The sequence below is a fragment of the Caldimonas caldifontis genome, assembly GCF_002930615.1.
Lineage (GTDB): Bacteria > Pseudomonadota > Gammaproteobacteria > Burkholderiales > Burkholderiaceae_C > Caldimonas > Caldimonas caldifontis.
Map to the genome: position 1 here is coordinate 1 of NZ_PSNX01000012.1, position 55,478 is coordinate 55,478.

The 55,478-nt window shown below is 68.8% G+C and carries 53 protein-coding genes, 1 tRNA gene and 1 riboswitch (1 of these 55 running past the window's edge); of the genes, 26 read left to right on the forward strand and 28 right to left on the reverse strand.

The features are described from left to right. Nucleotides 1–33: 33 nt before the first annotated feature. The 4 genes from C1704_RS13135 to norR all read right to left on the reverse strand — a co-directional run bounded on the left by C1704_RS13135 (nt 34) and on the right by norR (nt 4,279). Nucleotides 34–1,758, reverse strand: a complete 1,725-nt coding sequence (locus C1704_RS13135) for a cache domain-containing protein (RefSeq protein ID WP_104303194.1) — start codon at nt 1,756–1,758, stop codon at nt 34–36. Nucleotides 1,759–1,763: 5 nt separating this feature from the next. Next, nucleotides 1,764–2,237 (reverse strand): universal stress protein, encoded by a 474-nt coding sequence (locus tag C1704_RS13140; RefSeq protein ID WP_104303195.1) that lies wholly within the window; start codon nt 2,235–2,237, stop codon nt 1,764–1,766. A gap of 83 nt (nt 2,238–2,320) precedes the next feature. Beyond that, a complete protein-coding gene (locus C1704_RS13145) occupies nt 2,321–2,689 on the reverse strand; it encodes a YbaN family protein (RefSeq protein ID WP_104303196.1) in 369 nt (122 codons plus the stop codon). 54 nt (nt 2,690–2,743) lie between these two features. Beyond that, nucleotides 2,744–4,279 carry a nitric oxide reductase transcriptional regulator NorR gene (gene norR, locus C1704_RS13150; protein WP_104303197.1) on the reverse strand — a complete coding sequence of 512 codons (1,536 nt, stop codon included), beginning with the start codon at nt 4,277–4,279 and terminating at the stop codon, nt 2,744–2,746. 149 nt (nt 4,280–4,428) lie between these two features. Between norR and ytfE the strand changes: the two genes are divergently transcribed. Together ytfE and C1704_RS13160 are read left to right on the forward strand one after the other, a co-directional pair. Further along, nucleotides 4,429–5,127, forward strand: a complete 699-nt coding sequence (gene ytfE, locus C1704_RS13155; protein WP_104303198.1) for an iron-sulfur cluster repair protein YtfE — start codon at nt 4,429–4,431, stop codon at nt 5,125–5,127. Next, nucleotides 5,120–7,402 (forward strand): nitric-oxide reductase large subunit, encoded by a 2,283-nt coding sequence (locus C1704_RS13160; RefSeq protein ID WP_104303199.1) that lies wholly within the window; start codon nt 5,120–5,122, stop codon nt 7,400–7,402. Before ytfE ends, C1704_RS13160 begins: the two co-directional genes overlap by 8 nt. On the opposite strand, the gene C1704_RS13165 is transcribed toward C1704_RS13160, so the two are convergent. Both C1704_RS13165 and C1704_RS13170 read right to left on the reverse strand, forming a co-directional pair. After that, entirely contained in the window at nt 7,403–7,867 is a 465-nt protein-coding gene (locus C1704_RS13165; protein WP_104303200.1) for a cyanophycin metabolism-associated DUF1854 family protein, read from the reverse strand. It abuts the gene before it with no gap. Between the two features lie 14 nt (nt 7,868–7,881). Beyond that, nucleotides 7,882–10,125 (reverse strand): cyanophycin metabolism-associated ABC transporter, encoded by a 2,244-nt coding sequence (locus tag C1704_RS13170; RefSeq protein WP_104303201.1) that lies wholly within the window; start codon nt 10,123–10,125, stop codon nt 7,882–7,884. Nucleotides 10,126–10,287: 162 nt separating this feature from the next. Between C1704_RS13170 and C1704_RS13175 the strand changes: the two genes are divergently transcribed. Together C1704_RS13175 and cphA are read left to right on the forward strand one after the other, a co-directional pair. Continuing rightward, on the forward strand, nt 10,288–12,531 hold the full coding sequence (locus C1704_RS13175) for a cyanophycin synthetase (protein ID WP_170064697.1): 2,244 nt from the start codon (nt 10,288–10,290) through the stop codon (nt 12,529–12,531). A gap of 24 nt (nt 12,532–12,555) precedes the next feature. Next, nucleotides 12,556–15,126 (forward strand): cyanophycin synthetase, encoded by a 2,571-nt coding sequence (gene cphA / locus C1704_RS13180; RefSeq protein WP_104303202.1) that lies wholly within the window; start codon nt 12,556–12,558, stop codon nt 15,124–15,126. On the opposite strand, the gene C1704_RS13185 is transcribed toward cphA, so the two are convergent. After that, nucleotides 15,127–15,699: a TMEM165/GDT1 family protein gene (locus tag C1704_RS13185; protein WP_104303203.1), complete on the reverse strand. Its 573-nt coding sequence runs from the start codon at nt 15,697–15,699 to the stop codon at nt 15,127–15,129. 7 nt (nt 15,700–15,706) lie between these two features. Then, nucleotides 15,707–15,895: riboswitch (yybP-ykoY riboswitch) on the reverse strand. A 53-nt stretch (nt 15,896–15,948) separates the two neighbouring features. Between C1704_RS13185 and C1704_RS17820 the strand changes: the two genes are divergently transcribed. Beyond that, nucleotides 15,949–16,899 (forward strand): GNAT family N-acetyltransferase, encoded by a 951-nt coding sequence (locus C1704_RS17820; protein ID WP_104303204.1) that lies wholly within the window; start codon nt 15,949–15,951, stop codon nt 16,897–16,899. A gap of 3 nt (nt 16,900–16,902) precedes the next feature. Here C1704_RS17820 and C1704_RS13195 read toward each other — a convergent pair whose 3' ends face one another. Genes C1704_RS13195 through C1704_RS13205 form a run of 3 tightly spaced genes read right to left on the reverse strand, consistent with a single transcriptional unit; the run spans nt 16,903 to nt 18,424 of the window. Next, nucleotides 16,903–17,838: a Na/Pi cotransporter family protein gene (locus C1704_RS13195; RefSeq protein WP_104303205.1), complete on the reverse strand. Its 936-nt coding sequence runs from the start codon at nt 17,836–17,838 to the stop codon at nt 16,903–16,905. Between the two features lie 15 nt (nt 17,839–17,853). Beyond that, nucleotides 17,854–18,075 (reverse strand): RNA-binding S4 domain-containing protein, encoded by a 222-nt coding sequence (locus tag C1704_RS13200; RefSeq protein ID WP_104303206.1) that lies wholly within the window; start codon nt 18,073–18,075, stop codon nt 17,854–17,856. Between the two features lies 1 nt (nt 18,076). Further along, nucleotides 18,077–18,424 carry an FKBP-type peptidyl-prolyl cis-trans isomerase gene (locus C1704_RS13205; protein WP_104303207.1) on the reverse strand — a complete coding sequence of 116 codons (348 nt, stop codon included), beginning with the start codon at nt 18,422–18,424 and terminating at the stop codon, nt 18,077–18,079. Between the two features lie 106 nt (nt 18,425–18,530). Here C1704_RS13205 and C1704_RS13210 point away from each other — a divergent pair, with 106 nt between their 5' ends. From C1704_RS13210 to C1704_RS13220, 3 genes are read left to right on the forward strand one after another with little or no spacing between them, the layout of a single operon-like run. Next, nucleotides 18,531–19,847 carry a sensor domain-containing phosphodiesterase gene (locus tag C1704_RS13210; RefSeq protein WP_245876483.1) on the forward strand — a complete coding sequence of 439 codons (1,317 nt, stop codon included), beginning with the start codon at nt 18,531–18,533 and terminating at the stop codon, nt 19,845–19,847. Nucleotides 19,848–19,891: 44 nt separating this feature from the next. Further along, complete coding sequence (locus C1704_RS17680) at nt 19,892–21,472, forward strand: serine/threonine-protein kinase (protein ID WP_211286936.1); 1,581 nt, start codon at nt 19,892–19,894, stop codon at nt 21,470–21,472. An 8-nt stretch (nt 21,473–21,480) separates the two neighbouring features. Continuing rightward, nucleotides 21,481–23,721 (forward strand): ATP-binding protein, encoded by a 2,241-nt coding sequence (locus C1704_RS13220; protein ID WP_211286937.1) that lies wholly within the window; start codon nt 21,481–21,483, stop codon nt 23,719–23,721. 9 nt (nt 23,722–23,730) lie between these two features. Here the strand turns inward: C1704_RS13220 and C1704_RS17880 are convergent, their stop codons facing one another. After that, nucleotides 23,731–23,853, reverse strand: a complete 123-nt coding sequence (locus tag C1704_RS17880) for a hypothetical protein (protein ID WP_259371320.1) — start codon at nt 23,851–23,853, stop codon at nt 23,731–23,733. Further along, on the reverse strand, nt 23,850–24,128 hold the full coding sequence (locus C1704_RS13225) for a GNAT family N-acetyltransferase (protein WP_104303210.1): 279 nt from the start codon (nt 24,126–24,128) through the stop codon (nt 23,850–23,852). The genes C1704_RS17880 and C1704_RS13225 overlap by 4 nt, the downstream gene beginning before the upstream one ends. Nucleotides 24,129–24,287: 159 nt before the next feature. On the opposite strand from C1704_RS13225, the gene C1704_RS13230 reads away from it, so the two are divergent. From C1704_RS13230 to C1704_RS13255, 6 genes are read left to right on the forward strand one after another with little or no spacing between them, the layout of a single operon-like run. Continuing rightward, nucleotides 24,288–24,641, forward strand: coding sequence for a hypothetical protein (locus C1704_RS13230; protein ID WP_419186805.1), 354 nt, complete (start codon nt 24,288–24,290; stop codon nt 24,639–24,641). Between the two features lie 38 nt (nt 24,642–24,679). After that, nucleotides 24,680–25,747, forward strand: coding sequence for an aldo/keto reductase (locus C1704_RS13235; RefSeq protein WP_104303212.1), 1,068 nt, complete (start codon nt 24,680–24,682; stop codon nt 25,745–25,747). A gap of 4 nt (nt 25,748–25,751) precedes the next feature. After that, nucleotides 25,752–26,237, forward strand: a complete 486-nt coding sequence (ybaK, locus tag C1704_RS13240; RefSeq protein WP_104303213.1) for a Cys-tRNA(Pro) deacylase — start codon at nt 25,752–25,754, stop codon at nt 26,235–26,237. Between the two features lie 36 nt (nt 26,238–26,273). Continuing rightward, the gene (gene plsY, locus C1704_RS13245) at nt 26,274–26,939 is read left to right on the forward strand and encodes a glycerol-3-phosphate 1-O-acyltransferase PlsY (protein WP_104303214.1); all 666 of its coding nucleotides are present in this window, start codon (nt 26,274–26,276) and stop codon (nt 26,937–26,939) included. A gap of 15 nt (nt 26,940–26,954) precedes the next feature. After that, nucleotides 26,955–27,305: a RidA family protein gene (locus C1704_RS13250; protein WP_104303215.1), complete on the forward strand. Its 351-nt coding sequence runs from the start codon at nt 26,955–26,957 to the stop codon at nt 27,303–27,305. Between the two features lie 24 nt (nt 27,306–27,329). Further along, a complete protein-coding gene (locus C1704_RS13255; RefSeq protein WP_104303216.1) occupies nt 27,330–29,300 on the forward strand; it encodes an ATP-binding protein in 1,971 nt (656 codons plus the stop codon). A gap of 3 nt (nt 29,301–29,303) precedes the next feature. Here C1704_RS13255 and C1704_RS13260 read toward each other — a convergent pair whose 3' ends face one another. The 7 genes from C1704_RS13260 to C1704_RS13285 form a co-directional block, all read right to left on the reverse strand. After that, nucleotides 29,304–29,936: an L-threonylcarbamoyladenylate synthase gene (locus tag C1704_RS13260; RefSeq protein ID WP_104303296.1), complete on the reverse strand. Its 633-nt coding sequence runs from the start codon at nt 29,934–29,936 to the stop codon at nt 29,304–29,306. Between the two features lie 190 nt (nt 29,937–30,126). Beyond that, entirely contained in the window at nt 30,127–30,636 is a 510-nt protein-coding gene (locus C1704_RS13265) for a copper chaperone PCu(A)C (RefSeq protein ID WP_104303217.1), read from the reverse strand. A 33-nt stretch (nt 30,637–30,669) separates the two neighbouring features. Next, nucleotides 30,670–32,001 (reverse strand): PepSY-associated TM helix domain-containing protein, encoded by a 1,332-nt coding sequence (locus C1704_RS13270; RefSeq protein ID WP_104303218.1) that lies wholly within the window; start codon nt 31,999–32,001, stop codon nt 30,670–30,672. Between the two features lie 11 nt (nt 32,002–32,012). Next, nucleotides 32,013–34,289 carry a TonB-dependent receptor gene (locus C1704_RS13275; RefSeq protein ID WP_146076083.1) on the reverse strand — a complete coding sequence of 759 codons (2,277 nt, stop codon included), beginning with the start codon at nt 34,287–34,289 and terminating at the stop codon, nt 32,013–32,015. A gap of 99 nt (nt 34,290–34,388) precedes the next feature. Continuing rightward, complete coding sequence (locus C1704_RS13280; protein WP_104303220.1) at nt 34,389–34,802, reverse strand: hypothetical protein; 414 nt, start codon at nt 34,800–34,802, stop codon at nt 34,389–34,391. Between the two features lie 24 nt (nt 34,803–34,826). Further along, on the reverse strand, nt 34,827–34,988 hold the full coding sequence (locus C1704_RS17590; RefSeq protein WP_170064699.1) for a hypothetical protein: 162 nt from the start codon (nt 34,986–34,988) through the stop codon (nt 34,827–34,829). Between the two features lie 14 nt (nt 34,989–35,002). Further along, the gene (locus C1704_RS13285) at nt 35,003–35,188 is read right to left on the reverse strand and encodes a type 2 periplasmic-binding domain-containing protein (RefSeq protein WP_104303221.1); all 186 of its coding nucleotides are present in this window, start codon (nt 35,186–35,188) and stop codon (nt 35,003–35,005) included. Nucleotides 35,189–35,387: 199 nt separating this feature from the next. Between C1704_RS13285 and C1704_RS13290 the strand changes: the two genes are divergently transcribed. Both C1704_RS13290 and C1704_RS13295 read left to right on the forward strand, forming a co-directional pair. Then, entirely contained in the window at nt 35,388–35,666 is a 279-nt protein-coding gene (locus C1704_RS13290) for an HU family DNA-binding protein (RefSeq protein ID WP_104303222.1), read from the forward strand. Nucleotides 35,667–35,859: 193 nt separating this feature from the next. Beyond that, nucleotides 35,860–37,734, forward strand: coding sequence for a M48 family metallopeptidase (locus C1704_RS13295; protein WP_104303223.1), 1,875 nt, complete (start codon nt 35,860–35,862; stop codon nt 37,732–37,734). A gap of 4 nt (nt 37,735–37,738) precedes the next feature. Here C1704_RS13295 and C1704_RS13300 read toward each other — a convergent pair whose 3' ends face one another. Continuing rightward, a complete protein-coding gene (locus C1704_RS13300) occupies nt 37,739–38,650 on the reverse strand; it encodes a 5'-nucleotidase (protein ID WP_104303224.1) in 912 nt (303 codons plus the stop codon). Between the two features lie 9 nt (nt 38,651–38,659). Further along, entirely contained in the window at nt 38,660–39,193 is a 534-nt protein-coding gene (locus tag C1704_RS13305) for a Signal transduction histidine kinase (RefSeq protein WP_104303225.1), read from the reverse strand. A gap of 104 nt (nt 39,194–39,297) precedes the next feature. Here C1704_RS13305 and C1704_RS13310 point away from each other — a divergent pair, with 104 nt between their 5' ends. The 3 genes from C1704_RS13310 (at nt 39,298) to C1704_RS13320 (ending at nt 41,827) form a co-directional block, all read left to right on the forward strand. Continuing rightward, nucleotides 39,298–41,163 carry an SLC13 family permease gene (locus tag C1704_RS13310; protein WP_170064700.1) on the forward strand — a complete coding sequence of 622 codons (1,866 nt, stop codon included), beginning with the start codon at nt 39,298–39,300 and terminating at the stop codon, nt 41,161–41,163. A gap of 147 nt (nt 41,164–41,310) precedes the next feature. Next, nucleotides 41,311–41,643, forward strand: a complete 333-nt coding sequence (locus C1704_RS13315) for a BON domain-containing protein (RefSeq protein WP_211286938.1) — start codon at nt 41,311–41,313, stop codon at nt 41,641–41,643. 22 nt (nt 41,644–41,665) lie between these two features. Continuing rightward, complete coding sequence (locus tag C1704_RS13320; RefSeq protein ID WP_104303228.1) at nt 41,666–41,827, forward strand: DUF1328 domain-containing protein; 162 nt, start codon at nt 41,666–41,668, stop codon at nt 41,825–41,827. 63 nt (nt 41,828–41,890) lie between these two features. Here C1704_RS13320 and C1704_RS13325 read toward each other — a convergent pair whose 3' ends face one another. After that, nucleotides 41,891–43,678 carry a SulP family inorganic anion transporter gene (locus C1704_RS13325; protein ID WP_104303229.1) on the reverse strand — a complete coding sequence of 596 codons (1,788 nt, stop codon included), beginning with the start codon at nt 43,676–43,678 and terminating at the stop codon, nt 41,891–41,893. A 146-nt stretch (nt 43,679–43,824) separates the two neighbouring features. Here C1704_RS13325 and C1704_RS13330 point away from each other — a divergent pair, with 146 nt between their 5' ends. Next, the gene (locus tag C1704_RS13330) at nt 43,825–45,321 is read left to right on the forward strand and encodes a S41 family peptidase (protein ID WP_104303230.1); all 1,497 of its coding nucleotides are present in this window, start codon (nt 43,825–43,827) and stop codon (nt 45,319–45,321) included. A 159-nt stretch (nt 45,322–45,480) separates the two neighbouring features. Then, entirely contained in the window at nt 45,481–45,606 is a 126-nt protein-coding gene (locus tag C1704_RS17885; RefSeq protein WP_259371321.1) for a hypothetical protein, read from the forward strand. Nucleotides 45,607–45,609: 3 nt separating this feature from the next. Here the strand turns inward: C1704_RS17885 and prmC are convergent, their stop codons facing one another. From prmC to hemA, 3 genes are all read right to left on the reverse strand, one after another. Beyond that, the gene (gene prmC, locus C1704_RS13335; protein ID WP_104303231.1) at nt 45,610–46,443 is read right to left on the reverse strand and encodes a peptide chain release factor N(5)-glutamine methyltransferase; all 834 of its coding nucleotides are present in this window, start codon (nt 46,441–46,443) and stop codon (nt 45,610–45,612) included. Then, nucleotides 46,440–47,531, reverse strand: a complete 1,092-nt coding sequence (gene prfA / locus C1704_RS13340) for a peptide chain release factor 1 (protein ID WP_104303232.1) — start codon at nt 47,529–47,531, stop codon at nt 46,440–46,442. Before prfA ends, prmC begins: the two co-directional genes overlap by 4 nt. A 65-nt stretch (nt 47,532–47,596) precedes the next feature. After that, nucleotides 47,597–48,883: a glutamyl-tRNA reductase gene (hemA, locus tag C1704_RS13345; RefSeq protein ID WP_104303233.1), complete on the reverse strand. Its 1,287-nt coding sequence runs from the start codon at nt 48,881–48,883 to the stop codon at nt 47,597–47,599. Between the two features lie 79 nt (nt 48,884–48,962). Here hemA and C1704_RS13350 point away from each other — a divergent pair, with 79 nt between their 5' ends. Together C1704_RS13350 and C1704_RS13355 are read left to right on the forward strand one after the other, a co-directional pair. Beyond that, entirely contained in the window at nt 48,963–49,247 is a 285-nt protein-coding gene (locus C1704_RS13350) for a hypothetical protein (RefSeq protein ID WP_104303234.1), read from the forward strand. Beyond that, complete coding sequence (locus C1704_RS13355) at nt 49,240–50,415, forward strand: sensor domain-containing diguanylate cyclase (protein ID WP_170064701.1); 1,176 nt, start codon at nt 49,240–49,242, stop codon at nt 50,413–50,415. The genes C1704_RS13350 and C1704_RS13355 overlap by 8 nt, the downstream gene beginning before the upstream one ends. Before the next feature lie 17 nt (nt 50,416–50,432). Here C1704_RS13355 and miaB read toward each other — a convergent pair whose 3' ends face one another. The 3 genes from miaB to C1704_RS13370 form a co-directional block, all read right to left on the reverse strand. Then, nucleotides 50,433–51,797, reverse strand: coding sequence for a tRNA (N6-isopentenyl adenosine(37)-C2)-methylthiotransferase MiaB (gene miaB / locus C1704_RS13360; protein ID WP_104303236.1), 1,365 nt, complete (start codon nt 51,795–51,797; stop codon nt 50,433–50,435). 10 nt (nt 51,798–51,807) lie between these two features. Further along, nucleotides 51,808–52,191, reverse strand: a complete 384-nt coding sequence (locus C1704_RS13365) for a hypothetical protein (protein WP_104303237.1) — start codon at nt 52,189–52,191, stop codon at nt 51,808–51,810. 96 nt (nt 52,192–52,287) lie between these two features. Further along, nucleotides 52,288–52,364, reverse strand: a tRNA-Met gene (locus C1704_RS13370). A 171-nt stretch (nt 52,365–52,535) separates the two neighbouring features. Between C1704_RS13370 and C1704_RS13375 the strand changes: the two genes are divergently transcribed. The 3 genes in view from C1704_RS13375 to cysT are tightly spaced (at most 51 nt apart) and all read left to right on the forward strand, a layout consistent with a single transcriptional unit that may run on beyond the window. Continuing rightward, nucleotides 52,536–53,573, forward strand: a complete 1,038-nt coding sequence (locus tag C1704_RS13375; RefSeq protein WP_104303238.1) for a sulfate/molybdate ABC transporter ATP-binding protein — start codon at nt 52,536–52,538, stop codon at nt 53,571–53,573. 33 nt (nt 53,574–53,606) lie between these two features. Beyond that, the gene (gene cysP / locus C1704_RS13380; RefSeq protein WP_104303239.1) at nt 53,607–54,623 is read left to right on the forward strand and encodes a thiosulfate ABC transporter substrate-binding protein CysP; all 1,017 of its coding nucleotides are present in this window, start codon (nt 53,607–53,609) and stop codon (nt 54,621–54,623) included. A gap of 51 nt (nt 54,624–54,674) precedes the next feature. Further along, on the forward strand, nt 54,675–55,478 hold the 5' portion of the coding sequence (gene cysT, locus C1704_RS13385; RefSeq protein WP_104303240.1) for a sulfate ABC transporter permease subunit CysT. It continues 54 nt past the right edge of the window; 804 of the gene's 858 nt are visible here — the first part of the coding sequence; it begins with the start codon at nt 54,675–54,677; its stop codon lies beyond the right edge, outside the window.

Here is a 55,478-nt window from a genome sequence, read left to right on the forward strand (position 1 = left end):
TCGAAAAGCTCGACATCATGTTCCTCGGCTTCATCACCTTCGTTCTCGTCGCTGATGGACTGCGGATGTGTTAACAGGCCCTAGCAGCCTCTTCTGGGACTCGATCAGCTGCCGCGTCTCGATGGACAAGGCCAGCATGCTGGAGAGCCGCCGGGCGAAAGCCGTGAAGCTCTCGTCCCCGTCCGCGTCGTCGCCGTCGTGATGCAGGATGAGCAGGCCTTCGAGCTGGCCGGTGCGCCCACGCAGTTCCAGCGTCATGCGACCCTGGGTCGATTCGCTGGTGTCCCGATTCGCCGAGTAGACGAAGTCTTCGCCCGGCGATGACGGCAGGGCGCCGGCGGATGCGCTGAGCACCATGCGGCCCTGGGCCGCGTCAAGGAGGTAGACAGCGCCACCGCCGCAGCGGGTGGCGTCCACGAACTGCTGCAGCACCTGCTCCAGCATGCGTTCGACCTGGGGCTCGTGGGCCATGGTCTCGCTGATGCGCAGGAAGCTGTCGATGGTGGCCCCCATGCCGTCCATGGCGCGCGACAGGTCGTTGACTTCGCGGATCCAGCTGGGCTTGCGGCGGTGCACATCGGCAAATTCGAAACGACCGATGCGTTCGGCCCGCCGGGAGAGTCGATCGAGGTTGCGCCCGATCGAGGCACCCGCCTTCCACCCCACCGGCAGCAGCAGGGCGGCCACGGCAGCCATCATGGCCATCATCTGGAGGCGGCGTCGTTCACTCTCGCCCACGAGTTCGGCGTTGGGCATGGCCACCAGCAGCTGCGTGCCCTGGGTCTGCCAGACGTCGAAGTCCAGCGATACCCCCAGCCAGTCCTCGTGCGCCGTGCTGTACTGGACGATTGGGTTGCCCGGGCCCGTCTGCCGTGCCAACTCCGCAAGGGCGGGCTCGTCGAGTTCGGAAAGGCTCTTCAGCGTGATGCTCTCGCCGTCGACCCTCAGGACGCGGGTCATGTCGGGGTGGGCGAGGACCTCCTGCCGGGCGGTGACCAGGGCCATCCGGGTGCCGGGGGTGACACGCAGTTCGGCCAGACGGTCGGCAAGGTCGTCGAGCACGACGTCGATGCCGATCACCGACCCGCCAGCCACGCTGCGCTGGCTCAGCGTCAAGCCGACCTGGCGTGTGGTGAAGAAGACATACGGCAGTGATTGGACCGGCGCCGCCGTGGCGACGGCCGCGTCATACCAGGGGCGGGTGCGCGGGTCGAAGCGGTAGTCGGGTTGGAGCCGACGCTCTGCCAGCCGCTGGTCGTCGGTGAAGAAGAGGTACTCGCCCCTTCGCGTGCCGTCGGGCTGCAGCGTCATCGACTGCACGAGAAACGCGGCCTGCGCCGGGGCTTGCACGGAGCGCTGCACCTCGGCGCGGTCGAGCGGGCGCGCCAGGATGAAGTCGCCGTTGTCGTAGCCGACGAAGAGGGACGACAGCAGGCGGTTGGCGGAGAGTTCCGCCAGGAGCACCGGCAGCCGGTCCAATCGCTCGTCGAGGCTGCCGGCCCGGGCGATCGGGTCGAAGCTCAGATGACGCAGCGTGGACTGCGCCGGCTCGAGCATGCGTCGGGCCTGCTCGGTGATCAGGCGGCCAGCATCCTGGGCGGTCCGGGCGGCGTTGGCGATGGCGTTCTGGCGCGAGCTGTAGTGCCCCAGCGTCAGCACGGCGACGGCCAGCAGCAGCATGCACAGCACCACCACCGCTGCGATGATCAGGCGGATCGGCCAGACCTGGACGGCAGGCGCTTTGGGGGGTGACGGCACGTGGATCAGTCCACGCCAGGCTCGTCCAGTGCCTCGGCGGCCGCGTCGGGTTCCGGTGGTTTGACGATGGTGACGGGTACCGGCGCGTCGTCGAGCACCGCGCGGGAGACGGACCCGAAAAGACCGGCCCGCAGGGCGCCGACGCCGCGGGCGCCCATGACGATGGCATCGCAGCCGTGGGCCTCGGCCAGTTCGATCAAGGCATGGGCCGGGTCGCCTCCAGCGATTTCGCTCTCGAAGGGCAGACCGGCCTCGCGCAGCAGCGCTTCCGCCGCTTCCAGGGCGTGGCGGCCTGCGCCTTCTGCCACGCCTTCGAGCACTTCGGCATCGTGCACCGTGACCACCTCGTAGAGTGAAGGTGGCTCCTGCACATTGGCCAGCACGAAGCGGGCCTGGAGACCGGCACGCGCGAGGCCGATGGCATGGCGCACGGCCCACAGCGAGAGTTCGGAGCCGTCGACCGGCAGCAGGATCTTCATGGCACTCTCCCGGATGTTGTGGGTGTGCGTTCTTTCTACCCCAGAAGCCGCCGACTGCCCAGAGGGGGATCAAGCAGGTGCCGTCAGTCCTCGGGCCGGCGCCACAGCCACAGGGCCACGCCCAGCAGCAGGAGATAGACCGCCGCTCGCACCCAGGGCGCAACGGGGCTCCACCAGAGCATGATGGCACTGCCCAGCATCATCACCGAGGCCAGCCACTTGGCCTGGCGTGGTACGGCACCGCGCTCACGCCATTGGCGGATGGCGGGGCCGTACGTTGGATGGGCCAGCAGCCGGGCCTCCAGGCTGGGCCAGCCGCGCCCGGCGGCCCAGGCCGACAGCAGCAGGAAGGGCACGGTGGGCAGCACCGGCAGCACCGCGCCGATCAACCCCAGCAGCAGCGACACGCCGGCCAGCGTGCGCCAGAGCAGGAGGCGGGTGTGTCGGATCATCGGCGGGGTGGAGGTGCGGGCGTGGGCCGATGGTAGCGGGCTGGCGCGTGGGGCTCACTTCATCCCCAGGCGGCGGGCGAGCTTGTGCAGGTTGCTCGCATCCAGGCCCAGGGCGCGTGCGGCTGCGGCCCACTGCCCGTCGTGGAGTTGCAGGGCGCGTGCGATCTGCTCACGCTGGAAGGCATCGACGGCCTCACGCAGGGGCAGGACAGGCCCATGGGGGATCGAGGCAGGCGCGATGGCGCCCACGGGGGCGGTCGGGGAGGGACCGTCGAGGTCGAGCAGTTCGGGCGGCAGGCTCACGATGTCCTGGCGGGCCGCGCCACGGCTCACGGCCTTGAGCGCGGCGCGGCCGATCACGTGCTCGAGTTCGCGCACGTTGCCGGGCCAGGGGTAGCGCAGCAGGGCGTCCTCGGCCGCGGGGGTGAGGCGCAGGCTGCGCAGACCCAGGCGTGCGCGGTTCAGTTCGAGGAAGCGGCCGGCAAGCAGCAGCACGTCCTGCTCGCGATCCCGCAGGGGCGGGATGGGCACCGGGTAGACCGAAAGCCGATGGTAGAGGTCGGCGCGGAAATGACCCTCGCGCACCTGGTCGCGCAGCTGGCGGTTGGTGGCCGCGATGATGCGCACGTCCACGCGGCGCGGTCGGTCGGTGCCCAGGCGCTGGATCTCGCCGTTCTGCAGCGCGCGCAACAGCTTGGCCTGCACGGTGAGGGGCAACTCGCCCACCTCGTCGAGGAAGAGGGTGCCCCCGTCGGCGGCCTCGAAGCGGCCGGGGCGGTCGGTGGTGGCACCGGAGAAGGCGCCGCGCGCATGGCCGAAGAGTTCGCTCTCCGCCAGCGACTCGGGCAGCGCCGCGCAGTTCACATGCACCAACGGCTTCTCGCGCCGGCGCGACAGGCGGTGCAGGCGGCGCGCGAAGAGCTCCTTGCCCACACCGGTCTCGCCGAGCAGCAGCACGGGCAGATCGGACTCGGCCACCACCTGCAGCTCGTGCAGCAGGGTTTGCAAGGCGGCGCTCTGGCCGATGATCTCGGCGTCGTCGCGGGCCGGGGTGCCGTCGTCGGACTCCGGGCCGGGTGTGCGCGACAGGCGCAGGGCCTGGTTGTCCTGCTCCAGCCGGGTGATGCGCACGGCGGCTTCCACGAGCAGGCCATAGCGCGCCAGGGCCTCGCGCGCAGCGGCATCGAAGGTGCCGGTCTGCAGGGCATCGAGGGTGAGGGCGCCCCAGGTGCGGCCCTCCACATGCAGGCTCAGGCCCATGCAGTCGTGCACCGGCAGGGGCTCGCCCACCTGGCTGTCCACCAGGCCGTCGTAGGGGTCGGGCAGGGTGCTGTCGTGGTCGAAGCTGGTGACCTCGCGCCGGGCCAGGATGGTGGCCAGGCGGGGATGCTGGCTCACCGCAAAGCGTCGGCCCAGGGCCTCGCGCACCAGGCCGTCCACCGCCACCGGGCGCAGGTGATCGCCTTCCAGCCGCAGCAGGGCGACGGCGCCGCAGCGGAAGTGGCGGCGCAGGGTCGCGACCAGCCGCTGCAGGCGCACGGCGGCCGGCAGTTCGGCCACCAGATCGGCGAGCAGGAGCGCTTCCATCATGGTTGATACAACCTTTTAATGGTAGTAAACACCTTTCTAGTTTATGGTGATAATTACCATTATTGCAGGCAAGTCCTTGATCCTTCGAGGGCGAAGGGCGGGTCCGGGCTTTGCACAAGGGTGGGCAGTTCAACCCACGGAGCGACACCATGCCCACCACCTCCCTGATCGACCAACCCCTGGGCCAGCTGGCCCGCACCTTGCCGGGCGCCACCCAGGTCTTCCACGATTTCCAGCTCGACTTCTGCTGCGGCGGCAAGCACAGCCTGCGCGAGGCGGCGGCCGGCAAGGGGCTGGATGCACAGGCCATTGCCGCGAGGCTGGAGGCGCTCCGGGGGATCGAGGCCGGTGATGGGCGCGACTGGACGCGCGTGCCGGTGCACGTCCTGATCGACCACATCCTGAACCGCTACCACGCCCGGCTGCGCGAGCAGGTGCCCGAGCTGATCCGCCTGGCGCGCCGCGTGGAGCAGGTCCACGGTGACCGTCCCGAATGCCCGCGCGGCCTGGCCGACCACCTGGAGGCCATGCAGCAGGAGCTGGAAAGCCACATGCTCAAGGAAGAGCAGGTGCTCTTCCCGATGCTCATGCACGGCATGGGAGGCATGGCCGGCGGCCCGATCGCGGTGATGCGTGGCGAACACGACCAGCACGGCGAGGAGCTGCGCAGGCTGGAGGAGCTGACCGACGGCATCACGCTGCCGCGCGGGGCCTGCAACACCTGGCGCGCGCTCTACCTGGGCCTGGCCACGCTGCGCGAGGAACTGATGGAGCACATCCACCTTGAGAACAACATCCTCTTCGAGGGCCTGAACCCGGTGCGCGCCACGGAGGCGAGCCATGCGTGAGTACCGCCGCCTGTGGTTCACGCTGATCGGCGTGCTGGCCATCACCTTCTCCTTGCTGGGCTTCTACGGGGCTGAGGTCTACCGCGCCGCGCCGCCGATCCCGCAGCATGTGGTCACCGACTCCGGTGAGCGCCTGTATTCGAAGGACGACATCCTCGACGGCCAGACCGCCTGGCAATCGGTGGGCGGGATGCAGCTCGGCTCGGTCTGGGGCCATGGGGCCTACCAGGCGCCCGACTGGAGCGCCGACTGGCTGCACCGCGAGCTGCTGGCCTGGCTGGAGCTGGCGGCGCAGGAGCTGCACGGGCAGCCGTACGGGCGGCTCGATGCGACTGCACGGGCCGGTCTGCAGGCCGCGTTGAAGGCCGAGTACCGGCGCAACACCTTCGACGAGGCGAGCGCGACGGTGACGGTCTCGGAGCGCCGCGCCCGGGCGATGGCGCAAACCGCGTCCTACTACGACCGCCTGTTCAGTGACCATCCGAGCCTGCAGGGCACGCGCGAGAGCTACGCGATGAAGGAGAACACCCTGCCCAGCGCCGAGCGGCGCGACAAGCTGGCGGCCTTCTTCTTCTGGACGGCCTGGGTGGCCTCGACCGAACGCCCCGGCTCGGAGGCGACCTACACCAACAACTGGCCGCACGAACCGCTGATCGACAACCGCCCGACGGCCGAGAACCTGGTGTGGTCGATCGTGAGCGTGGTGCTGCTGATCGCCGGGGTGGGCTTCCTGGTGTGGGCCTGGGCCTTCCTGCGCCAGCAGGACGAGGAAGAACCCGAGGTGCCGAAGGCCGATCCGCTCGCGCGCTTCGGGCTCACGCCGTCGCAACGGGCGCTGGGCAAGTACCTCTTCCTTGTGGTGGCGCTCTTCGTCTTCCAGGTCTTCCTGGGCGGCTTCACCGCGCACTACACCGTGGAAGGCCAGGCCTTCTATGGCATCGAGGTGTCGAAGTGGTTCCCCTACAGCCTGGTGCGCACCTGGCACATCCAGAGTGCGCTGTTCTGGATCGCCACCGGCTTCCTGGCGGCGGGCCTCTTCCTGGCGCCGCTGATCCATGGGGGCAAGGACCCGAAGTACCAGAAGCTCGGTGTGGACATCCTCTTCTGGGCGCTGGTGGTCGTGGTGGTCGGCTCGTTCGCCGGCAACTACTTTGCGATCGCGCAGATCATGCCGTCCGAGTGGAGCTTCTGGCTGGGCCATCAGGGCTATGAATACGTGGACCTGGGCCGCCTGTGGCAGATCGGCAAGTTTGCGGGCGTGGCCTTCTGGCTGGTGCTGATGCTGCGCGGCATCGTGCCGGCCTTGCGCCGGCCCGGCGACAAGAACCTGCTGGCGCTGCTGACGGCCTCGGTCGTGGCCATCGGCCTCTTCTACGGGGCAGGCTTCTTCTATGGCGAGCGCACCCACCTGTCGGTGATGGAGTACTGGCGCTGGTGGGTGGTGCACCTGTGGGTGGAGGGCTTCTTCGAGGTCTTTGCAACCACGGCGCTGGCCTTCATCTTCTCGACGCTCGGTCTGGTGTCGGTGCGCATGGCCACCACGGCCAGCCTGGCCTCGGCCTCGCTTTTCATGCTGGGCGGCGTGCCGGGCACCTTCCACCACCTCTACTTCTCGGGCACCACCACGCCGGTGATGGCCGTGGGTGCGGCGTTCAGCGCGCTGGAAGTGGTGCCGCTGGTGGTGCTGGGCTACGAGGCCTGGGAGCATTGGCGCCTGAAGGCTCGGGCGGCCTGGATGGACAAGCTCAAGTGGCCGCTGATGTGCTTCGTGGCCGTGGCTTTCTGGAACATGCTGGGCGCGGGCGTCTTCGGCTTCATGATCAACCCGCCGATCTCGCTGTACTACGTGCAGGGCCTGAACACCACGCCGGTGCATGCCCATGCGGCGCTCTTCGGGGTCTATGGCTTCCTGGCGCTGGGCTTCACGCTGCTGGTGCTGCGCTATGTGCGACCGCAACTGGTGTTCAGCGAGGGCCTGATGAAGACCGGCTTCTGGTGGCTCAACGCTGGCCTCGTGCTGATGATCGCCACCAGCCTGTTGCCCATCGGCCTGTTCCAGTTTCACGCCAGCGTGAGCGAAGGCCTGTGGTATGCGCGCAGCGAAGCCTTCCTGCAGCAGCCCTTCCTGGAGACGCTGCGCTGGGTGCGCACCTTCGGCGACGTGGTCTTCATCGTCGGCGCGGTGGCGATGGCCTGGCAGGTCGTGATCGGCCTGTGGGGCCGGCGTGCACCGCTGCCCGGTGAACGAGAGGCGCTCGCCCAGGCCCGCGCCTGATCAGAGAAAACGATCCAGCAGGCGGCGGCTGGAGCGATCCAGCGCCGCCGGATCGCGGATGAGGAAGCTCACCCCGGCGCGGTCGGCGATCAGGAGGCGGCCGCCGGGCAGGCGCCGGATGTCCTCCTCCCCCTTGAGCACGAGCTGCGTCGGCCCGCGGTCGGTCTCGACCTGCCAGGTGCTGGGCGTGGCGAAGCTGGAAACCGCCACGAGCCGCATGATCTCGGGCATGAACTCGCGTTGTGCGAGTTCTTCCTCGATCAGTGCGCGCGTGGGCTCCGCCAGAGCCTGCAGCCGGTCGATCCAGGCGACCTCATGGCCTTCAGGGGCCACCAGCGACAGGCCTTCGTCCGGCGCGGTGATCGGAAACGCACGCACGGGCACGATGCCCACATGCACCTGGCCGTGAGCGTCGGTGCAGACGAGCTGGCCGTGCGGGTTGCGGTGGAGCTGGAAGTTGGTCATGGCACGGACTTCCTTCAGGCGCTGCGGGCGAGCTGGTCGTGCCAGGTCTCGGGCGGGCTGCCCTCGCTGTCCACGTTGCGCGCCTGGGCTTCGTACAGGCGCCAGTAGGCGCCGCGGCGTTCCATCAGTTCTTCGTGCGGGCCCACCTCGACGATCTCGCCGCGGTCCATCACGACCAGGCGGTCCGCCTTGCGCAGGGTGGACAGGCGGTGGGCAATGGCAATCGTCGTGCGGCCCTGCACCAGGTTGTCCAGGGCCTTCTGGATCTCCTGCTCGGTTTCGGTGTCCACCGCCGAGGTCGCCTCGTCGAGGATGAGCAGGCGCGGGTCGATCAACAGGGCGCGCGCGATCGAGATGCGCTGGCGCTCGCCGCCCGACAGGCCCTGGCCGCGCTCGCCCACCAGCGAGTCGTAGCCCTGGGGCAGGCGCAGGATGAACTCATGGGCGTGGGCGGCGCGGGCGGCAGCCACGATCTCGGCGCGCGTGGCCTCGGGCTTGCCATAGGCGATGTTCTCGGCGATGGTGCCGAAGAAGAGAAAGGGTTCCTGCAGCACCAGGCCGATGTGGCGGCGCCAGTCGGCCACGGCCACCTGGCGGATGTCGATGCCGTCCACGCGGATGGCGCCCTCGCTCACGTCGTGGAAGCGGCAGATCAGGTTCACCAGCGTGCTCTTGCCCGACCCGCTGTGGCCCACGAGGCCAATCATCTCGCCCGGGCGGATGTCCAGGGTCAGGCCCTGGATCACCCGTCGGTGCCCGTAGCGGAAGCCCACATCCTCGAGCTGGATGCGCCCCTGCACCTGGGTGAGCGGTACGGGCTGCGCCGGCTCGGGCACGGAGGAGACATGGTCGAGGATGTCGAAGATGCGCTTGGCGCCGGCGGCCGCCTTCTGGGTGACCGAGACGATGCGGCTCATGGAGTCGAGCCGGGTGTAGAAACGCCCGATGTAGGCCAGGAAGGCAGTGAGCGTGCCCACGGTGATGTCGCCGCGCGAGACCTGCCAGATGCCGAAGGCCCACACCACGAGCAGGCCGATTTCGGTGAGCAGCGAGACCGTGGGCGTGAACAGCGACCACACGCGGTTGAGCCGGTCGTTCACCACCAGGTTGTGGCGGTTGGCCTCGCGAAATCGCTTCGCCTCGCGGCCTTCCTGGGCGAAGGCCTTGACCACGCGGATCCCGGGGATGGTGTCGGCCAGCACGTTGGTGACCTCGCCCCAGACCCGGTCGATCTTCTCGAAGCCGGTGCGCAGCCGGTCGCGCACGACGTGGATCATCCAGGCGATGAAGGGCAGGGGCAGCAGGGTGACCAGCGCCAGCCAGGGGTTGATGGAAAACAGGATGACCGCCGTCATTGCGATCATCAGCACGTCGGTGGCGAAGTCGAGCAGGTGCAGCGAGAGGAAGACATTGATGCGGTCGGTCTCGCTGCCGATGCGCGCCATCAGGTCGCCGGTGCGCTTGCCGCCGAAGTACTCCAGCGACAGCTTGAGCAGGTGCTCGTAGGTGGTGGTGCGCAGGTCGGCCCCGATGCGCTCGCTCACCAGCGCCAGGATGTAAGTGCGTGCCCACCCCAGGCCCCAGGCCGCCAGGGCCGACACCAGCAGGCCGGCCAGCAGCCAGCCCACGAGGCCGGTGTCGATGGCCTGGCCGTTCTGGTAGGGGATCAGCACCCGGTCCATCAGCGGCATGGTGAGGTAGGGCGGCACCAGGGTGGCAGCGGTCGAGGCCAGGGTCAAGAGGAAGCCGGCCAGCAGCTGGCCGCGATAGGGGCGGGCGAAACGCCACAGGCGCAGCAGGGTCCAGGTGGAGGGGGGCACCGCCTCGGGGTCGGCCTCCTCGGTCTCGGCAACCTCGGCCGGCGAGGGAGCAGCCTTGTCCAGGGCCGGCTTTGCTTCCTGTTGCGTCTGGAAACTCTGGACGAAAGCCTGGGCCTCAGGCTGGCGGCCCAGGGTCAGGTGCCACAGGCCCAGGCGGCCCTGGGCGTCGTGCAGTGCCAGGTGGGCCACGCCGGCGTGGTCGCTCAGGCGCAGGTCCAGCGTGGGGCCCAGAGACCATGACTGCCAAGGGGTGTTGGCGCCAGCCCAGGCCAGCAGCCGCCGGTTCGTCAGCACCAGGCGCTGGGGGATGAACCGAAGTTGGGCATCGAGGTCAACCTCCAGCGTCGCTAGAACGTTTTCGGCAGGAGCCAGCGCCGGGCGCAGGCCATCGAGCCAGGTGGCAGCTGGGCCGGCACTGAGGGAAACGGAAGGGTTCATGAAGTCCAGGACCCCGACGGACGGGGACGTGCAGGGATTCGGGCGGCGGTGGAGGCCCGGCGGCACGATGCCAGCCCTCGGGGTAGCTCACGCGCGAGACCCCGCGCAGGTTGACACGAACCGCGAGTTCGCGGGCGGTATGGGGACATCGGGATGTAAGCCATGAGTCACAGAAGCATCGAATTCCTGAAGATTGCGTATCTTCGCGGGCCCAACCTCTGGACCTACCGTCCGGTGGTGGAGGCCTGGGTGGACATTGGCGAACTCGAAGACCATCCCTCCAATACCTTGCCCGGCTTCTACGAGCGCCTCTCGGCCTGGCTGCCGGGCCTGATCGAGCACCGCTGCGGGGTGGGCGAACGCGGGGGCTTCCTGCTGCGCCTGCGCGAAGGGACCTGGCCGGCCCACATCATGGAGCATGTGGCCATCGAGCTGCAGACCCTGGCGGGCATGCCCACCGGCTTCGGCAAGGCCCGCTCCACCGCCACCCGGGGCGTCTACAAGGTGGTCGTGCGCGCCCGTCAGGAAGACGTCGGCCGCGCCGCGATTGTCGCCGCCCGTGACCTGGTGATGGCGGCCATCGAGGACCGTCCCTTTGACGTGGCGGCCGCCGTGGCCCACCTGCGCGAGCTGGTCGATCGCCGCTGCCTCGGCCCCAGCACCGCCTGCATCGTCGACGCCGCGTCCGATCGCAAGATCCCATCCATCCGCCTGACCCAGGGCAACCTCGTGCAGCTGGGCTACGGCCGCGCGCAGCGCCGCATCTGGACGGCCGAAACCGACCGCACTTCGGCGATCGCCGAGAGCATTGCCAGCGACAAGGAACTCACCCGCCGGTTGCTGGCGGCCGCGGGCGTGTGTGTGCCCGAAGGCCGTGTGGCGCGGGATCCGGCAGACGCCTGGGAGGCCGCGCAGGAGATCGGCCTGCCAGTGGTGGTGAAACCCTCGGATGCCAACCATGGCCGCGGCATCTCCATCGAGCTGCGCCGGCGCGAGGACATCGAGGCCGCCTTCCACGTGGCCGCGCGCGAGGGCAGCGAGGTGCTGGTGGAACGCTACATCCCCGGCGGTGAGCACCGCCTGCTGGTGGTGGGCAACCGGGTGGTGGCCGCCTCGCGGGGCGATGCCGCCTGGGTCACGGGCGACGGCCGCTCCACCGTGGCCCAGCTCGTCGAGACCCAGGTCAACAGTGACCCGCGCCGGGGTGAGGACGAGGCCTTCCCGCTGGACATTGTGCGCCTGCACGAGCCGGCCAATGTGCTTGAACTGGCCCGCCAGGGCTACACCGCCGAGGCCGTGCCCCCCGCGGGCCAGAGGGTACGCGTGCAGCGCAACGGCAACCTGGCGATCGATGTGACCGAACGCGTGCACCCGGAGGTGGCCGAGATGGTGGCCCTCGCGGCGCGTGTGGTGGGCCTGGACATCGCTGGCGTGGACGTGGTGGCCGAGGACATCGCCCGCCCCCTGGCCGAGCAGGGCGGCGCCATCGTGGAAGTGAATGCCGGACCGGGGCTGCTGATGCACCTGAAACCAGCCGAAGGCGAGCCGCGCCCGGTGGGCCAGGCCATCGTCGATCACCTCTTCCCCGAGGGCGAGACCGGCCGCGTGCCGGTGGTGGGCGTCACGGGCGCCCAGGGCACCACGCTCACGGCGCGTTTTCTGGCCTGGCTGCTGCACCTGGGCGGTCGCCACGTGGGCCTGGCCTGTGGCGAGGGCCTCTTCATCGACCGCCGCCGCGTCGAGGCGGGCGACCGCGCCACCTGGGCTGCCGGCCAGCGCGTGCTCATGAACCGCATGGTCGATGCGGCGGTGATCGAGAACGGCCCCGAGGCCATCGTGCGCGACGGCCTGGCCTATGACCGCTGCCAGGTGGGCATCGTCACCGGCGTGGCCGGCGCCGCCTCGCTGGCGACCTACCATGTCCATGACGACGAGCAGCTCTACACCGTGCTGCGCACCCAGGTGGACGTGGTGCTGCCCGAAGGCGTGGCCGTGCTGAACGCCGACGACCTGCTCGCCGCGCAGATGGCGTCACTGTGTGACGGCGACGTGATCTTCTATGCCCGCGATGGCCAGCGCGAAGTGATCGAAACCCACCTGGCAGCCGGCCGCCGGGCAGTGTTTCTGCGCGGCCACCGCGTGCTCATGGCCCACGGCGCCAAGGAGACGGTGCTGATCGAGTGGCGCTGCCTGCCGGTCCTCGACGACCACGAACCCGAGGCGGTGCTCGGTGCCGTGATGGCTGCTTCGGCCGCGGCCTGGGGCCTGGGCATGGAGATCGACCTGATCCGCGCCGGCATCAAGACCTTCGCCACCCAGTCGGCCCCGCCAGCCCCAGCGCCCCTGCCCGTGCTGGCCCATGCCGCCGCACCGGTCGAGAGCCCGGCCCTGGCCTCTGCCGCCTGACCCTCACACAAAAAGGCCCGCACCATGGACGTTTCCCGCATCCGCGCTTTGCGCGGCCCCAACCTCTGGACGCGCCGCACCGCCATCGAGGCGGTCGTGATCCTGCGCGACGACGAACTCGACCTCGAGGCCCGTCCGGGCTTCGAAGCCCGACTGCGCGCCCGCTTTCCCGAGATCGGTGCACTGCGTTCGACCGGCCACACCGGCGCCGTGTCAATGGCGCATGCCCTGGCGGCCGCCGCGCTGGGCCTGCAGGCCCAGGCCGGCTGCCCGGTGACCTTCAGCCGCACCACCCCCACCCCCGAGGAGCGTGTGTTCCAGGTGGTGGTGGAGTACAGCGAGGAGCCGGTGGGCCGCCTGGCCTTTGAGCTGGCCCAGGCGCTGTGCGAGGCGGCGTCGCAGGACATGCCCTTTGACGTGGCCGATGCCCTGGCGCGCCTGCGTGAACTCGACGAGGACGTGCGCCTGGGCCCCAGCACCGGCAGCATCGTGCAGGCCGCGGTGGCGCGTGGCATCCCCTACCGCCGCCTCACCGAAGGCAGCCTGGTGCAGTTCGGCTGGGGCAGCCGGCAGCGCCGCATCCAGGCGGCCGAGATGGACTGCACCTCGGCGATTGCCGAGTCGATCGCGCAGGACAAGGAACTCACCAAGGAACTCCTGCTGGCAGCCGGTGTGCCGGTGCCCCAGGGCCGGCCGGTGACGGACTTCGACGATGCCTGCCGCGCGGCCACCGAGATCGGCTGGCCCGTGGTGGTGAAACCCCGCGACGGCAACCAGGGCAAGGGCGTGACCGTCAACATCGTCAGCGACGAGCACCTGCGCATCGCCTACGACGCTGCGCGCGCGATCAGCGATGAGGTGCTGGTCGAGCGTTTCATCCCAGGCTACGACTTTCGCTTGCTGGTGGTGGGTGACCGCCTCGTGGCAGCGGCCCGGCGCGACCCGCCGCATGTGATCGGAGATGGCCTGCACAGCATCCGCGAACTGGTGGACCAGGCCAACACCGACCCGCGCCGTGGTGACGGCCATGCCACACCGCTCACGCGCATGCGCATCGACGACATCGCTCTGGCCCGCCTGGCCCTGCAGGGCTTCGGGCCCGACGACATTCCGCCCAGGGGCCGTCGCGTGGTGCTGCGCAACAACGCCAACCTCAGCACCGGCGGCACCGCCACTGACGTGACTGACGACGTCCACCCCGAGGTGGCGGCCCGCGCCATCGATGCTGCGCGCATGATCGGCCTGGACATCTGCGGGGTGGACGTGGTGTGCGAGAGCCTGCAGCAACCCCTGGAAGCGCAGGGTGGGGGCGTGGTGGAAGTGAATGCCGCGCCGGGCCTGCGCATGCACCTGAGCCCCTCCTACGGCAAGGGCCGACCGGTCGGCGAGGCCATCATCGACACGATGTTCGCGCCTGGCGAGGACGGCCGCATCCCGGTGGTGGCCGTCACCGGCACCAACGGCAAGACCACGGTGGTACGTCTTACCGCGCACATCCTCTCGCGCCAAGGCTGGCGTGTGGGCATGACCAACACCGATGGCGTCTACATCCAGGGTCGGCGCATCGACACCGGGGACTGCAGCGGTCCGCGCAGCGCACGCAACGTGCTGGCGCACCCGGACGTGGATGCCGCCGTGTTCGAGACCGCGCGTGGCGGCATCCTGCGCGAAGGCCTGGGCTTCGACCGCTGCCAGGTGGCGGTCGTCACCAACATCGGTCAGGGCGACCACCTGGGCCTCAACTACATCACCACCGTCGAAGACCTGGCCGTGCTCAAGCGCGTCATCGTCCAGAACGTTGCGCCCACCGGCATGGCCGTGCTGAACGCGGCCGACCCGATCGTGGTGGCGATGGCCGACAACTGTCCCGGCCACGTCACCTACTTCGCGGCCGACCGCTTCCATCCCGTGATGGCGGCCCACCGCGTGCAGGGCCACCGCGTCGTGTACGTGGACCGTGGCGACATCGTGGCCGAGCAGGCCGGAGTCAAGCACCGCTTCGCACTGGCCGAGGTGCCGATCACGCGCAACGGCAGCATCGGCTTCCAGGTCGAGAACGCCATGGCCGCCGTGGCGGCAGCCTGGGCCGCCGGTGCCAGCTGGGATGCCATCCGCACCGGGCTGCTGACCTTCGAGAACGATGCAGACAACGCGCCCGGTCGCTTCAACGTCTTCACGGTGCGCGGGGCCACCGTCATCGCTGACTACGGCCACAACCCCGACGCCATGGGCGCGTTGGTGCGCGCCGTCGAGGCCATGCCGGCCAAGCATCGCACGGTGGTCATCAGCGGGGCCGGCGATCGTCGCGATGAAGACATCCGCCATCAGACGCGCATCCTGGGTGCAGCGTTCGACACGGTGGTGCTGTATCAGGACCAGTGCCAGCGCGGCCGTGCCGATGGCGAGGTTCTGGCCCTGCTGCGCGAGGGCTTGCAAGGTGCCAGCCGCACCCGCGAGGTGCAGGAGATCCGCGGCGAGTTCGCGGCCATCGACGCGGCGCTGGCGAACCTGAAGGCAGGTGACCTGTGTCTCATCCTGGTGGACCAGGTGGACGAAGCGCTGGCCCACCTGAGCCGCCGCCTGGCCGAAGTCTGATCAGAGCAGCTCGCCCACGTTGAACAGGGCGAGCAGGCCCAGCGCCAGGAAGATGGTCGCTGCCACGCCATGGATGAGGCGGATGGGCAGCACGCGGGTGATGCGCTCACCCAGCAGCACCGCCGGCGCATTCGCGATCATCATGCCCAGCGTGGTGCCCAGCACCACCGCAGTGAAAGCCGCGTACTGGGCCGCCAGGGCCACGGTGGCGATCTGGGTCTTGTCGCCCATCTCGGCGAGGAAGAAGGCCAGCACCGTGGTGCCGAAGACGCCGAAGCGCGCGCGCTGGGTTCCTTCGGCCTCGTCCAGCTTGTCGGGGATGAGCATCCAGACGGCCATCGCGATGAAGGACAGGCCCAGCACCCAGCGCATCACGTCGGGCCCCACCATCGAGGTGATCCAGGCGCCCAGTGCACCCGCCCCGGCGTGGTTGACCACGGTGGCCACGAAGATGCCCAACAGGATGGGGATGGGCCGCCGGTAGCGTGCCGCCAGCAGCAAGGACAGGAGCTGCGTCTTGTCGCCCATTTCCGCGAGGGCGACGATGCCGGTCGAGACGAGGAAGGCTTCCACAGAAAACGGTACTCCGGCCGGCGTTGACACCCATGACCGCACCTGCCCCCGGCTCGCGGGCAGGCACGGTCAAAGGTCTCGCCAAGTCCGTAAGACCCCCTGTGCCATGCCCGCAGGCGGGCAAGTCTGTTGACACAGGGCCCTCTCGTTGCAGCCATGCTGCGAAGGAGGGAAGCTACTCCCCAATGACTGGGCGCCATTGTACAACTCGGCGCATACTGAGCCCCTTTTGCGCCCCAGGAGCTTCTCTTGTCCCCGCACGCCGACCTGCCCCACGCCCAACCCCTTCGCGCCGCCGAACCCAATGAAGGGCCGGCCATCGAGGCGCTGCTGCGCGAGCATGCGCTGCCCACGGCAGGCGTGCACGAGCACCTGGCCGATTTCTTCGTGGCGCATGATGCTCGGGGGCTGGCGGGCTGCGTCGGCCTGGAATTCCATGGCGAAGGCGTGCTGGTGCGCTCGGTGGTGGCACGCACCGGCCACCAGGGACTGGGCGGCCAGATGGTGCGCGCCGCGCTGCGCCAGGCCCGCCAGCGCGGCGCCCAGTGGGCCGTGCTGCGCACCACCACCGCCGAAGGCTTCTTTGCCCAGCAGGGCTTCCGGCGCATCGGGCTGAGTGCCGTGCCCGTGGCCGTGAAGGCCTCCGTCGAGTTTCGCGGTGCCTGCCCGGACAGCAGCACCACGATGATCCGGGACCTGCGTGCCGGTGTGAGCCTGCGCACGGCCCGCGAGGACGACATGCCCGCCGTGCTCGACATCTACAACGAAGAAGTGCGCCACAGCACGGCGACCTACCAGTATGCCGAGCGCACGCTCGACGAGCAGGTGGCCCAGTGGCTGGCCAAGCGTGCCGACGGGCATCGCTTCTTCGTGGCGGTGACTGACGACGACCAGGTGGTGGGCTATGCCAACTATGGCCTTTTCCGGCCTCGCGAGGGCTGGCGCTTCACCTGCGAACACTCGGTGTACCTGCACCGCGACTGGCGTGGGCGCGGCCTCGGCAAGCTCCTGCTGCCGGCCGTGATGGCGCACGCACGCGAGAAGGGCTTCCACAGCTTGGTGGGCGTGGTTGATGCGGCCAATACCGCGTCGGTGAAACTGCACGAATCCCTGGGCTTCACCGTGGCCGGCGTGATCCGCGAGGGCGGCTACAAGTTCGATCGCTGGCTCGATGTGGCCTTCCTGCAAGCCACGCTCTGAGGGTCAGCGACTTGCGGGCAGGGCCCAGCGTTCCAGTCGCGGCGCGTAGGCGGGCAACAGGATCAGGAAGAGCGCACTGCTCACCACGTTGAACACGAGGTGGGCCACGGCCACCGCCATGTCCGGCGTGGGGGAGTGCTCCACGACCGTCTGTGCGAACAGCACGAGCACGGGCGCGAACATCAGCGCGCCCGCGAGCTTGAAGCCGGTGTTGATGACCGCCGTGCGGCGTGCCAGCGAGCCCATCGACAGCGAGGCGATCAGGCCGGTGACCGTGGTCCCCACGTTCGAACCCACGACGAGATAGACAGCCGCCTCGGGGGTGAGCACCTGCTGCTGCACCAGCACCACGGCCAGGCCGGTGGTGACCGACGAACTCTGCAGCACCGCCGTGATGACGATGCCGGCCATGACGCCGACCCAGGGGTTGCCGGCCTGCGCCAGCACGTCCAGCACCGCCGGGGTGTCGCGCAGCGGCGCGAGCGCCACACCGATGAGGTCCAGCGCGAACAGCACGAAGCCGAAGTAGAAAAGTACCTTGCCCGCAGGTTTCCAGCGTGCCGGGGCGGCGGCTGAGATGAGGGCGCCCAGGGTGAGGGTGACGGGGCCCAGGGCTGTGAGCTTGAGTGACACCAGCCAGGCCGTGGCCGTGGTGCCGACGTTGGCGCCCAGCAGCACGGCCAGGGCGCCGCGGAAACCCAGCACACCGGCGTCCACCAGCGCAATGGCCAGCGACGTGACGGCCGACGACGACTGGATGAAGGCCGTGAAGCCCGCCCCGAGCAGGGCGGCGCCGTAGCGGTTGGCCGTGGCACGGCCCAGCCACGCGCGCAGCCGTTCACCGCCGGCGGTCATCAACTCATGAGAGAACCCCGACAGACCGAAGAGGAAGAGCACCACGGCACTGAGGGCCGAGAAGATCCATTGCCACTCGGTCATGTCGGCGTCTGCTGGTCAGGCGGGAGCTTTCACGTGGATGCGCAGGTCATCGATCGCAACGACCTGCCCAGCCCGGATCTTGGCGGCCTTGCGCGTCTCGGCTTGCCCATCGACCACGACGTGGCCGGCCGCCACCAGGGCCTTGCCCTGGCCGCCGCTGTCGGCCGCACCCACGAGCTTGAGCAGAGCGTGCAGCTCGACGTGCTCGCCGCGCAGTTCGAAGTCGATGTCGGGCATGTCAGACGGCCAGCAGTTCGACGTCGAACAGCAGCGTGGCGTTCGGCGGAATCACACCGCCGGCACCACGGGCGCCATAACCCAGTTGGGGCGGGATGACGAGGCGGCGCGTGCCGCCCACCTTCATGCCCTGCACGCCCTCGTCCCAGCCGCGGATCACCATGCCGGCGCCCAGCGGGAAGACGAAGGGGTCGTTGCGGTCCTTGCTGGAGTCGAACTTGGCACCTTGCTGGCCGTTGTCGTAGAGCCAGCCGGTGTAGTGCACCGTCACGTTCTGGCCGGCGCGGGCTTCGTCGCCCTGGCCGGTCACGGTGTCTTCATACTGCAGGCCCGAGGCGGTCGTGATCATGGAAGTCCTTTCTGTGACGAAGGGGCGCAACGGTAGCACACGCAGCGCCAACGCAGACGGCATTCTCGGCCACAATCGAGTGACACCGGATTGCCAGCAACCCTCTGTGGACGACACCCCGCCTGCCCCTGTCCCGCCGACCCCCGTGGCGCCGGCCGACCCGGTGCTGGCGTTGCTGCAGACCGACCTGCAGCGCGCAGACGACGGCTGCTGGACGGCGCAGCATGGGCCCTACCGTCTGGGGACGCACTTTCAGGCCATCTACAGCCTGTCGCACCACCGCGCCGTTGGCCACGAAGCCTTGCTGCGTGCCCATGACGACCAGGGCCGGCCGGTGCCTGCGCCGACCGTGCTGGCGTCGGCCGGCAGCCCCGAGGATCTGGTGTACCTGGATCGCCTGTGCCGGCTGGTGCATGTGGCCAATTTCGCCCGGGCTGCCCGGGGCGACCAGTGGCTGTTCCTGAACATTCATCCGGCGGTGTTCGTGCATGCCCCGGCGATGGGTGCGGGACGCTTCATGGAGATGCTGCTGCAGCGCTTCGGCCTGGCGCCTCAGCAGATCGTGCTGGAAGTCACCGAAGACATGGTGGGGCGAGACCAGGACTTCGAGCGGGCGGTCGCGCAGGCCCGCGGTCTGGGCTGCCTGCTGGCGCTGGACGATTTCGGGGCCGGGCATTCCAACTTCGATCGCGTCTGGCGCATCCAGCCGGAAATCGTCAAGCTGGACCGCAGCTTCGTGCGTCGCGCGGCCACCGAGCCGCGCATCGGGCGTATTGCCATGCAGATGGTTTCGCTGCTGCATGCCTGTGGCGCCATGGTCCTGATGGAAGGCATCGAGACGCCGGAGGAAGCTTATCTCGCGCTGCAGGCCGACGTGGACTTCGTGCAGGGCTACCTCTTTGGGCGTCCATCGCCCCTGCTGCACCTGCCGGGCGAACCCCAGCCGCAGATTGACGCGGTATGGGCTCGCTTCGATGCGCAATATGACGCCGACAAGCGGGCCGAGCGAGACAGGCTGGCACCCTATGCGAACGCCATCGGGCAGGCGGCCACCTTGCTGCAGTCCGGGTTGCCGCTGGAAGCGTGCTGCCGGGAGTTCCTGGCACTGCCGGGCGCCGAGCTGTGCTACCTGATCGACGAGCAGGGCCTGCAACTTGAGCACAATGTCACCTCCCCGCACTTCGAGGCGCTGCGTTCACCCCAGTTCGCCCCGTTGCGCGATTCCCGGGGTGCGCGCTGGGCGCGTCGCCCCTATTTCCGCCGGGCCATGGACAACTTCGGCCGGGTGCAGGTGACCCGGCCTTATCTCACCGTGCATGGCGCCCATCTGTGCGTCACCGTGTCGGTCAGCCTGCGCTGGAAAGGGCAGCTGGTGGTGCTTGGAGGCGACATTGCCTGGGAGCCAGACCCTCAACTGGGGTAAGCTGGCCGCGCCGAGCGCTTGCCCGACAGCCCCGACACCCCGCCATGTCCTCGCTGCCGCCAGATTCTTCCTCCGAGCCGCTGCCTGGGGGGCCTCCTTCGACCCATGCGCTCGATGCGCTGCCGGTGGGTACGCGGCTGCACGAGTTCGAGATCCGTGGGGTGCTGGGGGTGGGGGGCTTTGGCATCGTCTACCGGGCCTGGGACACGGCGCTGGAGCGCGAGGTGGCCATCAAGGAGTATCTGCCGTCGGCCCTGGCCGGCCGTGGAGACGGTGCCGAGGTGTCGCTGCGCTCCGCAGCCCATGCCGAGACCTATGCCACCGGCCTGCGCTCCTTCGTCAATGAGGCCCGGCTGCTGGCGCGCTTCGACCATCCCGCCCTGGTCAAGGCCTACCGCTTCTGGGAGGACCATCGCACCGCCTACATGGTGATGCCGTGCTACCACGGTCGCACCCTGCAGGACGTGCGGCGGGCCATGGATCGCCCCCCGGACGAGGCCTGGTTGCGGGCCCTGGTCGAACCGCTGCTGGGCGCTCTCGAGGCGCTGCACGCCCAATCCTGCTTCCACCGCGACATTGCGCCCGACAACATCCTGTTGCAGCCCGATGCCGCCGATCCGCTCGGGCCGGGGCGGCCGGTCCTGCTCGATTTCGGGGCGGCACGGCGCGTGATTGCCGACCGCACGCAGGACCTCACGGCCATTCTCAAGCCGGCCTTTGCGCCCATCGAGCAGTATGCCGAGGTGAACCACCTCCACCAGGGGGCCTGGACGGACCTCTATGCGCTGGGTGCGGTGCTCTACTACTGCCTCAGTGGCAAGGCCCCGCCGGCGGCCACCGCACGGGTGGTGCGCGACGACATGAAGCCCGCCACCGAGGTCGGGCGGGTGCTCGGCGAGGCTTTTCCAGGGCTGCGCTACAGCCCTGCACTCCTGCAAGCCATCGACGCGGCCCTGGCAGTGCGGCCCGAGGACCGACCGCAGAGCGTGGCCCAGTGGCGCGCGCTCTGGGAGGGCGAGGCCTTCGACCTGGAACTCGCACCGGCCCCGGCGGTGAGTGCGAGGGCGGCCCCGCCGCCGCCTGCCGCCCCGGCGCCAGGCGACTGGGCCTCCACCATCGTGCAGGAGGAGGACGACCTCAGGCCAGCCGGGCGCGCTGCATGGGCGGGGCGCAGGCTGGCTCTGGCGCTGGGGGCTGCGGTCCTGGTGCTGGGGGGCATCTTCTGGGCCTGGCTGCAGCCGAGAGGCGCACCACCCGTGATCCCGGAACAGGCGGTCACGTCACCGCCGCCAGCAATCACCGCGGCGACGCAATCGACGCAGACTGCTGAGGCGGCTGCGCCTTCCCGGTCCGCTCCCCCTGCGACGCCTGCACCCGCGGCAACCCCTGCGGCCCCGGCAACCCCGACGCCGCCTGCGACCACGCCCGCCGCCCGCGTGGCGCCGTCCACGCCCGCGGTCGCCAATGGCCCGTCCAGCCCCCGCGAGGCGTGTGGGCGCCGGGTGCTCCTGGCGCTGTGGCGCTGCCTCGAACAGCAATGCGCCACGCCGCGCTTCGCTCAGCACGCCCAATGCCGGGAGGTGCGTGAATGGCGCGAACGTCAGCGACCGGAAGGGGCACTATGAGCCCGCCGGTGTCGCTGTCCGAAGGGCGGGCCGCGATGGCCCTGCCGGAGGTCGGCATGGCTGCTCCTGTGACGGTGCTGGATCCGCAGCAGCTCGAGCAGCGCATGGGTCGGCGCCTCTTCTGGTTTGCCGTCCTGACCAGCATCCTTGGCGCCCTGGGCCTGGGCGCTTACCTCTGGTGGCAGGGGGCGCCACTGTTGAGCGCCATCCTGGGCACCTATGCCCTGGCCGCCGTGGGCGCAGGAGCGGTGGTCTGGGTCACCGGACGCGCCTACCGCGGCATCGCCGGTCTGGTCGTGGCCCTGGCGCTCACGCTCACGGCACTGACCTGGCTCATGGGGGGGTTGGCAGCGCCGACCGTGTGGTGGCTCGTGCTCCTGCCGCTGATGTGGATGCTTGCGGGCGCACGCCGGGAGGGCGTGATACTGGGAGCCGTGCTGCTGGCCGTCCTGGCCATCACGCCCTGGGGGGTGAGCCTGCTGGGCCTGCCCGACCTGTCGCCGACGCGGCCTGAAGAGCGCACGCTCAACGGCGGGGTGTGGGCGGCCTGCGCGCTCGTGTTGTTCGGCGCTTTCGTGCTCTACGCCCTCAAGCTGAGGCGCAAGCTCCAACGCGAACTCGGTCTGGCCCTGCAGGAGTTGCAGCGCTCGCGTGACGAGGTGCTGGCTGCGTCGCAGGTCAAGGCCCGGTTCCTGGCCAACATGAGCCATGAAGTGCGCACGCCCATCAACGGCATCCTCGGGGCCATCGAACTGCTGCGGGCCACCGCGCTCGACGCGCGCCAGCAGCAGATCGTCGCGCTGCAGCGCCAGAGCCTGGACACCCTGATGGCGCTGGTCAATGACGTGCTCGACTACACCAAACTCGGGGCCGGCCGCATGGAGATCGAGGCGGTGGAGGTGGACCTGCGCGAGCTGGTCTTCGATGCCCTCGAGCTGCACGCAGCAGCGGCGCACGAAAAGGGGCTGGAGCTGACCCTGGGCATGGCGCCCGAGGTGCCGACGGTGGTCCGGGTCGATCCGACACGATTGCGACAGATCCTGGGGCATCTGGTGTCCAATGCCGTGCGCTACACGGCCCGTGGCGGCGTGCATGTGCAGATCGGTGTGGCCCCGGAGGGCTTGTCCGAGGGGCGGGCCCGGCTGCGCCTGGATGTCCATGACACCGGCATCGGCATCCGCCCGGAGCAATTGCCCCGGCTGTTCGAGGCGTTTTCGCGCAGCGATGAATCCACCACCCGGGCACCGGGCGGCACGGGCCTGGGCCTGGCGATCTGCAAGGAGCTGGCCCAGCTGATGGGTGGGTCGGTGTCGGCGCGCAGCACCCCCGAGAAGGGCTCGACCTTCACGCTGGAGCTCACACTTGACCACATCGAGCAGCCGCCGGCAGGCTTGCCGCCCGGGGTGCCGTTGCACGTGCTGGTGGTGGCCAACTACCTGCGTCTGGTGCAGCATGTCGAGGCGGGCCTGCGCGAATTCGGCGTGAGCTACGAGATCCGGCCCGTGCCCCCGACGCAGGCCGAGTTGCAACTGCTGCGCGACCGCGGCGTCAATGCCATCCTGCTCGACGAGAAACTGCTGGGGGCGAGGGGCCATGACCGTCTGGAGCAGATGGCGCGCGAAGCCGGTCTGCCGGTACTGCTGATGCGCGGCGTGTCCAGCGACACCACGATGGGCATGCTCGATGGCGTGTTCGTGCTGTCCAAGCCGGTGCGCCCACACGCGCTGCACGACGGCCTGCGGTGGGCGCTGCACGCGCGGCGCCACAGCGGCCGGGCAGCGCTGGACCCACCGGTCGCACCGCCACCCACCTCCGAGCGTCCGGCCATGACGGGGCGTGTGCTGCTGGTGGACGACAACCCTGTGAACCAGGTCATGACCCAGGCGATGCTGGAGCGGCTGGGCCTGGCCGTCGTGGTGGCCGGGGACGGGCAGGAAGCGCTCAGGCGGTTTGCCGAGCAGACCTTCGACGTGGTGCTGATGGACGTGCAGATGCCTGTGATGGACGGCCTCACCGCCACGGAGAAGCTGCGGGCCATGGAGCGCCATGCCGGACGGGGCCGCACGCCGGTGGTGGCCGTCACCGGCAACCCCGAGCCCGAAGTGCGCCAGCGGGGTCAGGTGGTGGGCATGGACGACTTTCTGGGCAAACCCTTCACGCTCGACCAGTTGCAGCGCATGCTGTTGCGCTGCCAGCCCGAGCTCCTGCCCGAGCGGGCCACGGCCCCGGGCGACCTCGACGCGGTCTGAGGAGGCGCTTCAGAAACCTGCGCGAGGGGTGGCCAGGACCGAGAACAGTCGCACGCCCTCGTCCCCCTCGAACCAGAACGACAGCACGGCCTGTGCTTCGTCGGGGAGCGCGCACCCGTGGTCGGGCCTCATGGCGCGCGCAGCCTCTGAGTTTCAGGGTGGCGTTCCATGTAGAGCGCCACGTAGGAGCACAACGGATTGACCTTCAGCCCCTGCTCTTTTGCATGATCGAGCGCGGCCTGGACGAGATGGGCCGCGACGCCACGCCCGCGCAGCGCCGACGGCACCAGGGTGTGGGTCATGTGCATCACTCCGTCAGAGAGTTGGTACTCGGCCACGCTCAGGTGGCCATCGACCAGGCTTTCGAAGCGCCGGGCGGTGTCGTTGTGGATGACCTTCACGTCCATGGGGTCGGCAGGGTGTGGAATCGGTCTGCCATGGTGCCATGTCCGCATGAGTGTGAGGAAAACAGGGGGTTTTTCGATGGACACACTCACCGCCTTGCGCGCACCATGGACGCCGTGGATCCGAACCGGAGCTGAATGACGGTTCGGGCACGGAGGTGCATGATGAACGAGCTGACGAACCCGTCCTCATCCGCTCATCCGCGGTTTCGCACACTGCTCTACCGCTACTGGTTCTTTGCCTGGCTGTTCCGCGACGTGGCGCGCGGCAACGTCTTCGAGCGCTCGGCGGCATGGCGCCACAATCGCGAGCAGGCCCGCTGGCTGCCCACCTACATGCGACGGTGGTTGACGCTCGGGGCGAGCTTCTTTCTGGTTGGTGCGCTGATCGAACTGGCCGGCGGCGCGGCCTTGCTGGCCGCGCTGTTCTTCGTGCCCTCAGCCCTCAGCGTGCCGGTCAATGCCGTGATCAGCGTGGCCTGGCTGGGCCTGAAGCTGCTGCCACACCCGCTCTAGCACTGCAGGCCACACGGCTCTTTGGCACACTCGGGGTCATGAGCACTCTGACCCCTTCGCGCACCCTGGGCCGCAGCGGCCTGAACGTCACGCCCATCTGCCTGGGCACCATGACCTTCGGCCAGCAGGTCGATGAGGCCACCGCCCACCGCATCCTTGATCGCTCGCTCGAGCTGGGCATCAATTTCCTGGACGCTGCCGAGATGTACCCCGTGCCGCCCTCGGCTGAGCGCTATGGCGACACCGAACGCATCCTGGGCAGCTGGTTCGCCTCGCGCCCCGGCGCACGTCAGAAGGTGGTGCTGGCCAGCAAGGTGGCCGGCCCGGTGCGCGGCTATGAATGGATCCGCAATGCCAGCCCCGATCTCAAGACCTCTGACATTCTGAAGGCCTGTGATGACAGCCTCAAGCGCCTGCGCACCGATGTGATCGACCTCTACCAGATCCACTGGCCGGTGCGCAACGTGCCGATGTTCGGCGCCATCTACTTCGACCCGGCCCGCGAGAAGCCCGGCTCGTCCATCCACGAACAGCTCGATGCCCTGGGGCGCCTCGTGCGCGAGGGCAAGGTGCGCGCGATCGGCTTGTCGAACGAAACCCCCTTTGGCGTGGCCGAGTTCGTGCGGGTGGCCGAGCAGCACGGCTTGCCCCACATCGCCACCGTGCAGAACCCGTACTGCCTGGTCAACCGTTCGGTCGAGAACGGCCTGGACGAGGTGATGTACCGCCACGGGGTGTCGCTGCTGGCTTACTCTCCACTGGCCTTCGGTCTGCTCACCGGCAAGTACGACAAGGCCGGCCTCACAGGCGGCGCTTCGGGGCGGCTGGCCGAGTTCGAATCGATGCGCAAGCAGCGCTGGGGCCGCCCTGAAGCGCTGGCCGCGGCGCGGCGCTACAACGCGCTGGCCCGCGAGCATGGTCTGTCGCCCACGCAGATGGCCCTGGCTTTCTGCTATACGAAATGGCAGGTGACCAGCACCATCATCGGCGTGACCAGCGTGGCGCAGCTGGAGGAAGACGTGGCCGCCTGGGGCACCGTGCTCTCGCCTGAGCTGCTGGAAGCCATCGACCGCATCCGCTGGGAGATGCGCGACCCCGCCCAGTGATTCCATGGCTCGCCACGTCAGCGAAACCCCTGCCACCCAATGGCTGCGCCGTCAGGGGGTGAGCTTTTCCGAACACGTCTACGACTACGTCGAGCATGGCGGCACGGCCGAATCGGCGCGTCAGCTCGGTGTCGATGAGCACTCGGTGATCAAGACCCTCGTGATGCAGGACCAGGACGCCAAGCCGCTCATCGTGCTGATGCACGGCGACCGGCAGGTGAGCCTGAAGGCCCTGGCGCGCGAGATCGGCGTGAAGAAGGTCGAACCCTGCAAACCCGAAGTGGCCGAGCGCCACAGCGGCTACAAGGTGGGCGGCACCTCGCCCTTCGGCACGCGCAAGGCGATGCCGGTGTACGTGGAGGCCAGCATCCTGGACCTGCCGCGCATCTGCATCAACGGTGGGCGCCGCGGCTACCTCGTGGGGATCGATCCATCGGTACTTGTCCGCGGTCTGGGCGCGCAGCCGGTGCGCTGCGCCGGTGCAGAATAGGCGCCTGACACATTCCGGAACATTCTCAGACCTTCCATGGAGACTGCCTACTCCCTGGCCGCCATCGTGGCCGGCTACCTGCTCGGCTCGTTGTCGTTTGCCGTCATCATCAGCCGGCTCATGGGCCTGCACGACCCACGCACCTACGGCTCGGGTAACCCTGGTGCCACCAATGTGCTGCGCTCGGGCAACAAGGCGGCGGCCATCCTGACCCTGGCCTTCGACGCGCTGAAGGGTTACGTGCCAGTGGTGCTGATCCTGCTGTTCGGTGAGCCCTACGGGCTGGGCGCCGGCACGGCCGCCCTGGTGGGCGTGGCGGCTTTCGTCGGGCATCTCTGGCCGGTGTTCTTCAAGTTCGAAGGCGGCAAGGGCGTGGCCACGGCGGCTGGTGTGCTGCTGGGGATCAACCCCTGGCTGGGGCTGGCGACACTGCTCACCTGGGTCATCATCGCGGTGTTCTTCCGCTACTCCTCGCTGGCCTCGATCACCGCAGCCGTCTTCGCTCCCTTCTATCAGCTGCTCATCTGGGGGGCCGGGCCGGTGGCGGGGGCCGTCCTGCTGATGAGTCTGTTGCTGATCTGGCGTCACAGTGCCAACATCCGCAAGCTGGTGGCCGGCACCGAAAGCCGCATCGGTCAGAAGGCCGCCCCGGGTGCCGCGGCGCCGGCCGGCGGGGCACGGCACCAGCGCAAACGCCATTGAAGAGAGGGCACGGTCATGGTGCAACGCTTCCACGTCGGCGAGCGCCTGTCGGAGATCGCCGTGCACAACGGCACGGTCTACCTGGCCGGCCAGGTGCCCGATGACGCCACCCAGGACATCCGTGGCCAGACCACGCAGGTGCTGGCCATGATCGACCGCCTGCTGGCCGAGGCCGGCAGCAGCAAGGCGCGCATCCTGATGGCGCAGATCTTCCTGGCCGACATGACCGACTTTCCCGGCATGAATGAAGTCTGGGATGCCTGGATCGGCGAGGTGCCGGGCCACGCGCCACCGCGGGCGACCGTGCAGGCCCAACTGGCACGGCCCGAGTGGCGCATCGAGGTGGTGGTCACGGCGGCGGCCTGAGCCGCCGGTGACGCAGGGAGCAGCATGGGGCCGCACGACGACGCATCCGGCCTGCAGGCTCCCGACTCGGGGCTGACCCGCTCGCCCGCACTGCTGCGCCACGTCTTCGAGACGAGCCCGGACTGCATCACGCTCACCGAGCTGAGCACCGGCCGCTACGTGATGGTGAATGCAGAATTCACGCGCATCACCGGCTACGAACCCCAGGACGTGATCGGCCGCACGTCGGTCGAACTGGGCATCTGGGTGGATCAGCAAGATCGGGATCTCCTGGTGCAGGCGATTGCCCGCGATCAGGCCGTGCGCGACCTGATGGTGAGTTTCCGTGCCAAGAACGGGACGGTGCTGAGGATGCTCGTCTCGGGCTCGTGCTTCGAATGGGATGGCAAGACCTTTCTCGTGCTCAATGTGCGGGATGTCTCGGCGATCGAGCGCACCCGGCAGGAACAGCAGGCTATCTTGCAGAACGCATCCATCGGCATCGCCTTCACGCGCGACCGGGTCTTCCTGCATGCCAACCCACGCATGGAGGAAATCTTCGGCTGGCCCCTGGGGACGATGACGGGCCAGCCGGGGTCCGTGGTGTGGTGCAACGACGAGGACTACCAACGCATCGGCCGGGAGGCCGGGCCTGTGCTGGCGCGCGGCGAGGCCTTCGAGACCGAATCGTTGATGGTGCGGCGCGACGGCGGCACGATCTGGTGCCGCGTGCGCGGTCGCGCGGTCGATCGCGTACGGCCCGCGGAGGGGGGCACCATCTGGATCGTCGAGGACATCACCGAGCGCAAGCGCTTCGAGCAGGAGTTGTCGGCCGCGCGCGATGCTGCGGAGGCGGCCAGCCGCGCCAAGAGTGCCTTCCTGGCGAACACCAGCCATGAGCTGCGCACGCCGCTGCACGGCCTGCTGGGCATGGCCCGCCTGGCCTTGCGCACCGACATCGACGAGCAGCGTCGCTACGACTACCTGCAGCGCATCCATGAAAGTGCCCAGGTGCTGCGCGATGTCATCAGCGACATCCTGGACTTCTCCAAGATCGAGGCCGGCCAGCTCGACATCGAAGTGGCGCCTTTCGACCTTCCGGCCCTGCTGGCCGCCCTGGAGCGCACGCATGGTGAGATCGCTCAGTCCAAGGGGCTGAACCTGCGCCTGCAACTCGCCCCTGACCTGCCGCTCACGGTGCGGGGCGACGCGGTGCGTGTGCGTCAGATCCTGGGCAACTATCTCTCCAATGCCATCAAGTTCACCGATCGGGGCGAGGTCACCCTGGCGGCGGCGCGTGCCGGGGAGGGGCGGGTCCACTTGAGCGTGAGCGATACCGGGCCCGGCATTGCGCCGCAGCAGCAGGTGCGGCTCTTCCGCCCCTTCAGCCAGGGGGATGTGTCCACCACGCGTCGCTATGGCGGGACGGGTCTGGGCCTGTCGATCTGCCGCGAGCTGGCCGAACTGATGGGCGGCACGGTCGGCGTGCACAGCGAGCCGGGGCAGGGCAGTCGTTTCTGGGTTGAGCTGCCCTTGCCCACTGCCGAAGATGTGCCACGCACGCCCTCGGTGGACGAACAGGCGCCTTGCCTGAGCGGACGGCGCGTGCTGCTGGTGGAGGACAACCCCGTCAACCTGCTGATCGGCGTGGCCATGCTGGAGCAGTGGGGCCTGGACGTGGCCCACTGCGGCGATGGTCGTGCGGCCATTGCCGCCGTGCAGTCGGCGGCCCAGGAAGGCCAGCCCTACGCCGTGGTGCTGATGGACCTGCAGATGCCCGTGATGGGGGGCATCGATGCCGCGCGTGAGCTGCGCCGCCAGTTCAGCGCCACCGAGCTGCCCATCATCGCGCTGACGGCTGCGGCGCTGGTGTCCGAGCGCGAGGCGGCCGCAGCGGCGGGCATGAACGACTTCCTCACCAAGCCGCTGGATGCGGTGGTGTTGCATCGCATGCTGTGCCGCTTCCTGCATGCCGACGACAGCGCGCAGGCATCGACGCGGACGGCATCGGACTGACGATCAGTCGATCTGCAAGCCCAGGGAGCGCGGGTCGCCGCGGCCTTGACGCACGAGCGTGGGCTCGGCCGCGCTGAGATCGATCACGGTCGTGGCTTCGGCGGGGCACGCGCCCGCATCGACCACGGCCTGGATCTGCTTCTGGAAACGTTCCCGGATCTCGTGCGGGTCGTTCAACGGGGTGGTTTCACCGGGGGCGATCAAGGTGGTGGCCAGCAGCGGCTGGCCAAAGACCTCCAGCAAGGCCTGGGTCACGCGGTGATCGGGGACACGCAGACCCACCGTGCGTCGCGAGGGGTGCGACACCCGCCGCGGCACTTCCTTCGTGGCCTCCAGGATGAAGGTGAAGGGCCCGGGCGTGGCCAGCTTCATCAGGCGGTACTGGCGGTTGTCCACGCGGGCGTAGCTGGCCAGCTCCGACAGGTCACGGCACAACAGCGTGAGATGGTGCTTCTCGTCCACCTCCCGGATCCGTCGAAGGTTCTCGGCCGCCGCCTTGTCGTCGAGGTGGCACACCAGGGCGTAGCTGGAGTCGGTCGGGATGGCGGCAATGCCACCCCCATGCAGGATCTGCGCCGCCTGCTTCAGCAGCCGGGGCTGCGGGTTGTCAGGATGGACTTCGAAATACTGGGCCATGGCGACATTGTCCTCTCCCATCGACAATGGTGCGCCATGAAGCCCACCGAACCCGTCTGGACCCGGCTGCCGGGATTCGATGCGCAGGCGGCGCGAATGGGGCTGGGCTCGCGCGGCGAAGGTCACTGGATCTGCTTCCAGCGACCCTGAGTCTTCGCCGGGCGTGCCGGATCGCGGGCGGCTTCGACGCTCAGTGCTTGTGGTGGCCGCCGGCGTCATGGCCCTTCGCGGGCGCGGCACGGACGGCTTCCACCTGCACCTCGACCGTGACGGTGCCCGCCTTCTCGAAGGTCAGCACCAGCGGCAGCTTCTCGCCCGCCTTCAGCGGTGAGGCAAGGCCCATGAACATGATGTGCAGGCCGCCCGGCTCCAGCGCCACGGTCTGGCCGGCCGGCACGTCGATGGCAGCCACTTCGCGCATGCGCATGATGTTGCCTTCCATGCGCATGCTGTGCAGTTCGGTGCTGGCCACACGGTCGGCCGGCGCGGCGGCCGACAGCAGGCGGTCGGCGGTGGTGCCGCGGTTCTCGATCTTGAGGAAGGCCCCGCCGGCCTTCTGGCCGGGCACGGTGGCACGGGCCCAGGGGTGGTCGATGGCCAGGTCGCCGACGCGGTAGTCATGCGCCATGGCGGGCAGCGCCAGGGTCAGCGTGCCGGCGACGATCAGCAGCGTGCGGCGGGTGAGGGACAACAGCTTCATGAACACTCCTACGGGTTGAGAATGATTGTGAACTCAGGCCGTCACACGGGGTGAGCGGCGACGCAACAACACCATCAGGCCTTCGGCCATGCCATAGACCAGCAGGCTCCAGGCGAACACCGGCTGGGCCCAGGCCAGCGCGGCCATCAGCAGCCACAGGCCCACCGGCACGGCACGCCAGCCGGACGCCGGCATCGTCGGGATGGGCAACCAGCCGCTGGCGGGGCGGCGCAGCCAGGCCATGCGCAGGCCGGAGACCACCGCGCCGACACAGCCCAGCGCCACCAGGATCAGCACGGCCTGGTTCCACAGGCCGAACTCGCCGCGATGGAAGGGAATGCCCACCGCGGTGGCGCGGGCCATCAGCGGCATGTCGTCCCAGCCTGCGGCGAACAGCGCGTGCCCACGGTAGGCATCCAGGGCCAGCACGAAGCGGCGCGTGGGCTGGCTGCGGTCGAAGTTCTCGGCGCGCCACACCCCTTCGGGGCCGCGCGGCGGCGTCAGCATCATCGCAATGTCGGGCGCCTGCGAACGCGCCGCGTCCCAGGCGGCCTGCCAGGTCAGGGGGGCGCGGCCGTCGGCGGGCAGGGCGCTGGACAGGTCTGCCGGTGGCCGCAGCGCCGACTGGCCCAGGGCTTGCTGCGCGGCGCGGAAGCGCTCGCCGGTGTGGGCCGACCAGGTGAGGCCGGTGACCAGGATCACCGCCAGCACGGTGCTCATCAGTACTCCACCGGTGGTATGCCAGCGGCGCCATTGCAGCCGCTCAGGGCCCGGGCCGCGCAGGCGCAGCGACGCTCCCAGCGCGCGCAGGCCGCTGCGTGGCCACCACATGGCCAGGCCGGTGAGGAGCATCACCAGCAGCCAGCTCGCGGCGAGCTCGATCAGCCAGCGCCAGCCTTCGCCTTGCAGCAGCGAGGCGTGCAGCTTGCGCGCCCAGTGGCGGTAGCGCTGCATTTCGTCGAGCGCGCCCACCACCTCGGCGGTGTGCGGGTTCACATAGACGATGCGCCCGGCAGGCAGGCCATCGGTGCGTGCGACGACGGCGGGGTCGGCGCCAAAGTGAACCTGGGTGGTGTCGCCCGGTCGGTGGGCGGGCACGACGAAGCGCAGCGGGCGCGAGGCCTCGGTTGCCTGAGCCGCAGCCACCTGGGCCTCCAGCGGCTGCAGGCCTGCGGTGGGTGCAACGTGGTCGAGATGGCCATGGCGCAAGGCTTCGACTTGCGGTGTGACAACATAGAGCAGTCCCGTGAGGGCGGCGACGATCACCAGCGGGGCCGTGATCAGGCCGGCCCAGAAATGCAGTCGCCAGAAGATGCGGTGCAGCGCTGCGCGTGCAGTGGTCGATGTGTGAGAGACAGATGTCATCGCGGCCTCGCTCACTGGGTCCAGCGCAGCTCGGTGTGCAGCGTGCGGCCGGGGTAGGGGTGCGACTGCCAGGCGCGCTGGTCGGTCAGGTTGTCGATGCCCACGGCCCACTCAAGCTGGGGTTGCAGCTTGACGCTCGCGCGCCAGTCGAGCTGCGTCACGCGCGAGACGCCGCCGTAGACATCCGGTTGCACGTCGAGGTTGTAGACGTCGTTGTAGGCGCGGCCGCTGTAGCGCAGGCCCAGGCTGGTGCGCCACAGGTCGTTGGGGCGCCAGGCGGCCAGCAGTGCGCCGCGGGACTTGGGCACGCGCAGCCAGTAGGCGCCCACGCTGCCGGGGTCGCGGGTGTTGGCGGTGACGATGCTGCGCGTGAAGGCCAGATGCCCTTCCAGGTCCAATCCGCGCACGAAGACGTTTTGCTGCATCCCCACGAACTCGATGCCGCGGGTGCGCACACGGTCGACGTTGGACACGCGCGTCACGCTGGGCACCACGGTGGTGTCGCTCTGGCGCAGGATGGCATCCTTCACAACGTCCTGGAACAGGGACACGCGCAGACGGTGTGCCACCCCGCTGTGCTCGGCCGAAAGTTCGACGGCGGTGGAGCGTTCGGGCCGGAGGTTGGGATCGCTCACGATCACGCTGGTGCCGGTGGCCGTGCCGTTGTAGAGCTCTTCGACGTTGGGGAAGCGCACGCCGTGGCCGGCACTGGCCTTGAGCAGCCACTCGGGTGTGGCCCACCAGGCCAGCGAGGCCTTGGGCGAACGGCCATTCAGGCTGCGTTCGCCATAGACGGTGGTCACGCCGTTCGAGGTGAGCTGTTCGCCATCGTGGGCGCGGAAGCGCTCGACGCGCAGCCCCAGCGTGAGCTGCAGGTCTTCGCGCAGGGTCCACACGTCCTGCGCGTAGGCGGCGGTGATCTCGGTGCGGCCCCGGTAGTACTGGGCCCGCGTACCGCCGCCACTGCGCCAGTCACTCACGTTGTCCACGGTCTGATCCAGCCGGTAGCCATTGCGGTGCAGCCCGAAGGTCAGGGCATGGTGCCCGTCACCGAAGTCGCCAGGCGTCGGGGTGTAAGCCGCCTGTGCTTCCATCGTGTGCCAGCCGGTGCCGTCGCGGCGGGTGAGGGTGCCCGGGCCGCCCAACGCGGCCACCGGGTCGGGTTGGCTGGCCTGGCGTGCATCGTCGCGGCCGATGCGGTAGAGCGAGGCCACCAGCGAGCCGTTCCAGCCGGTGGCGTGGCGAGTCTTCACCGTGAAGCCCGATTGCCAGTGGGCTTCATCGCGCTGCGATGGGGCGAAGGCCGTGGTGGGAATCGTGTACTGGTAGGTGCCGTCGGTCACGGTACCGGACCACACCGGGTTGCCGTTGACGTCGCGCAGGAAGGTCCGGTTGCGGGTGACGGAGTCGTTCACCCAGTAACCCACGAAGGCGCTGGCCTGCAGGGTGGGCGTGAGGTCCTGGCCCACCTGCAGCTTGATCGTGTCCTGCTGCGTGCGGTCGATGGCGCCGCTGTTGGCCCCGAAAACGGCGCGCGGTCGGCCCAGTGGATCGGTGTCGTAGCGGATGCCGGTGACCGGCGTGCCGGCCGTGCCGGGCGTGAGCGTGGTGCTGGTGTGGTACTGCATCGGCTGCGAAGTGCTGTCCTGGTGGTTCAGGTGCAGCGCGTACCACAGACCGCTGTCCAGCCGCGAGGCGATGCGTGCGCTGAACTGGTGGCCGTCGTAGTGGCCGCTGTCGCCATAGGCTGAGAACTGCTGGCGGTGGCCGCCCAGTCGGGCCGAAGCCTCGAAGCCCTGCGGAACGCGCTCGTGCACCACCACCGTGGTACCGATGGAGTTGCCGGGGTAGAGCGCCGAGTAGGGTCCGTAGAGCATGTCCACCCGCTCGATGGATTCGGGCGTGAGCATGTTCCAGCGCGGCGCATCGAAGCGCCCCAGGAAGTTCGACAGCAGGTAGCCGTCCACATACACCAGCGCCCGCGAGGGTTGCAGGGTGCCGAAGTTGCGCCCGCCGATCAGCGCATTGCGGTCGCCGATGTAGCGCTTGCGGATCGTGGTGGCCGGCAGGTAGCGCAGCGCGTCCTCGGGGTTGACGAGGTTCTGGTCGCGCAGCTGCTCGGCCGTCTTGCTGGCCGTGGTCTGCGGCAGTGTGGGGTCGAGTTCGGCGCGCTGGCCGGTGACGACCACCGGAGCCAGCGAGGTATCGGTCGCCACGCCCTGGGCGAGGGCGAGGGAGCAGGGGGCTGCAGCGGCCAGTGCCGCAGCAGACAAGGCAAGGGTTCTCACGAAAGATCCTGAACGAGAGGGAGCGCCCCACAAGGGCGGGAGCGCGGACAAGGCCCGGGCAGACCGGGCCCCGCGAACGAACGGGCGATCAATGCCGGTTCAGTTCAGGATCGGAGGGGCGTGGTGCAGACGTGCGGCCCACCGGGCCGCGGCATCGAGGGCCGCACGCGGCGGCGCCGTGGCCGGCGGGGGCAGGCCCGCGAGTGAGGAGGGCAGGGTTTCGATGGTGGGCGAAGGGCCCGGGGCTGCATAGGCCACCACGCCGGTCAGCACGCAAGGGTCACTGCCGGGGGCGGCGCTGTCGGAATGGCTGCCGTCGTCCAGGTCGGCGGCGTCGCCAAGGACCTGGCCGGCGGCGTCCAGCACCACGGTCTTCACGCCATAGACCGTGCACACCTCCACCAGCGTCTTGCCCTGGGCCTGGGCTGCACCCACGGCCAGCAAGGGCAGAGCGGCCTTGAGCAGCAGCATCAAGGCCAGCCAGCACAGGCTCAGGCGGTGGGGCGACAACATGGGGTCGGATTGTGCCTCAGCCGCTCAAGGGGCGGCCCCGGGCAGCTGCAGCCGGGAGCGGGCCAGCTCGTCCTTCAGCCTGCGTCGCAAGGCCTGGAGCGGCGGCCAGTCGTGCAGGGTGGGTGGGTAGACCAGGCACAGCGTCTGGGTGTGGCCGGCCGGCAGGCTCAGCGGCGACAGCCGCACCAGCCGGCCGTCCTTCAGGCGTCGGCCGCCTGCAGCATGAAGCCTGCATCGTTGAAGGTCGCCACCTCCTGCACCGTCACGCGCACCCCCGCCTGGGCGAACCAGCGCCGCCAGAGGTCGCCGTACCCCAGCAGAGGCTCGTCGGCCAGCGCCGCATCGCCGCGGCCGCGCAGTCGCTGCGCCGCCGCTGGCGCGCCCACCAGGCGGCCGGGCGCGAGCGACTGGACCGGGCCCGCCGCGGCCTGGGAGACGGGGCCGCCTGGTGGTGATCGACACGGTTGGTGGGTTTTGTCACAAATTGCAAGTCCAGGGCCATCCCAATCCATGCCATAGTGCACCCCCTCGCGCCTGGCCTTGTGCCGGGCGCTCGACCGTGGACCCAAGACTAGGAAGCATTTGATGACCAAATCCGATCTGATCGATGCGATCGCCGCCGATGCCGACGTGAGCAAGGCCTCTGCCCAACGCATGCTCGACGCCGTGGCCCAGCACATCACGCAGGCCCTGGCCAAGGGCGAGACCGTGGCCTGGGCCGGCTTCGGCACCTTCGCGGTGTCCGAGCGTGCCGCCCGCACCGGCCGCAACCCGCGCACCGGCGAAGAGATCCAGATCGAGGCCTCCAAGGGCGCCAAGTTCAGCGCCGGCAAGGCCCTGAAGGATGCACTGAACGGCCGCTGAGCCGCTGGCGGGGCCCTGGGCTTCGCCTCTCTCGCACCGACAACGGCCGGCTTCGCTGGCCGTTGTCGTTTCCAGGTGTGACAAAGTGGTCGGCCCTCGCCGTTCGGCGGGCCCTGCGGGCCGGCCATCGGCCGCGTGTCTGAGGCCGGCCAGCCTTTCTTAAACTGGCCTGCCGGAACACGCCACCGATGCCATGGAACACGTGGATTTCATGCACCTGCTGCGCCTGAGCGAGCAGGCCTGCGAGTCCGATGCCAAGGGCTACCGCCGCAGCGTGTGGTGGTTTGCGGTGCTGGGCTATGCCGTGGTCATCGTGCTGGCGCTGGTGGCTGTGGGCGTGCTGGGTGCGGTGGCCTGGGCCGTGGCCACTGGCCGCCCGGGCGGCTGGATGATCTGGCTGGGCCTGGTGGCCCTGGCCCTGCTGTGGGTGACGGTGCGCGCGCTCATGACACGCTTTCCGGCGCCCGAGGGCTACCGGGTCACACCTGAAGACGCTCCCGAACTGTTCAAGGCCATCGAACGCTTGCGCCGTGCGGTGAAGGGCCCGCCCATCGACGAGGTCGTGCTCGATGCCAGCTTCAACGCCGCCATCCTGCAGCGGCCTCGCCTGGGGTGGCTGGGGCACACCAACCACCTCATCATCGGCTGGCCACTGATGTGTGCGCTGGAGCCGCGCCGGCTGCTGGCCGTGATCGCCCACGAGTACGGCCACCTGCGCGGCGAGCATGGCAAGTTCTCGGCCTGGATCTACCGCACGCGCTCGGCCTGGTGGCGCCTGCAGCAAAGCTACGAGGCCGACGAAGGACCGGTGCCCTGGCTGGTGCGGGGCTTCCTGTCGTGGTATGTGCCGCGCTTCAACGCGCGCACCTTTGCGCTGGCCCGCCAGGACGAATACGAAGCCGACCGCGTGGCCGCCCGCCTGTGCCGCCCCGAGGTGGTGGGCCAGGCCTGGGTCGAGATCGAGATCAAGTCGCGCTGGTACCACGAGGTCTACTGGCCGCGCCAGTGGCAACGTGCCCTGAAGGAAGAGCGCCCCGACCCCATGCCGCATGCCGACATGGCCAGCGGCCTGCTGCATGGGCCCGACGAAGCCTACGCCACGCGCGCCTTGCGCGAGGCCCTGGCGCGCCTGCCCAGCTATGACGACACCCACCCGGTGCCGCGCGACCGCCTGGCCGCGCTGGGCGTGCGCCCGGAGGTGCCGACCTGGTCCAAGGCGCCTTCCATCGCGCTGCTGGGCCGTGCCGCGCCCCTGGCGGCGCGCCACTTCGACCGACAGTGGTGGCAGGACACGCGTCGCGACTGGGAGCACCACCACCGCCATCTGCGCACCTGCCGTGACCGTGCGCGCGACTTCCGTGCGCGCGCTGCCGACCTGCAGGCCGATGAGTGGGTGGACTGGGCCGAGTGCCTGGAGCAGCTCGGCCGCGACGACCATGCGGCCCTGTACGAGCAGGCGCTGGAACGCGAGCCCGGGCACGCACGCGCCCTGCTGCGCCTGACCATCGCCCGCCAGGGCAGCACCCATCCCGAAACCCTGGTGCTGGCCGAGCGCCTGCAAGCCCGGCACCCGCAGCACGGCTACGCCGCCTGCCGGCTGGCGCTGGACCACCTCGACCGGCTCGACCACACCGGCAGCGACCTGGCCCCGCGCGACCCGGCCGTGCGCCGCACCTGGCGCGAACGCCTCGCGCACTTCGAGAAGCTCGAAGCCAGCGCCTGGGAATCGGTGACGGCCACCAACCCCTGCGAACACCTGGTGGCGCCCGACTGGACCGAACTGGAGCGCCGCTACGTGATCGACGAACTGATCCGCCTGCGCGAGGTGTCGGCTGCCTGGGTCGGTGGCAAGACCGTGCCCGAACTGCCCGGCCGGGTGTACCTCGTGCTGTTCATCCAGATGCGCCGCACCGACGAGGCCCGCGGCCACGAGCTCGTCCAGCAGCTCATGGAAAGCCTGCCCTTCCCAGGGCGTCTGCTGGTGACGGTGGTGGACCTCTTCGTGCGCGAGGCTGATGTGCGAGGGAGTGCGGCGCAGGCGTTCTATCGGCGCCAGCGCAGCCGCTGACTCCTCAGCTCATCTGGTTGGCGACCCCGGCGGCCACATGCCCCGACGGCACGTGCGGTGCGGCGTTCTCGACGTGGCGCATCTGGTCGTCGAAGAAGAAGTCGGGCTCGAATTCGCGCAGGAATTCGCCCTTGGGCAGACCGCCCAGGAACATCGCCTCGTCCACCTCGATCTGCCAGTCCATCAGCGTGCGGATGGCGCGCTCGTGCGCCGGGGCACTGCGGGCCGTGACCAGGGCCGTGCGGATGCGCATGGCCGGCGTGCCCTCGCGCTGCAACTGGTGCAGGGCCTGCAGCAGCGGTTTGAAGGGGCCGGCCGGCAGCGGTGTGGTGGCGCGGTGGCTTTCGTGGGCCTGGAAGGCGTCGAGACCGTCGCTCTGGAAGACCTGCTCGGCTTCGTCGGAGAAGAGCACCGCGTCACCATCGAAGGCGATGCGCACCTCGCTGGGATGGGCGTCCGAGGCGCGCGCCGACAGCGGGTAGACACGCGCCGCCGGAAAGCCGGCGTCGAGCGCGGCGCGCACGTCGGCCTCGTTGGCTGACAGGAAGAGGTGAGCGTTGAGCGGGCGCAGGTAGCGGTAGGGTGACTGCCCGCGCGTGAACACGCCGCGCTGGATGGGCAGGCCATAGTGCTGCGCCGAGCGGAACACCCGCATGCCCGAGACGGGGTCGTTGCGCGAGAGGATCACCACCTCCACGCGCGGGGCGGCGCCGGCCCCCAGCCGGTTGAAGGCCAGCAGCTTGTTCACCAGCGAGAAGGCCACACCGGGCCGCGCGGGCACGTCCAGGCGTTGCAGCTGCAGCTGCATGTAGCTGTGGTCGTCCTGGGCCTCGAAAAGCTGGTTCTCCTCCTCGAAGTCGAACAGGGCGCGCGAGGAAATAGCCACGACGAGCTGGCCGGCAAGGGTCACGGGCATGGGGCGATGCTAGCGGACGGGGTCGGAGCCAGCGCCATCCACCGCACTGGCGGCCGTGGCGCCGGATGGCGCTGCCTGGCGGTCGAGCTTGTCCTCGATCTCGCCGAGCTGGGCGGCCAGCCCGTTGCCGGTGTCGGTGAGGGCCTGCCGCAGGCTGTCGTCCAGGCGACGGGTCTGGGCGCCGACTTCTCCCGAGACGGTCGAGACGTCCTGGCGCAACGTGGAGAGTTCCTGCTTCAGCCACTGGCGCAGCTCGGTGTAGCGTGAGGTTTCGGCCTTCTCGGCCAGGTCGCGTTGCTCGCGCGCCTCGTGCATCAGCCGACGCGTTTCGGCCAGCCGTTGCGCCTGCATCACCGCGATGTAGGTCAGGAAGGCGACGGCCTCGATGGCCAGCAGCGCCAGCAGGACCAGACCCAGCGGGGCCTGGGTGTGCGCAAACAGCAGGAAGACTTCCGTGGGCGCCACGATGGCGGGCCAGTTCAGGGCGGCAAACAGCGCAATCAGCGCCAGCACCAGGCCAAGCAGGACGGTGCGCAGGGACATCGGCTTCCTCCACAGGGATGACAGGCGCCGTCTGACGGCGCATCGGGCCACATCATGGCATGCTGCAGCCCCGAGTATCTCCTCAAGGCGGGGCAAGGAGCGTGATGGACCTGATGTCGATGCTGGCGCTGCCGGGTCTGTCCGGCCATGGGGTGGTGGTGCTCGCCTTCACGGTCGGGGTCTTTGCCGTGTTCGTGCTGGACCGCTGGCCCATCGCTTCGGTGTGCCTGGGGATCCTGGCCCTCCTGCCGGCCTTCTTCCTGGTGTTTCCACTGGAGGTGGAGGGGGCACCGCTGGCGCCGGCCCGCTTTTATGCGGGCTTTGGCCATCCCGCCCTGGTGGCCATCTGCGCGCTGATGGTGCTGGGGCAGGGCCTCGTCGTCACCGGAGCCCTCGAACCCGTGGCACGGCGGCTGTCGGGCCTGGTGGCCCAGCACCCGTTCCTGGCCCTGGCGGCGGTGCTGCTGGCGGCGGCGGGGGCCAGCGGCTTTGTCAATGACACGCCGGTGGTGGTGCTGCTGCTGCCGCTCCTGATGGCCGCGGCCCAGCGCGCCAAGACCTCGGCGGCCGGCCTGCTGATGCCGATGAACTATGCCGTGCTGATCGGCGGCATGGCCACCACGATCGGCACCTCGACCAACCTCATCGTGGTCAACCTGGCCCAGCAGCTTGGCATGCCCCCGGTGGGGATGTTGAGCTTCTATCCCCTGGTCGCGCTGGCGGCCGTGCCCGGGCTGCTCTATCTGTGGCTGGTGGCCCCGCGTCTCCTGGCCGGTGTGGGCGAACGCACGCCAGTGGACACCCAGGACGCCTTCGATGCCGAACTGCATGTCGAAGAGGGCGCCTGGCTGGAGGGCCGCACGCTGAGCGACGCCATGGCGGCCACCGAAGGCCGGATGCGTGTGCTCGAGTTGCGCGATGCCCAGGGGCGCGTGCGTGCCCGGCTGCCCACGGCGCAGTTGCGCGCAGGCGATCGGCTGGTGTTGCAGGACACGGTGGACAACCTCAAGGAGCATGAGCGCGTGCTCAAGGGGCGCCTGCATGGGCTGGATGACGACGAGGACTCCGACACCGATGACCCGCAGCGCAGGCCACGGCGCGCAACGGCCGTGGTGGCCCAGATGGTGATCACGCCGCAGTCCCCCCTGGTGGGGCGCAGCGTGCGCCAGCTGCGTCTGGCCGATCGCTATCGGCTGGCGGTGGTGGGGCTTCGGTCGGGCCGGGCGGCACCTTCGGTGTCCTGGTCGCGCCAGGAGGTGGCTGATCGCCCGCTTTCGGCCGGTGACGTGCTGCTGATGCAAGGGCCTCTTGCCGAGATGCAGGAGGCCCAGCGCGATGGCTTCGGCCTGCTGCTCGACTCACGTCATGTGCTGCCTCGCCAGGACAAGGCCTGGGTGGCGCTGTCCACCTTGGCCGCAGTGGTGGTGCTGGCCGTGACCAAGATCCTGCCCATCGAGGTGGCCGCGCTCGGCGGGGTGCTGGTCCTCCTGGCCAGCGGGGCGCTGGGCTGGCGCGACGTGGGGGCGTCCCTTTCGATGAAGGTGGTGCTGCTGGTGGCGGCCAGTCTGGCCCTGGGTGATGCGCTGATGGTGACCGGCGCCACGCAATTCCTTGCCCAGCAACTGGTGGCCCTGGCCGGAGCACTGGAGCCACGATGGGTGCTGCTGGGGCTGATGGGCCTCATGGGACTGCTCACCAACTTCGTGTCGAACAACGCGGCGGCGGCAATCGGCACGCCGCTGGGCTTCGAGATGGCGCGCCAACTCGGTGTGCCGCCCGAGCCCTATGTGCTGGCGGTGCTGTTCGGCTGCAACCTGTGCTACCTCACGCCGATGGCGTATCAGACCAATCTGCTCGTCATGAACGCCGCGGGCTACCGCTTCGCGGACTTCGTGCGCGTGGGCACGCCGCTGTTCCTCATCATGTGGTTCAGCCTGAGCGCCCTGCTCGTGTGGCGCCACGGGCTGTAGGCAAATGTAACGACTGTCGGCCGGCACCGACAGACGGGGCACGGCGGCAACCGACAGGCGTCCCGGACTTGCATGCCTAGAGTTCACTCACGGCCTTCGAATGCGAGGCCGACAGCAACCCAACAGATGAACTTGAAGGAGCACACCATGCAAGCGAGCCAACTGTTGCGCATCACGGCCTTGTCGGTGGCGCTGGGCGCCACCATCGTCGCCACGGGCTGCTCGGCCACGCCCACCCAGGCCAGCGCCGGTGAGGTGATCGATGACACCTGGATCACCACCAAGGTCAAGGCGGCCTTCGTCGAGGACAAGACCGTCAGCGCCCTCAACATCAACGTCGAGACTTTCCGGGGCACCGTCCAGCTCAGCGGCTTTGCCAACAGCGCCGCCGAAGTGCAGCGCGCCGGGCAGATTGCCAGCGGCATCAAGGGCGTCAAGGCGGTGAAGAATGACATCCGGCTCAAGCAGTCGGTGAGCTGATCTTTCGGAAAGGAGCGCCACCATGCTGCACTACGCCGTCGTCTTTTTCGTCATTGCCCTGATCGCGGCCGTCTTTGGCTTCGGCGGCATCGCCGCCGGCGCCGCGGGCATCGCCAAGATCCTGTTTTTCATCTTCCTCATCGGCTTCGTCGTATCGCTGGTGATGGGGCTGTTGAAACGCTAGCCGTTGCACGCGCCAACCCCTGCGGCCCGCCTTGCGCGGGCCGCGTGCGTTGGGCCTGCCGCCTCACTGGTCGAGCTTCCCGCACTCCCAGAAGATACGCGCCCGGCAGGTGCGGCAGATCTGCGGATCGAGGGTCTGGAAGATGCGGGCGATGGCCGTTCGCTTGTCGGGGTGGATGTGGTCGGGCCCCAGCGCCGCAGTGAAGCCCGTGCGCTCCCACATTTCCAGCACCTGCGGGCGGGGGCGATGGAAGTGCAGGTCCCCCCCCATGGCGCGCCGCGCTGCCAGCTCGGACTGCCACAGCTCGGCACCGGCCAGGTCGATGAAGTTCATGCTCTTGGCCATGACCAGCAGGTGCTTGGGCGCGTGAGGTGCCGTGCGCAGAGCATGCAGCGTATCCGCCACGTGCTGGGTGGCACCGAAGTAGATCGAACCCTCCATGCGCAGCAGTTTGAGCTGAGGGCATTCGGGCAGGCTGCCTTCCGGGTGGCCATCCACCACCTCGAAATGGCGGCCCTCCTCCATCGACGTGAAACCCATCGTTCGCATGGCGGGCTTGGCCGTGCGTTGCAGGTAGCTCATGAGCGAGGCGATGGTGCCCAGCAGGATGGCCATCTCCAGCCGGATGCTCACCGTGGCCAGCAGCGTGAGGGCGGCAATGCCGAACTCGGTGCGGTTGAGCAGGTACAGGCGCCGCCAGCGAGGCAGGTCGAGCAGGCTCCAGGCCACCAGCAGCAGCAGCCCGGCGATGGCCGCCATCGGGATCAGGGCCAGCAGCGGCGCGCTGAAGGCCACCACCCCCACCAGCAGCACAGCCGAGAACACGGCGGCCAGCGGCGTACGCGCACCGGCTTCGAGGTTGGGCATGGACCGGTTGAGTGAGCCGCAGCTCACATACGACGAGAAGAAGCCGCCCACCAGGTTCGACAGCCCCTGGCCCAGGAACTCCCGGTTGGTGTCGATGCGCTGGCCCGATCGCTGTGCGACGGCCTTGGCGATCGAGATCGATTGGCCGAGTGCCACGATGGTGAGCGCCGCAGCCAGGCCCAGCAGTTCGGGCAGCTGCTTCCAATCGATCGCCGGCACGGCAAAGGGCGGCCAGGGTGAGGGGATGGACCCCACCACCGCCACGTGCGCCCAGCCCAGCGCATCACCTTGCCGGTTGAGCACGGTGGCCAGCGCCGTGCCGGCCACCAGTCCGACGAGCATGCCCGGCCAGCGGGGGGTGAGATGGCGCACCAGCACGGCCGTGATCAGGGTGGTCAGCCCCACCAACAATGCGGTGAACTGCGTGTGCGAAATGCGGGTCGCCAGGTGCGCCAGCACGGCCGGCGTGCCCTGACCTTCCAGCGCCCCCAGGCCCAGCAGGTCACGCATCGCGTGCAAGGCAATCAGCAGCGCCGCGCCGCTGGTGAAGCCCATCAGCGCGGCGGGCGAGATGAAGTTCGCGATGGTTCCCAGTCGCAGGGCACCCACCAGCGTCTGCATCACGCCCACCAACACTGTCACCGCCAGGGCCAGCTGGATGTAGGCCGGGCTGCCGGCGGCAGCCAGCGGTGTGAGCATCGCAAACAGCGCCAGCGAGTTGGCGTTGGTGGGGCCAGACATCACATGCCGGCTGGAGCCGAACAAGGCGGCCACGATGCACGGCACGATGGCGGTGTAGAGCCCGTACTGCGGTGGCAGGCCTGCCAGCGTGGCGAAGGCGATGCCCTGGGGCAGCACCAGGACCGCGCCCAGCAAGCCCGCGAGAACGTCGGCCCGCAGGCTCGCACCGTTCACCTCGTGCACCCAGGAGCCGAACACGCGGGACAGGGCAAGGGCAACAGCGGGCGGCAAGGACAAGTTCATGCGGAGATGGGGCAACAAGGACGATCATAGGCGTTGCAGGCTCGCCGCAACCCATCCTCCGGGGGAATCACGGCGCGGCCGGCTTCTGCTAGGGTACGGCCCCGCGGGCTGACGTCAGATCCTGCTGGCAAAGGGAGAAGCATTCAATGACGCGCACTTCCAACAGATTTCCTCACCAGACCGTGGCGCTGGCGATGGTGGCGGCCCTGTTGCAGGCGGGCTGCGGCGGCGGTGGCGGCGACCCTGGCGCCTCTCCGTTTCCGGGCTCGGGTGGCAGCAGTGGGGGAGGCAGCATCCCGGCCTCGTCCCAGTCGGCCGGCCGTCTGGTGAACAGCAGTGTGAGCGGAGCCCTTCCCGAGCATTGGGTCGCCTCCACCTGCACGGCAGACCGTCAGCGCAGCTGGGTGCGCTCCATCGTGCACGAAAAGCACCTGTTCTACCGTCAGGTGCCCAATATCAACCCAGCCAGCTACACGGGAACGCCGCAGAACCTGTTCTACGAACTGACCCGGTTCGGCATCCCCAACAACCGCGACCGATTCAGTTTCGTGATTCCCCAGAGCACTGCGTCCGCCACCTTCGAGCAGGGGCAGGGCGTGGGCATCGGGGCGGCCTACGTCTACGATGGGCAGGGGCGCCTGCGGGTGGCCTACGTCGAGCCCGGTTCGCCCGCTGCCGGGCAATTCGACCGAGGGGCGCAGATCGTCTCGATCAACGGGGCCGCCGTGGGCAACAGCCTCACGTCGGCACAGATCGACGCGCTCTATCCCTCGGCAGCGGGCGGCACCATCGCCTTGCAGGTGCGCGCCACTCCCGCTGGCGTCACCCGTTCGATCACGCTCACCAACACGACCTACACCATCGCGCCGGTGAACCGGTCGCTGGTGCTGCCTGGCAACGTGGGCTACCTGCACTACACCGACTTCACCACGCCTTCGGGCCAGATCCAGCTGGCCGACACCTTTTCCACCTTCCAGACGGCCGGCATCGCCGACCTGATCATCGACCTGAGGTACAACGGCGGCGGCTACCTGGCCATCGCGTCGCAGCTGGGGCACATGGTCGCCGGCAGTCGGGGCGCCAATCGCACCTTCGAGCGGCTGGTCTACAGCGACAAGCGGGTCCGGGAGAACGTGTCGGTTCCGTTCTATCACCGACACCTCGACCTGCCGGGCTATACGAATCCACGTGCCGGGCAATCTCTGCCATCGCTGAACCTCTCCCGTGTCTTCGTGCTGACCACGGGCGACAGCTGCTCGGCCAGCGAGTCCTTCATCAATGCCATGAAGGGCGTGGACGTGCAGGTGGTCCAGATCGGTGGCACCACCTGCGGGAAGCCCTATGGATTCACCCGGTATCCCAACTGCACCTTCGCCTACTTCCCGATCGAGTTCGAGGGCCGCAACGACCGCAACGAGAGCTTTCCCGCCTCGGGGATCACACCCACGTGCGCGGTGCCTGACGACCTGGACGCCCCTCTGGGCCTTCCCGGTGAGGCACTGCTTGACGCGGCGCTCTCGTACCGGGCCACCGGCCAGTGCCCGGCGCTGGTCACGGCCCAATCGCGCACGTTGCCGCCGGGGGTGAAGGTCGGCTCTCCCGAGCCGGACTCCCCCCGACGCATCAAGCTCGTCACGCCGTGACAAGCTTCACTAGGCAGACGCGGTCGGGCTCGCTATCGTGTGGCCCGCATCCGGATCCGATCTGACCGAACTGCCGTGTGGAGAGTGTGTTTCCTGACCAGCAGCCCTCGCCGACTGTCGTCGGCCGACAAGGGACCTTGGCATCCCGATGAGCATCGGGTGCGCGAATGGGCCCAGTGGTTCAGCCAGCAGGGCTACCGCGTGGCCGTGCAGCACAGCAGCGGTGATCTCTACGACGGCAGCCGCCACATCGGCAACGTGACGGGCGGCCGCTTCAGGGGGTGAGGGTCACGGGCGCTGCCCCCCGGTGCAACGCCGGTGGCCCGCCAGATCGTGGCGGCTGGCCACGGCCCCGAACCCGGCCTGGGTCAGCAGGGCCTGCACGGCATCCGCCTGGTCGTGACCGTGCTCCAGCAGCAGCCAGGCGCCCGCGTGCAGATAACGGGCGGCGCCTGCGACGATGGTGCGAATGGCGTCCAGCCCATCGGGCCCGGAGCTGAGCGCCAGCGCAGGTTCATGCACCAGGGCGGCCAGGTGCGGGTCACCCTCGGCGATGTAGGGCGGATTGCTGACGACCAGATCGAAAGGCGCCTCACCCTCCGGCAAGGCCTGCCACCAAGAGCCTTGCAGGCCGCGCAGGCCGAGACCCAGCCGTGTGGCGTTCGACATCGCCACCTCCAGCGCCTGGGTGCTGAGGTCCACGGCGCTCACCTGCGCGTCGGGCCGGGCACGGGCCAGGGCCAGGGCGATGGCCCCGCTGCCCGTGCCCAGATCGAGCACGCGCGGCGCCGTGCGGCCCTCCAGGGCCTCCACGGCCCACTCCACCAGCACCTCGGTATCGGGCCGCGGTACCAGCACCTCGGGGCCCACCTGCAGCATCAGGCCGTGGAATTCCTTGCGCCCCAGCAGGTAGGCCACCGGCTCGCCCGCCCGGCGTCGCTGCAGCAAGGCGTGGTAGCGCTGTCGCTGCGGTTCGTCGATCCGGTCGGTGTCATGCGCCCTCAACCAGGCGCGGGCTTCGCGTTCACCCAGCCCCAGCACCTCGGCCAGCAGCAGCTGGGCATCGAGCCGGTCCACGCCCAGCACTGCCGCCTCCTGCAGGGCCTGCGCGACCGTGGTCATTCGATGCCCATTTCCTGCAGTTGCTCGGCGGCTTGTTCGGCCTCTCGGGCACTGCGCAATGCTTCGATCACGTCGTCCAGGTCGCCTTCCATCACGGCGCCCAGCTTGTAGAGCGTGAGGTTGATGCGGTGGTCGGTGAGCCGGCCCTGCGGGAAGTTGTAGGTGCGGATGCGGTCGCTGCGGTCGCCGCTGCCGATCAGGCTCTTGCGTGTGGCGGCTTCCTTCGCGGCGCGCTCGGCCCGGTCCTTCTCGCGCAGGCGAGCGGCCAGCACGGCCAGGGCCTTGGCCTTGTTGCGGTGCTGGGATCGGTCGTCCTGGCATTCAGCCACCAGGCCCGTGGGCAGGTGGGTGATGCGGATGGCCGAATCGGTCTTGTTCACGTGCTGTCCGCCGGCTCCGCTGGCGCGGAAGGTGTCGATGCGCAGCTCGGCGGGGTTGAGCTGGATCTCCTCCGCCTCGTCCGGCTCGGGCATCACCGCCACCGTGCAGGCGCTGGTGTGGATGCGGCCCTGGGTTTCGGTGGCCGGGACGCGTTGGACGCGGTGGCCGCCCGACTCGAAGCGCAGGTGGCCATAGACATCATCACCCTCGATGCGCACCACCACCTCCTTGTAGCCGCCCAGGTCGGACTCGCTGGCCGACAGGATCTCGCTGCGCCAGCCCTGGCGCTCGGCGTAGCGCAGGTACATGCGCAGCAGGTCGCCCGCGAAGAGGGCCGATTCGTCGCCACCGGTCCCGGCGCGGATCTCGAGGAAGGCGGGCCGTGCATCGTCGGGGTCGCGGGGCAACAGAGCGCGCTGCAGTTCCGTTTCCAGCCGAAGGAGTTCGGCCTGGGCCTGGGCGACTTCTTCGGCGGCGATCTCGGCCATCTCCGGGTCGGCCAGCATCTCGCGGGCGCCGGCCAGGTCCCGCTCGCGTTGCAGGTAGCGGCGATAGCGTTCAGCCAGCGCCGACACCTCGCTGTGTTCGCGCGTCAGGTCGCGAAAGCGGGTCATGTCGGCCACCACGTCCGGCGCTGCCAGCACGGCATCGAGCTCCTGCAGGCGTTGCAGGGCGCGGTCGAGTTGCTGGCGCAGGGCGTCTTTCATCGGGAAGCGGAGGAGGGGAGGAGGGTGGGCCGCAGCCGGCCCCGAGGCGACGGCGCGTTGCCGCGCTAGCGCTTGCCGTGACGGCTGGGATCGGTGGCCGCGCCGCGCAGGAAGAGCCGCGAGACGGTCTCGGCCAGATGCTGGCGATGTGCCCCGTCGGCACTGTGCAACTCGGCCAGCGCACCGTGGAGCATCTTGTTGGCCATGCCGCGAGACAGGGCCTCCAGCACGGCTTCGATGTCTTCGCCCCGTGCAAGGGCCCGGCGCGCGCGGGCCATCTCGACTTCCCTCCACGCGTCGGCCTGGGCGTTCAGGGCCTGGATCAGTGGCACGCTGGCACGCTGGTCGAGCCAGTGCACGAAGCTCTGCACGCCGGTCTCGATGATCGCCTCGGCCTGGGCCACCGCCGCCTGGCGCTTTTCGCCGGCCGTCTGCACGACGGCGCTGAGATCGTCCACCGTGTAGAGATAGACGTCGTCGAGTTGGGCCACCTCGGGTTCGATGTCGCGCGGCACGGCCAGATCGACCATGAACATCGGGCGGTGCTTGCGGGCCTTGAGAGCCCGTTCCACGGCCCCCAGGCCGATGATGGGCAAGGAACTGGCTGTGCACGACACCACCACGTCGAACTCGGCCAGGCGGGTTGGCAACTCGGCCATGCGCATCGCTTCGGCGCCGAAATGGGCGGCCAGCTTCTCTCCCCGCTCCAGGGTGCGATTGGCCACGGCCATGGCTTTGGGCTTCTTCGCTGCAAAGTGCGTGGCGGCCAGTTCGATCATTTCGCCGGCGCCCACGAAGAGCACCTTGACCTCGCTCAGGTCCTCGAAGAGCTGCCCGGCCAGGCGGACCGCGGCTGCGGCCATGCTGATCGAGTGCGAGCCGATCTCGGTGGAGGTGCGCACCTCCTTGGCCACCGCAAAAGAACGCTGGAAGAGCTGGTGCAAGGTGGTGCCCAGGGTCCCGGCTTCATCGGCCTGGCGAACGGCCTGCTTCATCTGCCCAAGGATCTGAGGCTCGCCAAGCACCATGGAATCCAGACCACTGGCAACCCGGAAGGCATGGCGGGCAGCCTGACCCCCTTCAAGCACGTAGGTGTGCTGGCTGAGCTGTTGGGCACTCACCCCACCCAGGCCGGCCAGCCATTCCAGCGTGGGTCGAACCAGGTCGGGCGGCGCTGCGCAGTACAGTTCGGTTCGGTTGCAGGTGGACACCAGTGCGGCTTCGCGGGCGTGCTGCAGCCGCTCGCGCAACTGTCTCAGCGTGGGGCCCAGTTGCTCCGGGGTGAACGCCAGGCGGCCGCGCAGGTCCAGCGGCGCGCTCATGTGGTTCAGGCCCAGGGCAATGACACTCATGGGGTCGATTATAAAATTTGTGAACCCGGGCCGCAGACGGCAGAAAACCGGCCCGCTTGACACACATCAACCCTTCGACATGGGCTTCCTCGACGCCTTGTGGCACTTGCTCAACCTCTTTGCCCCGGCTCTGGGGCTGGCGGTCATTGCCACGGTCCTGACCAAGCTGCTGTGGTGGCGCCGGCTGCGAGCCGTGACCTGGGTGCGTCTGCTGGGGTGGAGCGCGGTGGCGGCGGTTGCGGCGCTCCTGGGCGGGCTGGCCGTCCTGGGTGCAGATGGGCGGATCGCCACCTATGCTGCGATGGTGTTCGCCACTGCGTTGGCCCTGGCCTGGGCCGGCTTCGGCGGACGTGCGCATGGCTGAGTTCGAACTGCTCTGGCTCGGCCTCTTCTTGGGTGTGGCTGCCATGGCGCTGGCCTACGCCACCGGCGAGGCCCTGATGCGCGGCGACGCCGTGAACGGCTGGTATGCCCTGCACGTGGTGATGATGGTCCTGTACCAGCTGGTGCAGCTCGGGTATGCGGACCGCGTGCTGGCTGAGCAGGACGCTGCGATGGCCCAGGCTGCAGGCTTGGTGGCGGGCACGTTGCTGGCGGCCGTGAGCGTGCTCTTCGCCCGGCGGGTGCTGCCCCGTGCGCTGGGCAACCTGCGGGCCGACCGCTGGGCGCTGGCGGTCGCGGCTTTCGGCGTGGCGCTCACGGCAGGCTACGTGGTCTGGCCCGAACTGGCCCGCGAGCCCACGGTGGCCCTGGCTCAGAGGGCGTACTACTTCCTGGCGCTGCTGTCGGTGGTCTTCCTGCTGTGGGCGCTGCGTGGCGTGCGCCTTCCCTACATCGGCTGGTACGCCGCGGCGTTCGTGGCCGCTGCGGCAGGGGTGGCGGTCGAATCTGCCACCCAACGCGGCTGGTTGCCGGCCGGGGGCTGGTGGGACCACTACGGCATGCTCGCCGGCGCGGGCGTCGAGATTCTCATCCTCACCTACGCACTGAACTTCAGTGCACGCGACCTGTTGCGCGATCCTGGCGAACGGCGTGACGGTGCCCGGCTTGACCGTTGGACCGGCTTGCTGCACGGCGGGGAACTGCCGGGTCTGCTGATGTCACTGTCGGTGCGCTCGCTGCGCATGAACACCTTCGGTGCCGTGGTGATGCTGCGCCTGGCGAATCTGGAAGACCTGCAGCGTGCTCACGGCGCCAAGGTCACGGAGGCCGCCATGAAGGCTTGCGCAAGGGTGCTGCGCGAGGTGTGCAGCCCTGCCGACGTGCCACTGCGTCTGGACGACGCGCGTTTCGTCGTGGTGCTGGAGCAGGTGCAAAGCCGCACCGAGGCCCAGGCCCTGGCTCAGCGCATCCTGGAACTGGGCCTTCAGCACCACCCGGAGTTGCCACCGCTGGAGCAATTGCAGCTCCATGCGGCCATCGCCTACATCCCGCAAGACCTCAAGGGCCGCCCGCAGACCCTCATCGACCGCCTGGACCACGTTGCCGGCCAGATCCGGCGCGGCAGCGGGGCCTTGATCCGCAGCCTCTGACGACCCCCAAGCGGCGTTCAGGCCGCCACGGCTTCCTTCACCACCACCTCGCCGCGCAGGGAGTGGGGCAGGGCCGAGGTGATCTGCACTTCGACCATCTGACCCACCAGTCGTGCGGCGTTCGGGCCGCCGGGGAAGTTGACGATGCGGTTACACTCCGTGCGGCCCATCAGCTCGGTCGGGTCCTTCTTCGACGGGCCCTCCACGAGGATGCGCTGCACCGTGCCCACGCGGCTGTCGCTGATGCGGCGAACGTTGGCCTCGATGGTGGCCTGCAGATGCTGCAGCCGCTTGAGCTTCACCTCCTGGGGCGTGTCGTCGTGCAGGGCGGCTGCGGGGGTGCCAGGGCGCGAGCTGAACACGAAGCTGAAGCTGGCATCGAAGCCCACGTCTTCGATGAGTTTCATCATCTTCGCGAAGTCATCCTCGGTTTCGCCAGGGAAGCCTACGATGAAGTCGCTGGACAGGCTGATGTTGGGTCGCACCGCGCGCAGCTTGCGGATGGTGCTCTTGTATTCCAGCGCGGTGTAGCCGCGCTTCATGGCCGACAGGATGCGGTCGGAGCCGTGCTGCACCGGCAGGTGCAGGTGGTTCACGAGCTGCGGGACCGTGGCGTACACGTCGATGAGGCGCTGCGTGAACTCGTTCGGGTGGCTCGTGGTGTAGCGGATGCGCTCGATGCCCGGGATCTCGGCCACGTACTCGATGAGCAAGGCGAAGTCGGCGATCTCGGCGGTGTCGCCCATCCTGCCGCGGTAGGCGTTGACGTTCTGGCCCAGCAACGTCACTTCCTTCACCCCTTGGTCGGCCAGGCCGGCCACTTCCACCAGCACGTCCTCGAAGGGCCGCGAGACTTCCTCGCCGCGGGTGTAGGGCACCACGCAGTAACTGCAGTACTTCGAGCAGCCCTCCATGATGGAGACGAAGGCCGAGGCACCTTCCACGCGGGCCGGGGGCAGGTGGTCGAACTTCTCGATCTCGGGGAAGCTGATGTCCACCTGCGGGCGGTTCTGTGCTTCGCGGCGCGCCAGCATCTCGGGCAGGCGGTGCAGCGTCTGCGGGCCGAAGACCACATCCACGTAAGGCGCGCGCTCGATGATGGCGGCGCCTTCCTGGCTGGCCACACAGCCGCCCACGCCGATCTTCACACCCTTCTTCTTCAGGTGCTTGACGCGGCCCAGGTCCGAAAACACCTTCTCCTGCGCCTTCTCGCGCACCGAGCAGGTGTTGAAGAGGATGAGGTCAGCCTGCTCTGGGTCGTTGGTGGGCTCGTAGCCTTGCGCGGCGCTCAGCACGTCGGCCATCTTGTCCGAGTCGTACTCGTTCATCTGACAGCCGAAGGTCTTGATGTACACCTTCTTGGAGGCGGTGGAACTGCTCATGACCGCTCCTTCAGCGCTTGGTCCAGGTCTGGGAGATGGGCTCGAAGCTCCATCGCTGGGCCTCTTCCCGGGTGCTTGGCCAGAGCTTCTTGAGCTCGTCCTCGCGAAGGATCCAAACATCCTTGACGAAGCCCTGGTTGTCCAGCGTGTAGTGCACTTTGGCCTTGGTGCCCATGAGGGACCCCGAGAGGACCAGCAGATTGTTGGGCCCGCGGATGCGCGACGCCGGCACCATGCGGGCCGGCTTCTCGTTCAGCAGCACTTCCGGCGGCTGGCCGAAGACCATCTCGCCGCGCAGGGCGTCGGCAGGGAACTGGCGCGCCACGACGGCCTGGGCCTGGGCGACAACGATGGTGGCCGACAGGGTCAGGCCGACGAGGACACAGCGAAGCATGGTGTAGATCCAGGGGCTGTTGAGGGACGATGCCAAGTATGGGCCAAGGCAACGTAAACAAAAACGGCCCCAGTTGGTGGACTGGGGCCGGGATTCTGGTGGCGCTTCAGGGACTCGAACCCCGGACCTGCGGATTATGATTCCGTCGCTCTAACCGACTGAGCTAAAGCGCCTAGAGCCCGCCATTATAAGCAGCGCGGGGCGGGCTTGCCAAGGGGCGCTGGAGGGTATCCCGGAGGCGTCTTTTAGTTCAGAAAGTAATAAACAACAGACGATATATTCGTTCTCATTCTGATGAGCCGTCGATAGCATCCATCTCACCCGTTTTTCGAGATGGATGCCCCATGAGCATCGAAGTACGCAACCTCTACAAGGCCTTCGGCAAGACCGTGGTCTGCGACCACCTGGACCTGGACATCCCGTCCGGTGAGCTGGTGGCGCTGCTTGGCCCCTCGGGGTCCGGCAAGACCAGCCTGCTGCGCATCATCGCAGGGCTGGAGCGGCCCGATGCCGGCACGGTGCATTTCCACGGCGAGGACGCCACCGAGGCCGATGTGCGCGACCGCAAGGTGGGCTTCGTGTTCCAGCACTACGCCCTGTTCAACCACATGACCATCTTCGAGAACGTGGCCTTCGGCTTGCGGGTGCGACCCAAGGCCACGCGGCCCAGCGACGAGCAGATCCGCAAGAAGGTCACGGAGTTGCTCGAGCTGGTGCAGCTGGACTGGATTGCCGACCGCTACCCCCATCAGTTGTCGGGCGGGCAGCGCCAGCGTATCGCCCTGGCTCGCGCGCTGGCCGTGGAGCCCAAGGTGCTGCTGCTCGACGAGCCCTTCGGCGCGCTGGACGCCAAGGTGCGCAAGGAACTGCGCCGCTGGCTGCGCCGCCTGCATGACGAGGTGCACCTGACCAGCGTCTTCGTCACGCATGACCAGGACGAGGCCATGGAGGTGGCCGACCGCATCGTGGTCATGAACCACGGCCGCATCGAGCAGCAGGGCACGCCCGACGAGGTCTATGACCACCCAGCCACGCCATTCGTGCTGCAGTTCCTGGGCGACGTGAATCTCTTCCATGGCCGCTTCGGTCATGCGCCAGGGGGCACGGCTGCGGGCGCGGAGGTGAGCTATGTGCGCCCGCACGAACTCGACATCGTGGGCCAGCCCGAGGAGGGCGCGCTGCCCGTGACGCTGTCGCAAACGCTGACGGTGGGCCCCAACACCCGCATCGAGTTCAAGCGTCAGGACGACGGCTGTTATGTCGACGTCGAGATGCCCCGTGCCGAGTTCGCCACGCTGCGCGAGCAGTTGCAGCTTGCGCCCGGCAGTGTGGCCTACCTGAAGCCGCGGCGCGTGACGCGCTTCGAGGCCGAAGCCGCCTGACACCTTTTCCCCTGATCTCCAAGGATTGCCATCATGTTCAAGCAGTACCTGCGCACCGGTCTTGTGGCTGCCGCCTTTGCCGCCAGTGGCGGGGTCTGGGCCCAGTCCAGCCCCACGCTCCTGAATGCGTCCTACGACATTGCCCGCGAACTGTTTGCGGCGATCAATCCCAAGTTCACCGAGCACTGGAAGAAGAAGACCGGGCAGGACGTCAAGATCGATCAATCGCATGCCGGGTCGTCGCGCCAGGCCCAGGACATCATCCAGGGCAAGAAGGTGGACACCGTCACCTTCAACCAGGCCAGCGATATCGAGATCCTGGCCAAGCGGGGCCTGGTGTCGGCGGACTGGACGAAGAAGTTCCCGAACAACGCGTCTCCCTACTACAGCACCATCGCCTTCCTGGTGCGCAAGGGCAACCCGAAGAACATCAAGACCTGGGACGACCTGGTGCGCGATGATGTGAAGCTCGTCTTCCCCAACCCCAAGACGTCGGGCAATGCGCGCTACAGCTACCTGGGCGCATGGCTCTATGCCAGCGAGAAGTTCAAGGGCAACGAAGCCCAGACGCGCGACTTCGTCGCCAAGCTGCTGGCCAATGTCGAGAACTTCCCCACCGGCGGGCGCGGTGCGACCGTGGCCTTCGCGCAGAACAATCAGGGGGATGTGCTGCTGACCTTCGAGTCGGAAGTGATCAATATCGCCCGCGGTGACGAGTTCAAGGCCCTGGGCCTCGAAGTGGTGGTGCCGCCGGTGTCGGTGCTGGCCGAGTTCCCGGTGGCGGTGGTGGACAAGGTGGTCGATGAAAAGGGCACGCGTGCGCTGGCCACGGAATACCTCAACTTCCAGTACACCCGCGAGATCCAGCTCCTGCTGACCTCCTTCAACTACCGCGTGCATGAACCCACCGTGGTGAAGGCCACCGCTGACAAATTTCCGGCCGTTCGCCTGATCGATCCCGTGAAGGTGCTGGGGCCCTGGGACAAGATCAGCGAGACGCACTTCGCCTCGGGTGCCCAGCTCGACCAGCTCCTCGCCCGTCGTCGCTAATCCTTACATCGCATCTCTTAGCCGAGCGGGCCCGTTCGGGCCCGCGACGTCATGGTCGCCATCGCCTCCCGCCCCCTGTTGCTGATCCGTCCTGCCGTGTTGCCCGGCTTCGGGCTGAGCCTGGGCGTCAGCAGCTTCTTCATCACGCTCATCATCCTCTTCCCGGTCTCGGCCCTGTTTGCCTACTCGGCCGAGCTGAGCCCGGCCCAGTACTGGCAGGCCATCACCGACCCGCGCGTGCTGGCCAGCTATCGGGTGACCCTGAGCGCCGCCCTGTACGCCACGCTGGCGTCAGTGCTCATCGGCCTGCTGCTCGCCTGGGTCACCGTGCGGTATGACTTTGCGGGCCGGCGCCTGCTGGACACCCTGATCGATCTGCCTTTTGCCCTGCCCACGGCGGTGGCGGGGCTCACGCTGTCGGTGCTGCTCGCGCCCTCGGGCTGGGTCGGTCAGTGGTTCGACGCGGTGGGCATCAAGATCGCGTATGCCTATCCGGGCATCGTGATTGCCATGACCTTCACCAGCCTGCCCTTCGTGGTGCGCACCCTCCAGCCGGTGCTGCAGGACTTCGCCGAGGAAGTGGAGGAGGCCGCTCGAACCCTGGGTGCCTCGAGGCTGCAGATCTTCTGGCGCGTGATCCTTCCTACGATGATCCCGGCGCTGTTCACCGGCGGTGCCCAGTCCTTCATCCGCAGCCTGGGCGAATTCGGCGCCGTGGTGATGATCGCCGGCAACATCCCGTTCCGCACCGAGGTGAGTTCGCTGATGATCTTCGTGCGCCTGCAGGAATTCGAGTACCCGGCCGCGGCGGCCATCGCCACGGTGATCCTGCTGACGTCGCTGCTGCTGATGTTC

Coding starts and splice junctions, on each gene's coding strand:
- cphA (WP_104303202.1), top strand. CDS start 12,556: ATGGACGTTTCCCGCATCCGCGCTTTGCGCGGCCCCAACCTCTGGACG.
- ybaK (WP_104303213.1), top strand. CDS start 25,752: ATGGCTCGCCACGTCAGCGAAACCCCTGCCACCCAATGGCTGCGCCGT.
- hemA (WP_104303233.1), bottom strand. CDS start 48,883: ATGAGTGTCATTGCCCTGGGCCTGAACCACATGAGCGCGCCGCTGGAC.
- C1704_RS13230 (WP_419186805.1), top strand. CDS start 24,288: ATGATGAACGAGCTGACGAACCCGTCCTCATCCGCTCATCCGCGGTTT.
- C1704_RS13195 (WP_104303205.1), bottom strand. CDS start 17,838: ATGACCGAGTGGCAATGGATCTTCTCGGCCCTCAGTGCCGTGGTGCTC.
- C1704_RS13315 (WP_211286938.1), top strand. CDS start 41,311: ATGCAAGCGAGCCAACTGTTGCGCATCACGGCCTTGTCGGTGGCGCTG.
- C1704_RS13355 (WP_170064701.1), top strand. CDS start 49,240: ATGGCTGAGTTCGAACTGCTCTGGCTCGGCCTCTTCTTGGGTGTGGCT.
- C1704_RS13265 (WP_104303217.1), bottom strand. CDS start 30,636: ATGAAGCTGTTGTCCCTCACCCGCCGCACGCTGCTGATCGTCGCCGGC.
- C1704_RS13310 (WP_170064700.1), top strand. CDS start 39,298: ATGGACCTGATGTCGATGCTGGCGCTGCCGGGTCTGTCCGGCCATGGG.
- C1704_RS13235 (WP_104303212.1), top strand. CDS start 24,680: ATGAGCACTCTGACCCCTTCGCGCACCCTGGGCCGCAGCGGCCTGAAC.
- C1704_RS13255 (WP_104303216.1), top strand. CDS start 27,330: ATGGGGCCGCACGACGACGCATCCGGCCTGCAGGCTCCCGACTCGGGG.
- C1704_RS13205 (WP_104303207.1), bottom strand. CDS start 18,424: ATGATCACGACCGCCTCGGGCCTGCAGTATGAAGACACCGTGACCGGC.
- C1704_RS13270 (WP_104303218.1), bottom strand. CDS start 32,001: ATGACATCTGTCTCTCACACATCGACCACTGCACGCGCAGCGCTGCAC.
- C1704_RS13290 (WP_104303222.1), top strand. CDS start 35,388: ATGACCAAATCCGATCTGATCGATGCGATCGCCGCCGATGCCGACGTG.
- C1704_RS13145 (WP_104303196.1), bottom strand. CDS start 2,689: ATGATCCGACACACCCGCCTCCTGCTCTGGCGCACGCTGGCCGGCGTG.
- C1704_RS13350 (WP_104303234.1), top strand. CDS start 48,963: ATGGGCTTCCTCGACGCCTTGTGGCACTTGCTCAACCTCTTTGCCCCG.
- C1704_RS13325 (WP_104303229.1), bottom strand. CDS start 43,678: ATGAACTTGTCCTTGCCGCCCGCTGTTGCCCTTGCCCTGTCCCGCGTG.
- miaB (WP_104303236.1), bottom strand. CDS start 51,797: ATGAGCAGTTCCACCGCCTCCAAGAAGGTGTACATCAAGACCTTCGGC.
- norR (WP_104303197.1), bottom strand. CDS start 4,279: ATGATGGAAGCGCTCCTGCTCGCCGATCTGGTGGCCGAACTGCCGGCC.
- plsY (WP_104303214.1), top strand. CDS start 26,274: ATGGAGACTGCCTACTCCCTGGCCGCCATCGTGGCCGGCTACCTGCTC.
- ytfE (WP_104303198.1), top strand. CDS start 4,429: ATGCCCACCACCTCCCTGATCGACCAACCCCTGGGCCAGCTGGCCCGC.
- C1704_RS13320 (WP_104303228.1), top strand. CDS start 41,666: ATGCTGCACTACGCCGTCGTCTTTTTCGTCATTGCCCTGATCGCGGCC.
- C1704_RS13300 (WP_104303224.1), bottom strand. CDS start 38,650: ATGCCCGTGACCCTTGCCGGCCAGCTCGTCGTGGCTATTTCCTCGCGC.
- cysP (WP_104303239.1), top strand. CDS start 53,607: ATGTTCAAGCAGTACCTGCGCACCGGTCTTGTGGCTGCCGCCTTTGCC.
- prfA (WP_104303232.1), bottom strand. CDS start 47,531: ATGAAAGACGCCCTGCGCCAGCAACTCGACCGCGCCCTGCAACGCCTG.
- C1704_RS13165 (WP_104303200.1), bottom strand. CDS start 7,867: ATGACCAACTTCCAGCTCCACCGCAACCCGCACGGCCAGCTCGTCTGC.
- C1704_RS13250 (WP_104303215.1), top strand. CDS start 26,955: ATGGTGCAACGCTTCCACGTCGGCGAGCGCCTGTCGGAGATCGCCGTG.
- C1704_RS13365 (WP_104303237.1), bottom strand. CDS start 52,191: ATGCTTCGCTGTGTCCTCGTCGGCCTGACCCTGTCGGCCACCATCGTT.
- C1704_RS13140 (WP_104303195.1), bottom strand. CDS start 2,237: ATGAAGATCCTGCTGCCGGTCGACGGCTCCGAACTCTCGCTGTGGGCC.
- C1704_RS13375 (WP_104303238.1), top strand. CDS start 52,536: ATGAGCATCGAAGTACGCAACCTCTACAAGGCCTTCGGCAAGACCGTG.
- C1704_RS13295 (WP_104303223.1), top strand. CDS start 35,860: ATGGAACACGTGGATTTCATGCACCTGCTGCGCCTGAGCGAGCAGGCC.
- C1704_RS13280 (WP_104303220.1), bottom strand. CDS start 34,802: ATGTTGTCGCCCCACCGCCTGAGCCTGTGCTGGCTGGCCTTGATGCTG.
- C1704_RS17880 (WP_259371320.1), bottom strand. CDS start 23,853: ATGAGGCCCGACCACGGGTGCGCGCTCCCCGACGAAGCACAGGCCGTG.
- C1704_RS13225 (WP_104303210.1), bottom strand. CDS start 24,128: ATGGACGTGAAGGTCATCCACAACGACACCGCCCGGCGCTTCGAAAGC.
- C1704_RS13175 (WP_170064697.1), top strand. CDS start 10,288: ATGAGTCACAGAAGCATCGAATTCCTGAAGATTGCGTATCTTCGCGGG.
- C1704_RS13160 (WP_104303199.1), top strand. CDS start 5,120: ATGCGTGAGTACCGCCGCCTGTGGTTCACGCTGATCGGCGTGCTGGCC.
- C1704_RS17680 (WP_211286936.1), top strand. CDS start 19,892: ATGTCCTCGCTGCCGCCAGATTCTTCCTCCGAGCCGCTGCCTGGGGGG.
- C1704_RS13260 (WP_104303296.1), bottom strand. CDS start 29,936: ATGGCCCAGTATTTCGAAGTCCATCCTGACAACCCGCAGCCCCGGCTG.
- C1704_RS13305 (WP_104303225.1), bottom strand. CDS start 39,193: ATGTCCCTGCGCACCGTCCTGCTTGGCCTGGTGCTGGCGCTGATTGCG.
- C1704_RS13330 (WP_104303230.1), top strand. CDS start 43,825: ATGACGCGCACTTCCAACAGATTTCCTCACCAGACCGTGGCGCTGGCG.
- C1704_RS13170 (WP_104303201.1), bottom strand. CDS start 10,125: ATGAACCCTTCCGTTTCCCTCAGTGCCGGCCCAGCTGCCACCTGGCTC.
- C1704_RS13200 (WP_104303206.1), bottom strand. CDS start 18,075: ATGCCCGACATCGACTTCGAACTGCGCGGCGAGCACGTCGAGCTGCAC.
- prmC (WP_104303231.1), bottom strand. CDS start 46,443: ATGACCACGGTCGCGCAGGCCCTGCAGGAGGCGGCAGTGCTGGGCGTG.